This is a genomic window from Providencia sp. PROV175, from assembly GCF_032707045.1.
GTDB lineage: Bacteria > Pseudomonadota > Gammaproteobacteria > Enterobacterales > Enterobacteriaceae > Providencia > Providencia hangzhouensis.
On the sequence record NZ_CP120533.1, the window covers coordinates 3,805,834 to 3,863,504 of the forward strand.

Here is a 57,671-nt window from a genome sequence, read left to right on the forward strand (position 1 = left end):
AAAGCTGGGTTTTTACCGCTTTTACATCATGCGTGAAAGTACCTCCGTCCTTCAGGTCTGGTTCAGTATTTTAGTCCTGTATGGGGTATTTGCGCTGAAAAGCGGTCCAGAATCATGGGCTGGCTTTGTTGGGTTCTTAAGCAACCCAATCATTCTTATCATTAACATTATTACTTTGGCGGCAACATTATTGCACACCACAACGTGGTTCAAACTTGCACCAAAAGCCGTCAGTATTATTGTAAAAGATAAGAAAATGTCTGAGGAGCCTATCGTTAAAGGCTTCTGGGCTCTTACGATTGTTGTTACGGCAGCAATCTTAGCAATCGCATTGTTATTTTAATCTAAGGAGAATCTGATGAATCTAACGCCTAAACGTTCCGATGAGCCGATTTTCTGGGGGTTATTTGGTGCAGGTGGTATGTGGAGTGCTGTAATTGGCCCTGCAATCATCATTCTGTTAGGAATTTTAATTCCTCTCGGTGTGGCACCAGAAATGCTGAGCTATGAGCGCATTATGGCATTTAGCCAAAGCTTTATCGGCCGCGTTTTCTTATTACTGATGATTATTTTGCCAGTTTGGTGTGGTATGCACCGTATCCACCATACGCTGCACGACTTTAAAATCCATGTCCCTGCGACAAAATGGGTTTTCTACGGTGGCTCAGCAATCATTAGTGTAATTGCAATTATTGGTGTATTTACTCTGTAAATAATGCAATCACACATTATTTTAATAAAAGGTATGACAGCACATTGTCATACCTTTTCTTTTTTAGGGCTTAAAGCCTCGAATAAGTGATTCTAAACCAAACAAAAATGCTTCTGTTCCATCATCATTATCCATGATTTGAATAGCTTCTTTTAATAACAATGGCATCGCTCCGTCTTGTTCAACATCTCTCTCACCCATTGCTGCCAAATGTTCTTGCTGCTCAAGTACTGAACCTAATGTAAAGTGCCCCACTGCACTCACTGCGTAAAGGCCACTTTTTAATGAAAAACCGCTATCAATCATAAACTGCAATTGTTTTTCCACCGTGGCGTATTGCTCTGCACTAGGCCGCGTGCCTAAATGTACCTTTGCCCCATCACGGTAACTAAGTAAGGCTCGACGAAAACTTAGTGCATTATGGCGCAAGAACTCCTGCCACGTTTCACCTTCAACAGGTAATGGATGGTCATGATGTCGTTTTAACATTTCAACCGATAATGCATCCAACAATGTGCGCTTGTTCTTTACATGCCAATACAGTGTGGGTTGCTCAACCCCGAGCTTTTGAGCCAATTTTCGCGTTGTCAGTCCTTCCATTCCCACTTCATTCAGCAAATCTAGTGCAGCCGTAATAATGGTTTCTTTATCCAATCTTGCCATCGCTTTCCCCTTAATTTTCTATTGACACTCTATCACTGATAGGGATACATTCCAAATCTATCAATGATAGAGAAATGAATAATGAATAAATTTGCGATCACTGCATTAACGATCACCGCCCTTGATGCTATGGGGATCGGTTTGATCATGCCTGTTTTACCTGCCTTACTCCGCGAGTATGTGACGCTAGAAAACTTGGCAAATCATTACGGTATCTTGCTGGCTTTGTACTCCATCATGCAGGTATTTTTTGCCCCAATATTGGGCAGATGGTCTGATAAATTCGGTCGCAAGCCTATTTTGTTGATCTCCCTTGCAGGAGCCGTACTGGACTACAGTTTATTGGCTTTATCGAGCTCACTTTGGATGCTGTATTTAGGCCGTTTAATTTCAGGGATCACTGGCGCAACAGGCGCCGTAGCGGCTTCTGTTATTGCCGACAACACTGCCCCACAAGAACGCACTAAGTGGTTTGGGCGATTAGGCGCAGCATTTGGCGTGGGGTTAATCGCCGGCCCTGCGATTGGGGGCTTTGCAGGGCAATTTTCCCCACATTTACCTTTTGTTATTGCGGCTATTTTGAATGCGTGCTCTTTTGTCGTGATCTGGCTTATTTTTAAAAATAAAAATGCCATACAGAATGATCAAAATGAAACTGTAGAGCTGTCAGTTCCCTTCATACAGCTGATAAAACCCGTTATTTTGCTACTTTTTGTCTTTTTTATGGCACAGTTAATTGGTCAGATCCCTGCAACAACCTGGGTGCTATTTACCGAAAATCGCTTCCAATGGAATAGTGTGCAAGTTGGGTTATCTTTGGCTGGCTTAGGCGTTATGCATACCCTATTCCAAGCTTTTGTTGCTGGCGCCATTGCCAAAAAATTCAATGAAAAGGTAACAATCATTGTCGGCTTTGTCGCAGACGGAAGCGCATTTATTATTTTGTCATTACTCACCGAAGGTTGGATGATTTACCCTACATTAATCTTACTCGCCGGTGGTAGTATTGCATTACCAGCACTACAAGGGTTGATGTCAGCTCACGTCAATCACGCTAATCAAGGTAAATTACAAGGAGTATTAGTGAGTTTAACCAATGCCACAGGGGTAATTGGCCCATTACTATTTAGCGTTATTTTTGGCCAAACATTGCTGATATGGGACGGCTGGGTGTGGATGATTGGGGCTATGCTTTATGCGTTACTTATCGTCATTTATTTACTTTTTTGTGCTAAAAAAGCTTTAGAAACAAAAGAAATAAAACTATCGGCAGGCTAAATGTTAGGGTAACTCATTTAAATGCTATGATGCCTGAATAACCTTTGTTGTGAAAAGAACATTAAGAGAAAAACTCAATGACAACACCACCTAAAAAGCCAAGAACGAAACCTGCGGAAGAAAGGTTAGATGACCTGATGAATGCAGCGGAAAAACTCTTTCTTTCCAAAGGGTTTGTCAATACAACTGTCAGTGAAATTGTCATCGTTGCCGATGTCGCAAAAGGTACTTTTTATCACTACTTCCAATCCAAAAATGACATTATGGAAGCCTTACGCACACGCTACATGGACTGGTATTTAGGCTACATTCAATCTGCTTTAGATTCACAAAAAAGTGCCACTGCCAAGCTGAAATCGTGGTGTGAAAATAGCGTCAAATACTATGTTGAAAAACAAAATATTCACGACATGCTATTTCATGACGAATACCACGGCCGCAGTAATGATCATGAAACCCGTGCAGTTGAACAAATTAAAGCTATTCTAGCTTTCGGTGAACAAAACAAAGCGTGGCCAGAATTACCCCAAGAATTGATAGCGACAATGATTTACCACTCCATGCATGCTGCTGTTGATAATTTAGCTAATAGCACCGAGTATAATCAACAGACTCTGGGCGAAATCCTATACCAACGTTTTAGCCAGTTGATCAAGTAACACTTTTCATTGTTAGTACTTCTTATTGCTACTTTTTATCCGCAAAACATTTGTATAGCTAATAGAGCAGACATCTTATATTTTATTACTGCCATTCTACCTACTGTAGACCTATCATTTATGAAGATTTAATCCCCCTAAGGGGGGGATTAAATCATGACTGACACTAAACAGGATTTGGTTTTGGCAACCAAGTCGAAATAAAGTAAGAAAGCCCACAACCCGCAATAAATAACCCAACATAGCCTAAGTTAAAATGACTTAAATAACTAACAATCAGAGGGGTGATCCCACCGATAGATGCAGCTGCAGTGTTATAACCCACTCCTAATATTGTTGCCTGCCCATTAGATTTATCCATCAGCACTGCTGATAAATTACACAATATCATCGCTGAGTATGCGGACATAACAACTTGAGTAAAAAAGACTAGAAGCAAACTATCTATTTGTAATAAAAAATAAAGTGGCGCTGAAAACAACACCATCCCTTTAACGCCCATATCAAAAACAGATTTAGCCGAACTATACTTGTCTGTTAGCCAACCGCATATCATCATAAAAACTAGCAATAAACCGGATGAAAATATTTCATAATAATTTTTTATCTCATCTATCTTTAATTGTTGAATAATTAGTGAGGTTGACAAACTTTGAGAGTAAAAAGTGACAGTACCTGGAATGGTAAATAAGAACACCCAAAATACATGATACCAACTAAATATCGCTTTTTTATCTAACTCATTTTTATAATTAGGTAATTTAGCTCTAAACCAAAAGCTAATAAAAATATTAACCAAACCAATTAACAATGGAATTCTCCATCCAATTGACTGCATAGTATCTTCAGATAACGTATTCTTTAGTATGAAAACGATAGCTAATGATGCAATGACTCCACACAAAGAACTACCAACAATAATTGACGAAACTCTAGATCGAATATTTCCATCTAAATCCTTAAATAAATATGTAATTAGAGAAGGAAATTCACCTGCGAAGCTAAAAGAAAGAGCCAATTGTAAAATTAATATCACTAATGGCGTATAGTTCCCTAATAATTCAATGGGTAACAGTGCCATCATTAATGTTGCCGTACCGGTTATCAAGCTTGTTAATACTAGGGCTGACTTTTTTCCTACCGTATCAGCATAGCGACCGATAACATATCCGCCTAAAGGGCGTATTAAAAAACGTAATGCAAAGATCCCCCATACCATTTCCGTTGCTTGAGAATACCCTAGTTTAGTTAATTCGGTACTTAGATAAGTAGATATAGCTGCAAAAACTGCAATATCATAGTATTCCAAAGCATTACCAGCAACTGCACCAAATCTAAATTTCCATTTCATTTTGATATTTACATCCATTTAAAAATGATAAAGTATTTTAATTATTTCAATGTACATTTAAATTTAAGGATAGCTTACTAAGGTTTCTAAGCAGGCTAGTGTAATTCCATTTTCCTTTAATGCCATAAATAGACCACTAGAAGAAGCATGTGGACAATCAAGTTTTTCTTTAATTCTTTGAATTCTCTTATGTTCACAAACTTCTGAACAACCTTGTATATAGCTAATTTCTTTTACTTTACAGTGCGATAATAATAACCTAATAGTTACAATCTCTTTTCGGGTAAAACGAATATTTCCAAACCGCATGTATTGATGCACGTCTAAAATTTCAGCTTCTTTTTCATTATTATCCAAATTATTTTCTACCAATAACTCTATATTCTCTCTTAAAGGTAAATAATCATCATTTGATTTCCATATTCCATGTGCATAATCAGCAATTGTTGGACGACACTTATATATTGCGAACATCTCTTTAATTGAAAGTTTTCTTTTTGAATTAATTGAAGTTATTTCATATACACTTCCATATTTGGTACAAAAATCCACCTTCAACTCATTCTTTTTCGTTCTCAATAAAGTTTCCATATAAGCTTTAGAGTAATTATTCCAATATTGTATCCCTGATGATAGCCTCTCACTCATTAGTTTATCTAGATCTGCATCCCAATAGACCAATAACCATTCGTAGTTATTCGAAATAATGTTAACCTTCTTATTACTAACATCAACTCTAGAAAAAGAAAGATCAATATCATTCCAGTCAAAATAATTAGAAAATGTCTCATTCAAGCCAGCACAAGCTTTTTCCAAAATAATATTTTTAACATCCATAATAAATCCCTTTAAGTTTTAAAATAATTAACATCGAGAGATGTATCTTTATCATAGGATGAAAAACATTCAAAGTATTATTTAATTAGACTATTAAATATAGGACTGATAACTTTATATTAATATGAAATAAACATTTAAACTTAATCATTAAATAAACAATAATTGGAGATGAAAATGAAACAAGATTGGCATTCAGCTGATATTATTGCAGCGATAAAGAAAAAAGGTTCTTCTCTTTCACAAATATCACGTTCAGCAGGGTTAAACTCATCAACATTAAATAACGCCTTGTCAAGACGTTGGCCTAAAGGAGAGCGTATTATTGCCGAGTTTTTGGGTGTTGCACCATCTGAAATTTGGCCATCGCGTTATAACGAAAAATAACATAAGAATAGTTTTCTTTATGCCAATAAAATATCAAGAAGATAAAGCGGGTAACTTTCTCTGTCTCCCGCTTATTATTCATTTTTAATTAAATAATAATTAATTTGAAAATTAACTTGATACTTTTAAACCAATTAACCCGGTAATAATCAAAGCAAGGCTTAACAAGCGGAACATATTTGCTGACTCACCAAGGAAAATAATCCCAACAATTGCTGTGCCCACAGCCCCAATCCCCGTCCAAATGGCATAAGCCGTGCCGACCGGTAAATCACGCATGGCGTAGGCTAATAGCCCCATACTCGCAATAATGGCGATAATGGTAATAATACTCGGCGTTAAACGGGTTAAGCCATGGCTATATTTTAGCCCTACAGCCCATACCACTTCTAATAAACCTGCAAATAAAAGGACGATCCAAGCCATGATTGCTTGCTCCCGTTAATTACTCGGGGTCGTCCCCATATTTAAATGACGTTGATTCAGGCCGTCCTGAATACGTATGATGTATGAATACATTATAAATATTCACAGACCCAGACTCAAGCAACGAAAAATAACAAATAAGCGCAAATCAACCATAAAACTTAACCTTTTTATACCGTTTTTTATTATTAAGCATCATAACCATCGCACTCAAAATTATACACATGTAAAGTAGATGTCTAATCTGGCAAGTTCATCGAGAAAATAGCATGAGTCTCAGAGACATCTTACTCGCCCTTTGTGTAGTCGTAATTTGGGGGGTTAACTTCGTTATCATTAAACTCGGCGTTACCGCACTTCCGCCGTTATTATTAGGCGCATTACGTTTCATGTTTGTAGCCTTTCCTGCTATTTTTATTTTCAAGCGCCCCAAAATTCCGTTCAAATTATTGCTTCTCTATGGGCTCACCATCAGCTTTGGTCAATTTGCCTTCTTATTTTGCGCGATTAGAGTGGGGATGCCAGCGGGGATTACCTCTGTTATCTTGCAATCTCAGGCCTTTTTTACCTTATTGCTCGGCGCAATGATTTTAAAAGAATCATTACAACCAACCCATTTTATTGGCATGTTTATCGCGATTGCAGGGCTAACGGTTTTAGCCAATGGCGCCACCGTCGGTGGGCTTGATGATATCCCATTACTCGGATTAGCATTCACTTTAATTGCTGGATTATCATGGGCTTGTGGTAATATCACTAATAGAATTATTATGAAACAGGAAGGCGCAGAGAAATGCAGCGCCCTATCTTTAGTCAGTTGGAGTGCTCTGATCCCAATTATTCCGTTTTTAATTAGTTCATGGATTTTAGAAGGTGAAGAAGCAATTATTGAAGGGCTATCTGGTTTTAATTGGTCGGTCTTTGGTGTCATTATCTATTTAGCTTATTTATCAACATTTGTTGGCTATGGGATCTGGGGTGTCTTACTTGGTCGCTATGAAGCGTGGCGTGTTGCTCCTTTTTCATTGTTAGTTCCCGTCTTCGGTTTAAGCAGTAGTGCATTATTTCTTGATGAGCACATTAATGGCGTACAAGTTGCTGGCCTTGTTTTAATCATGTTTGGCCTAATTACTACACTTTTTGGCAAAAAAATAATTCAAAAATTAAGACATACCTAGTTAACCAATTAATAATCGGAGGTTTTTTAACTTCCGATTATTTGCCCTACCTTTACCCATCCCCTCATCGGTAAAAACACATCAACAGTCATTAATTTCAAAATAAATAATAAATCAAGATAAAAAACCAATTCAATAGACAACCACTAGTTCAAAACCAAATAAAATCCAATAAATAATCCTAAATTAGTGATACTGGCTACAATTATGAAATTTATCTCAAATTTCAATTGGGTGTATCGGTTTAGCTACTTTTTCTTTGACTTAAGTATGGTTATACCTTTCTCAGTTTTACTTAAACAAATAACAAAAAGTAATCAACTGAACAGATGGGGATGGCTATGGGTAAACAATTAATATGGATTGTGCTCGCATTACTTGGTGCTTTTTCACTGGGTTACATCGCCTTAAATCGAGGTGAACAGATTAATGCCCTGTGGATCGTTGTTGCAGCCGTGTGTATTTATCTGATTGCATACCGATATTATGGGCTTTTTATTGCTAAAAAAGTACTCCAAGTTGATGCAACTCGTATGACACCAGCAATTCGTCATAACGATGGCTTAGACTACGTACCAACAGATAAAAAAGTATTATTTGGCCACCACTTTGCCGCTATCGCAGGTGCTGGCCCACTTGTCGGCCCTGTACTTGCGGCACAGATGGGGTATTTACCAGGCATGCTTTGGCTACTTGCCGGGGTTGTGCTAGCAGGGGCCGTACAAGACTTTATGGTGTTGTTTGTTTCAACACGTCGAGACGGCCGTTCACTGGGTGAATTAGTTAAAGAAGAAATGGGTAATACGGCAGGGGTTCTGGCTTTAATTGCTTGTTTTATGATTATGGTGATTATCTTAGCCGTACTCGCTATGATTGTCGTAAAAGCCCTCACGCATAGCCCATGGGGAACTTACACCGTTGCCTTTACTATTCCATTGGCGATTTTTATGGGTATTTATACCCGTTATATACGGCCAGGACGCATTGGTGAAGTCTCTATTATAGGGTTAGTTTTCCTCGTATTTGCAATTATCTCTGGGGGTTGGGTCGCTGAAAGCGAAACTTGGGCACCTTATTTTGACTATACTGGTGTTCAACTCACTTGGATGCTAGTGGGATATGGCTTTGTTGCCGCTGTACTTCCTGTTTGGCTGCTACTTGCCCCACGAGACTACCTATCAACCTTCTTAAAAATCGGTACTATTATTGGTTTGGCAATTGGTATTTTAATCCTCAATCCAAATCTACAAATGCCATCGCTGACCAAATATATTGATGGTACAGGCCCGGTTTGGGCAGGTGACTTGTTTCCATTCTTATTTATTACCATTGCTTGCGGTGCCGTTTCTGGCTTCCACGCACTGATATCATCGGGTACCACACCCAAAATGTTGGCGAATGAAAACCAAGCTTGCTTTATCGGCTATGGTGGCATGTTGATGGAATCTTTTGTAGCTATCATGGCGTTAGTCGCCGCTTGTGTGATTGACCCGGGTGTTTATTTCGCCATGAATAGCCCCATGGCAATGTTAGCTCCCGCAGGTACACAAGATGTAGTCGCTTCTGCTGCCCAAGTCGTCAGTAGCTGGGGCTTCCAGATCACCCCTGAACAGCTTAACAGCATTGCTAATGATGTGGGTGAAACCAGTATTATTTCACGTGCCGGAGGTGCTCCAACACTGGCTGTTGGGATGGCGTATATTCTCCACGGTGCCCTTGGCGGTCTAATGAATGTCGCCTTCTGGTATCACTTTGCCATCCTATTTGAAGCGTTGTTCATTTTAACCGCGGTGGATGCAGGAACTCGAGCGGCACGCTTTATGCTGCAAGATTTACTGGGTGTGGTTTCTCCATCCTTGAAACGTACCGATTCGTTACCCGCAAACTTGATAGCAACCGCGCTATGTGTGCTGGCTTGGGGTTATTTTCTTCACCAAGGTGTTGTCGACCCACTTGGCGGTATTAACACCTTATGGCCATTGTTTGGTATCGCGAACCAAATGTTAGCGGGTATGGCATTAATGCTGTGTGCTGTGGTACTGTTTAAAATGAAGCGCCAAAGATATGCATGGGTCGCTTTAGTCCCAACTGCATGGTTGTTAATCTGTACGATGACTGCAGGCTGGGAGAAAACGTTCAGTGAAGATGCCCGTGTTGGTTTCTTAGCTGTCGCAAATAAATTCCAAGCAATGATTGATAGCGGTAATATTCCAGTTCAATATACGGAATCTCAATTAACTCAGTTAATTTTCAATAACCGCTTAGATGCAGGATTAACTATTTTCTTTATGATTGTTGTGGTATTGCTAGCTCTATTCTCCATTCGCACTGCGTTGAAGGCATTAAAATCCGACCAACCAACAGCGAATGAAGTACCATACGAAGCCATGCCAGCCAACTATGAAGAAATCGTGGCAAATACACGCCATCATTGATTTTCGCGGAAAAGCTTGTCACTGTTTAGGACATATACTCTTTCTCCAAAATAATTCACGTTGGAGCAAGGCGGCAAAGAAGATAATCCCTAGGAGCATACTCCAGTATGTGACTAGGGTTAGCGAATGAAGCCAACGCAGCAATAGCGTGAAGTATGAAGGAGAAACTAGGAGCATACATAACAGTATGTGACTTGGGTAGCCGAGAGCAGCCAACACCGCTACAACACAAAGTATGACGAGGATTTATGTTTGGAGAACTGGGAAAAGCAGCCCGCTACCTAGGCCAAGCGGCAAAAATGATGGTCGGCGTCCCCGATTACGACAACTACGTCGCTCATATGCAAAAAACGCACCCTGACCAAACTCCCATGACCTATGAAGAGTTTTTTAAAGAGCGCCAAGATGCACGTTACGGTGGTAAAGGTGGGTTTAAGTGCTGTTAGGCCTTAAAAAATAGACAAAAAAAGCCGTGGCATTCCGACCACGGCTTTTTATTTTTAACGATTCAGTATAGGATCAACCGTTATTTTACGCGTGAAACATACTCGCCAGAACGAGTATCAACACGGATCACTTCACCGATCTGAACAAACAGAGGAACCTTAACCACTGCGCCAGTGCTCAGTGTTGCAGGTTTACCACCTGTACCTGCGGTATCACCTTTCAGGCCAGGGTCAGTATCAGTAATTTCTAACTCAACAAAGTTAGGTGGAGTGACCGCGATAGGACGGCCGTCCCACAGTGTTAAAATACATTCTGCTTGGTCAACTAACCATTTCGCGTTATCGCCAACGGTTTTTTCGTCCGCTGCTAACTGTTCGAAAGTTTCGTTGTTCATGAAATGCCAGAACTCACCGTCGTTGTACAGGTAAGTTAAGTTCATATCCATGACATCTGCACCTTCAACAGAGTCAGTAGACTTAAATGTTTTTTCCAACAGTTTGTTAGAAATCAGTTTACGGATACGCACACGTGCGAACGCTTGACCTTTACCCGGTTTGACGAATTCACTTTCTAAAACGACACAAGGCTCGCCATCTAACATGATTTTAAGACCTGAGCGGAATTCATTGGTACTATAAGTAGCCATGGTGATCCTCTAATTTATAAACTAAAAATGGCATAGCCAAAAAATGGTCGATATTGTAACTCAAAATACCTCATCCAGAGAAGTCTGGATACAACAACTTGCAGAAGCAATCACTAATCCAGATGAATTGCTGCAAATACTTAACCTAGAAAATCACCTTTTATCAAAAGAAGGCAGTGAGGCACGTAAACTATTTCCTTTACGCGTTCCAATGCCCTTTATTTCACGTATGAAGAAAGGCGATCCACTAGATCCTCTGTTATTGCAGGTATTAACCGCAAAAGCAGAGTTTGATATACATCCAGGTTTTTCTACTGACCCACTAGAAGAGCAGGATAATGAAATTCCAAGTTTACTGCATAAATACCACAACCGCGCATTACTGCTGGTAAAAGGTGGCTGTGCAGTCAACTGTCGCTACTGTTTTCGCCGGCATTTTCCTTATGAAGACAACAAAGGAAATAAAAATAACTGGTTGATGGCTGTGGATTATATAAAAAACCACACCGAACTCAATGAAATCATCTTCTCAGGTGGTGATCCATTGATGGCAAAAGACCATGAACTCGATTGGCTTATCAGCCAATTAGAGGCGATCCCACATATAAAACGCCTTAGAATTCATACTCGTTTGCCTGTAGTGATACCAGAACGTATCACTGAAACTCTCTGTCAACGCCTTGCTAGCTCAAGGTTACAAGTAATTATGGTGACACACGTTAACCACGCTAACGAAATCGACGAGTCATTCACCAATGCTATGCAAAAACTAAAGTTATCAGGTGTGACATTATTAAACCAAAGCGTATTGCTGCGCCAAGTTAATGACAACGTGACAGCTCTGATGAATTTAAGTAATGCTCTGTTTGATGCAGGTATTTTACCTTATTACTTACATGTATTAGATAAAGTCCAAGGTGCCGCTCACTTTTTAGTGAGTGATACTGAAGCTAGACAATTAATACAGCAATTATTGAGTAAAGTCTCAGGGTACCTTGTACCTAAGCTCGCTCGGGAAATTGGGGGAGAGCCAAGTAAAACACTGCTTGACCTTAATTTAAGGCAGAACTAGAAAGCAAAACGCCCAAATCATCATTTGGGCGCTATGAATTCATTTTAGGGGCACTTATAAACTTGGCCAACCATTTTGCTATCTAATGGAATGAAGCTAGATAACACAGTTTCACTTGGACTTGATGCACCAAAAATCACGTTACCGCCCATTGCCGCGGCTTTATTACGTAAATCATTTGCTGCGCTGCGCATTGAGCTAGATTCATTATTCACACCACTCAACCAGTTGCTTTGAGTCCCTGCAACCTGACCGAGAAGTTGGCAATCACTTCCTGGTTGATTCTCAACAAAACGAACTTGTGAGCCTGCCGCAGTCAAATTAGTTGTTGTTGAACAACCTGCTAAAAGCAATAATGCAGCAGCACCAAGCAAGACTTTAATTCGCATGTTTTCCCTCATTTTTTCATTGTGTTTTTGCAGCTGGTTTGAAAATCGCTTTAGTTTCAATAATCTATTAATTGAAATATCTAGGAGGTGATTAACATACAGCGCCATAATTGCCGCACATCACCAGCCGAATAGAGTTTACCACAAATTAACCAAGAACCTGCTCTATTCTTTACTAATTCAAACCATTTACCTTACGTTAAATATAACCTGTGAAGCAACATTGAGGCAAAAATAAATCGTATAACGCATTAATTGTACATCGTTTCGAGGTATTACATTCATCAATAATTAATGGTTATATATTTATTAAAAACCAATAAAAAACCGGCACCGCTAGGAACACTAACGATACCGGTTTTGTGGTGGGTAGCCCTAACTGAGTTAGTGACTACTTAAGCTTGATGTCGCCAGCTGGCTTACATCATACCGCCCATTCCACCCATGCCGCCCATACCAGCAGCACCTAAGTCAGGTGCGTCTGATTTTGGCAGTTCAGTGATCATCGCTTCAGTGGTGATCATCAGACCTGCGATAGACGCTGCGAATTGCAAAGCAGAACGCGTTACTTTAGTTGGGTCTAAGATACCCATGTCGATCATGTCGCCGTAAGTATCAGTCGCCGCGTTGTAACCTTCGTTACCTTTTGCTGCTTTCACGTTGTTAACAACAACGGAGGCTTCTTCACCTGCGTTAGTAACGATTTGACGCATTGGCGCTTCCATCGCACGCAGAGCAACACGAATACCTACGTTTTGTTCTTCGTTTTCACCAGTCAGTGCTTCCAGTTTCGCTGCAACGCGAACCAGTGCAGTACCACCACCAGCAACAACACCTTCTTCAACCGCTGCGCGAGTTGCATGCAGAGCATCGTCAACACGAGCACGTTTCTCTTTCATTTCAACTTCAGTTGCTGCGCCCACTTTAATAACAGCAACACCGCCTGCTAATTTAGCAACGCGCTCTTGCAGTTTTTCACGGTCGTAGTCAGAAGAAGATTCTTCGATTTGTTGACGAATTTGTGCAACACGGCCCGCAATCGCAGATTCTTCACCCACACCATCAATGATAGTGGTAGTGTCTTTGTTAATAACAATACGTTTTGCTTGACCTAAATCTTCTAATGTCGCTTTTTCTAACTCCATACCGATCTCTTCAGAGATAACAGTACCGTTAGTCAGAATTGCGATATCTTGCAGCATGGCTTTACGACGGTCACCGAAGCCCGGTGCTTTAACCGCTGCAACTTTAACAATACCACGCATGGTGTTAACAACCAGAGTTGCCAGTGCTTCACCTTCAACATCTTCAGCGATGATTAACAGTGGTTTGCTTGCTTTAGCAACGCCTTCTAATACTGGCAGTAATTCACGGATGTTAGAGACTTTTTTGTCAACTAACAGGATGAATGGGTTTTCTAACTCAACAGCACCTGTTTCTGGTTTATTGATGAAGTAAGGAGACAAGTAACCGCGGTCAAATTGCATACCTTCAACCACATCCAGCTCGTCTTCCAGACCAGTACCTTCTTCAACCGTGATAACGCCTTCTTTACCGACTTTATCCATAGCTTCTGCAATTAATTTACCCACGGTTTCGTCGGAGTTTGCAGAAATAGTACCAACCTGTGCGATTGATTTAGTGTCTGAACAAGGAACAGACAAGGCTTTCAGTTCTTCAACTGCAGCAACAACTGCTTTATCGATACCGCGTTTCAGGTCCATTGGGTTCATACCCGCAGCAACCGCTTTTAAGCCTTCAGTAATGATAGCTTGAGCCAGTACAGTTGCAGTTGTTGTACCGTCACCTGCAGCGTCGTTAGCTTTAGAAGCAACTTCTTTCACCATTTGAGCGCCCATGTTTTCGAATTTGTCTTCTAATTCGATTTCACGTGCAACTGAAACACCATCTTTGGTGATAACTGGTGAACCAAAAGATTTATCTAAAACTACGTTACGGCCTTTAGGACCTAAAGTAACTTTTACTGCGTCTGCCAGAACATTCACACCACGAAGCATTTTCGTACGTGCATCACTACCAAATTTAACGTCTTTAGCTGCCATTATCTCTTTCCTTCAAATTCTTTTCGTTCGTTGAGAAGTTTTAAGTGAAAATTACGCTTCAACAATTGCCAGAATGTCACTTTCGGACATAATCAGAACTTCTTCATTGTCGATTTTTTCAGCTTTCACGCCATAACCATCGTTAAAAATTACGATATCGCCAACTTTCACATCCAGTGCTTTGATTTCACCATTTTCGAGGATGCGGCCGTTGCCAACAGCAAGAACTTCACCACGAGTTGATTTGCTTGCAGCAGTACCCGTCAGAACGATCCCGCCGGCAGATTTTGATTCAACTTCTTTACGCTTAACGATAACACGGTCATGCAATGGACGAATTTTCATTAATAGTTCTCCTATAAATAAAGTCCATACTAGGTAAAAGGACGATACCAGCATGTCTTAAATAAACTAGTACCATGTTTGAGCAGATTGGGGCGAAGAAGAGGGACTTCAAGGGGGGAGATAAAAAATTTTTCATTTTTATCTCCCCATAAAGAGGGTGGTTTTATGGTTTAGGGCGATCGTCTTTATCTGATGAATCTGTTTTATCTGAATTATCGATTGTAAAAGAAGGATCATCTTGCTTACGTTGGAATTCCCCCTCAAAAGTATCGCCACGTTGAAAGCCGCTATTTCCTGTTTGGTTAAAACCTGAACCCGGCTGGTAAAAACGAATATGAGGAATTAAGCGCATTACAATAAGCTTTTGAATTGGCGGAAGTAACAATAGTAAGCCAATAAAATCTGTAAAGAACCCCGGCACAATCAACAAGAAGCCCGCTAAAACCAATGCAACGCTCTTGATCATTTCAGCTGCTGGGCTTTCACCCGATGCTAACTTTTGTTGGATTTGTAGTACATTTTTCATGCCTTGATTTTTAACGAGTGACACACCTAAACAAGATGTCAAAACGACCAAAATTAGCGTCATTAAAACACCAACTTCGGATGCAACCCGCACAAAAATCACGGATTCAATGTAAACGAGAATACATATCAGAATGAGTGGTAACCAGCGCACAAGTTCTCCTTTATTTCAATAAGCTATCGATTATTTTACGCCCCTAGGGAAACCTTTGTGAACTGCATCTAAGAGACAACTATCAATATTCGCTTTTTTCTTTAGTATAGCCATAATAATTGGGGCAGAGATAACGCTTTTCAACTCACAGATTTTTTTCATTAATGATACTTATCTGTGATGAATGTCACACAACGTGAAATCTGTTGCATAAATCAAACTATATAGTGATCTAGGTTCAAGGCAATAGATGATTAAAAGCATATCATCTACCCATAAATCAGTAGATCATAATGCTGACAACGTAGTAGACGGTGTTAATTGCTTGTAAAGTTTTACTTTGCAATATTAATCACCTGTGAATTTTGTTTTACGAAGTATAGATTTTTAAAGCGCATAAACGGACAGTAACTGTAATCTAATTAAGAAGGTTCTCATGTCAAACAATACTCGTATCGAAGAAGACCTGTTAGGTAAAAAAGAAGTTCCAGCTGATGCCTATTATGGTGTTCATACTCTGCGTGCGATTGAAAACTTTTATATCAGCGACCGCACTATTAACGATGTCCCAGAATTTATCCGCGGCATGGTTATGGTAAAAAAAGCGGCAGCTTTAGCCAACAAAGAACTGAAAACTATTCCTCGTAATATCGCAGAGACTATAATCAAAGCCTGTGACGTTGTGTTGAATGAAGGCAAATGCATGGATCAGTTCCCTGTTGACGTATTCCAAGGTGGTGCGGGCACATCACTGAACATGAATACCAATGAAGTACTGGCGAATATCGGTTTAGAGCTGATGGGTCACAAAAAAGGGGAATATGAATTCCTCAACCCAAATGATCACCTGAACAAAAGTCAATCCACTAACGATGCTTACCCTACTGGGTTCCGTATCGCAGTGTATAACTCAGTACTGAAGTTAATTGAATCTGTTGAATACCTGAGAAAAGGCTTTGAAGCTAAAGCTGAAGAATACAAAGACATTCTGAAAATGGGCCGTACCCAGTTGCAGGATGCTGTTCCAATGACCGTCGGCCAAGAATTCCATGCTTTCGCTACTCTCTTAAAAGAAGAAGAGAAAAACTTAAAACGCAGCATCGAATTACTGCTCGAAGTTAACTTAGGCGCTACTGCTATCGGTACAGGCTTGAATACTGCACCTGGTTACTCAGAGCTTGCCGTTAAAAAATTAGCTGAAGTGACTGGTTTACCATGCGTTCCTGCAGAAGACTTAATCGAAGCAACCTCTGACTGCGGCGCTTACATCACAGTTCACGCGGGCTTAAAACGTCTGGCGATGAAACTGTCTAAAATTTGTAACGACTTACGTCTGTTATCTTCCGGTCCTCGTGCAGGTCTGAAAGAAATCAATTTACCTGAGTTACAAGCTGGTTCTTCTATCATGCCAGCAAAAGTTAACCCTGTAATTCCTGAAGTTGTTAACCAAGCTTGTTTCAAAGTTATTGGTAACGATATCTGCGTAACAATGGCTGCTGAAGCGGGTCAATTGCAATTAAACGTAATGGAACCAGCGATTGGCCAAGCGATGTTCGAATCCATCTCTTTAATGAGCAACGCATGTCGTAATCTGCAAGAAAAATGCATTAGCGGCATTACAGTAAACAAAGAAATCTGTGAAGCGTTTGTATTTAACTCCATCGGTATCGTCACTTACTTAAACCCATTTATTGGCCACCATAATGGTGACATCGTGGGTAAAATTTGTGCTGAAACCGGTAAGAGCGTCCGCGAAGTTGTTTTAGAACGCGGTTTACTGACTGAAGCTGAACTGGATGATATTTTCTCTATTGAGAACTTAAAACACCCAGCTTATAAAGCAAAACGCTTTGATGACTAAAAATTTATGTTTATCATAAATAACACTTAAAAATAAAGGCACGCCTCTCAATAGAAAGCGTGCCTTTTTTGATTGATACACACACAAATAATTAACATAACAGTTTCATAATTTTAATTTTCATTTTGTCGAGGAGTAAACACTATGTTAGCCGTAGAATTTATTATTGTTCTGCTGGCCATCTTTTTGGGGGCCCGTTTAGGTGGGATAGGTATCGGCTTCGCCGGTGGCCTTGGGGTACTGGTACTCGCTGCTATTGGCGTAAAACCAGGAACCATTCCATTTGACGTTATCTCAATCATCATGGCTGTTATTGCCGCTATCTCTGCAATGCAAATTGCTGGAGGTCTGGACTATTTAGTTGCCCAAACCGAAAAATTACTGCGCCGCAATCCTAAATACATCACCATTCTTGCACCCATTGTTACCTACTTCCTGACACTTTTCGCAGGGACAGGTAATATCTCTTTAGCAACACTGCCTGTTATTGCAGAAGTTGCAAAAGAGCAAGGCGTAAAACCGTGCCGTCCATTATCAACTGCGGTTGTTGCTGCTCAGATAGGTATTACAGCATCACCAATTTCTGCTGCGGTGGTTTACATGGCATCCGTCATGGAAAACCCTGCAATGGTTGGTGCAGGTAACACAGTCAGTTACATCTCTCTCTTAAGTGTTCTATTACCTGCGACATTCCTTGCTATCATTTTGATGTCGTTCATCATCTCTTGGACTTTTAACTCTAAATTATCCGATGACCCTATCTACCAAAAACGTTTAGCTGAAGGTTTAGTTGAACTGCGTGGTAGCCAAGTAAAAGAAATCAAAGCCGGTGCTAAGTCTTCTGTACTGCTGTTCTTACTTGGGGTTGTTGGCGTTGTCTGTTATGCCATCATTAACAGCCCAAGCTTAGGGATTGTCGAAACCCCATTAATGAACACCACAAATGCTATTTTGATTATCATGCTGACTGTAGCGACATTAATCACTATTTTCTGTCGTGTTAATACTGATGCAATCTTGAACTCAAGTACCTTTAAAGCAGGTATGAGCGCATGTATTTGTATTTTAGGTGTTGCTTGGTTAGGTGATACTTTCGTACAGCATAACATTGACTGGATCAAAGAAACTGCCGGTGATTTAATCCATGAGCACTCTTGGATGTTAGCGGTAATTTTCTTCTTCTGCTCTGCTTTACTATACTCACAAGCTGCAACAGCAAAAGCATTGATGCCTATGGCATTAGCGCTGAATGTAAGCCCATTAACGGCTATCGCATCATTCTCTGCGGTTTCTGGTCTATTTATTCTGCCTACTTACCCAACTCTGGTTGCAGCAGTACAAATGGATGATACAGGGACAACACGTATTGGCCGATTTGTCTTTAACCATCCATTCTTTATTCCAGGTACCATCGCTGTCGCATTAGCTGTTTCATTCGGCTTTTTATTCGGCGGTATGATCCTATAGTTTATATTAGTATCAATTAATATTATAAAGACCCGTGCAAATCGCACGGGTTTTCTATGCCTACATATAACATATTATTTTTGTTATTCTATACAAAGTCACGGAGGAAATTATAAAAATATAATAATCATTCAGATAAAAAACTAAGCCATTTATTAAAAATATATTGAACTCGGTTGTTAATAATTAAATTAAAATCAGAAATAAGTATTTTTCTAACAATATATCTATATTAATACTCTACATATAAGTGTAACAAACAATGACTATAATCATATAATGACAAGCTGCTTCATTCATTTCTTCAAAATCACAAATAGAAATATAAATTCAAAAATAAAGTAAAAATAAATAACCATCAAAATAAATCACTAATAAAACAAAAGCAGACAAATAATAACACTAAAAAACCCCTCACCACACACGAATTGAGAGTACCAAAGATAGAAATCATCTATCAAAAATTTAAAATCAATCCGCCATAAATATTGGTAATAATTAACTGACCTTTGTTTAATAATATCCGAAAAGTCTGATAATTATCTTTTAATCACTCTAAGTGACACAAATTAAACATCACGAAACTTTAATAGAAAAATAACTTATTTGTTCAATAGTTATATATTTGGAGGAGTAATGCTAAATACTCAAAGAAATGAAAATACAAATGTAACCGTTTATATTGGAAGCTTTTTAAAACACCGTAGAAAAGTGGTGGGCTTAACTGGCTCACAATTAGCTTCTCGTTTAAAAATTAGCCAACAACAAGTTTCTCGTTATGAAAGAGGTAAAAATGCGATTACGATCCAAGGTCTTTTAGATATTTTACAAGCTCTCGAATTACGAACACATGACATTGATGATTTTATGAAAAAAGTCTTTCAGTATTACTATATCGATGCAGCGTTAGAAGCTAAATTGATCAATTAAAGCCCGATATAAACCCATGAAGTTCGTTCCAGGGGGGTTCTTCCCCCTCCTGTGTGCTTAAAACTCCCCACTTTAAAATACCCATTCAATTTCTTATTTGATTTTATTTCACCTCAGAAACGGCGCCTCATGATAGCACTGCAAACCGCTATAATTCACAATTGAACATTGTTATGATGGAGAAAAATCAGACATTATTGTGATGGAGTTAACAATGCCTATCCAACGTGAAATTATTTTAAGTCATGCGTTAAATCAATTGGAAATTCAAGGGTTATCCGCATCTACAGAGAATTTACTCAGTGAAATTGAATCTGATTTCTCTACTATTCGCCAGTTCTGGCCAGACGATGAAGCTCTTATTTATGATTGCTTACGTTATCATAGCCAGCAAATCGAAGTATGGCAGCGACAAACCTTGCTAGATGAATCCCTAAGCCCACAGCAAAAATTAATGGCTCGCTACCAACAATTATCAGAAAAAGTTAGCCAAGGGCGTTTCCCTGGCTGTTTATTTATTTCTGCATGTAATTATTACCCAGATGCAGAGCACCCTATCCACCAATTAAGTCGCTTGCAAAAAGATAATTCGTTTCACTTCACTAAAAACCTATTAGAAAAGCTAGATATTGAAGACTCTGTATTGGTTGCTAACCAAATGGAACTAGTACTTGAAGGCTGTTTAAACCGTTTATTAGTACAAAGAGACATTCAAGATGTCGAGATTGCACAACACCTTTCTGAGGATATCCTAACAATCGCACTATGCCGTAAAAAAGGAGCGTTAAGTTAAAAAAACAACTAACGCATACTAAACACACACATTTTGCTGAAAAAGAAAACACTCAGTAAAAAAAAGTGGTTTTTTATTAAAAATGCATTGACGCAAACGGCTGAATACGGTTTAATGCGCCCCGTTGCCCGGATAGCTCAGTCGGTAGAGCAGGGGATTGAAAATCCCCGTGTCCTTGGTTCGATTCCGAGTCCGGGCACCACCTTATTATCAACAGACGTCAACCGACGTCTGTTTTTGTTTGTAAAGCCCGCTAAAATCAACACTCTCCCAAAGTTTCAACTCCACTGAATTCTACTCGATTCTACCCACATCAACCCCATTGTGTGGGTACAATTGCGGGTATACACTAGTTCGATAGAATTTTGTACCCACTTTATCTCTCAGGAAGCTCACTATGGCACTGACTGACGCTAAAATTCGGGCGGCTAAACCCGATGTGAAATCCTATAAATTAACCGATGGTGCAGGTCTGCACTTATTGGTTCACACTAATGGTTCTAAGTACTGGCGATTACGCTACCGCCATTTAGGTAAAGAGAAAACCTTAGCATTGGGTTTATACCCTGATGTCTCTTTATCAGAGGCACGTTTAAAACGTGATGACGCAAGAAAATTGATTGCTGACGGTATTGACCCGTGCGAACAAAAACGTGTGGCTAAAGCAGCTTCTGATGCTAATCTCTCTTTTGAAACCATCGCAAGACAATGGCATGCCAGCAATAAAAAATGGTCTGAATCACACAGTGAAAAGGTTTTAAAGAGTTTGGAGTCGCATGTCTTTCCTTATATTGGATTACGCGATATCACTACCCTCAAAACCCCTGACCTGCTTATTCCTATCCGTGCAGCAGAAAGTAAAGAGATTTATGAGATAGCTGCGCGTTTACAGCAACGTATCGCTGCTGTCATGCGTTATGCGGTGCAATCAGGTATTATTGGCTATAACCCTGCTATTGATACCGCAGGGGCTGTAACGACTGTACAACGCCAACACCGTCCAGCTCTTAACCTTGACCGTCTACCTGAACTCATTGCCCGTATCGATGCTTATAAAGGGCAACCCGTCACTCGCCTAGCTGTGATGTTAAATTTATTAGTGTTTATTAGGTCAAGCGAACTTCGCTATGCGCGTTGGTCTGAAATTGACTTCGATAAAGCCTTATGGACTATTCCTGCTCAGCGAAAGCCTATACCCGGCGTTAAATTCTCATACAGAGGCGCTAAAATGCGCACTCCGCATTTAGTTCCCCTTAGCCACCAAGCCATCACTATACTGAAAGAAATTTGGGCATGGACGGGTGAACATGAATTGATCCTAACGGGCGCTCATAATCCCTTTAAGCCTATGAGCGAAAATACAGTCAATAAAGCCTTACGTGTGATGGGCTATGATACGAAGACTGAAATTTGTGGACACGGTTTTAGAACGATGGCGTGTAGTTCATTAGTTGAATCAGGTTTATGGTCGAAAGATGCAGTAGAACGGCAAATGAGCCACCAAGAACGTAACTCAGTGAGGGCTGCTTATATTCATAAGGCAGAACATATAGATCAACGCCGATTAATGGTGCAGTGGTGGGCGGATTATTTGGATGCTAATCGTGAACAAACGATTTCGCCATTCGACTTTGCAAAGTTGAATAATCCAATGAATCACTAAAACTTTAGCCATATCATATAGGAGATCCATTTTCAATACGAGGAGTCGAATACTACGGTAGTATGCCGACTATATCGATTCATTGAGAAATGGTGGAAATATTCTTCATGGGAATTTTAATCGCCAAAAAGCATAGTCATTAATCACTATATCGTAATACGTCTTATTCAATATCTATACACCACTAAAAGCCCCTGTCCATGAGGATAGGGGCTTTTTTGCTTTTAAATCAACCTAAAAGGAAATCATGATGGAAAATTACATTTGTTGCCCTGTATGTGACTCAACCCGTATTCGTGAACGTCATATAGGGAAAAAGACAGGAGCTGTTGCTGGTGGCGTATCAGGCGCACTTGCTGGAGCGTCTATCGGCTCTGCTGTTCCTGTTGTAGGGACGATTGCTGGTGCTGCGGTAGGCGCTCTATTTGGACGTTTAGTAGCTGGAGCTACTGCTGGGGCTGTGAGTGGTTCAGCTTTAGATGGCGTGGTATTTGATCGTTATGAATGTATCGAGTGTGAATACACGTTTGATTGATAGCCATAAGTTAACGGAAACCCCTGATGGGATTTCCGTGTAAGCGGTTAATGAACCACACATACTAAACAAACTCGTCATTTGCCATAGTAGCTTTTTCATTGGAGGGACTATGGAACAACAAAGTAAACGAGAATACTGGACTGCAATTCTAGAGCAGCAACGACAAAGTAATTTAGGCATTAAGCAGTTTTGCTCGGAGCAAAACATAAGCTATCAGACTTTTCACTATTGGTCGAAAAAGCTCACGCAATCCGAGCCTGAAACCAGGGTTCAACCTATCGTGGTGACAGAGCCTACCGTGAGCACAAGTTGTGTTGTGTTAATTCTCAATAATGGCATTCGAGCAGAACTGCCGGCAACGCTTAGCTCGCAACAAATTAAGACTTGGTTTGAAGCGCTACAATGATACCAACAGGTAAGGTTTTCCTCATCTCTGGAGTCACGGACATGCGTAAGTCCATTGATGGACTATCGTTGATTGTCGCGGAGACTCTTGAGATGGATCCGTTTAGTGAGTCTTGGTTCATTTTCTGCAATCGTACCCGAGATAAATTGAAAATCTTGTTTTGGGATACTAATGGCTTCTGGCTGTAATATCGTCGCTTAGAAAAAGGGACCTTCAAGTGGCCAAGACCCAGTGAGGACGGAGCCATTCATATTACTAAGCAACAACTGGGTTGGCTTCTTTCGGGGTTAACGCTCGAACATGCCAAAGCTCATCGTCCACTTCATAATCTAGAAGTGTGACCGCTGATACTGATCGTCACGTTGGGCTTGAACGATCCTTTTTTGCTGTCATACTTAAGTCATTGAGATGACCAGAGCCCAGACATGACCGACCTCCCTGATGATATCGACCAGCTAAAAGCTATGCTGCTTGAGCTTCACCAACAGAACGAAGCAAAAGATAAACTCCTTGCGGCAAAGCAAGAGGAGGTTGCCGAGCTCAAAACCAAAATTGAGTTGTTGATTGAACAGCTCAATTTAAGTAAGTCAAAGCGCTTCTCATCACAAAGTGAAAAAATACCCAAAGGTACGTTTAACGAAGCGGAGCAACAAAAGAGTACGGCTAAATCCGACGACGACAAGAAAAAAACAGGCCGTAAGCCTTTTCCAAAAGAGCTCGAGCGTGAAGTTCATAAACATGAACTCAATGCCCCTTATTGCGACTGCTGCGACGAGCCTTTACATCAATGTGGTGTTGAAACTTCTGAAGAGCTGAAAATCATCCCACAGAAGGTTAGTGTTATACGTCACGAGCGAACCAAGTACGCTTGCCGGCAGTGTGAAAAAACACAGACTGAAACAAAGATTATCACAGCCCCAAAACCCGCAAGTATGATCCCTAAAAGCCTAGGGAGTGCAGATGCATTCGCCGCTGTAGTCACAGCAAAATACGTTGATGCTCTGCCACTCTATCGCCAAGTGGATATTCTCAATCGCTCTGGTATAGATATTAGCCGCGCTACACTGGCCAACTGGTGCGTTCAGTTAGGAAGCAAAGTGCAAGTCATTATTGATGCAATGAAAAGTGAGTTATTGAAAGAAAAGCTCATCTGCGCGGACGAAACCACTGTTCAAGTATTACGTGAAGAAGATAAGAAAGCACAATCTAAGTCATATATGTGGGTCTATCGTAGCGGTGAGTTCGTCAATAACCCAGTGGTTATCTACGACTATCAAGCCAGCCGCAGAGCAGAGTGCGTACAAGACTTTTTAGGTAGTTACTCTGGTTACTTGCTATCGGATGGCTACAGTGCATACGACAAACTTGAGGACGTGACTCAAGCTGCTTGCATGGCGCATGTACGCAGAAAGTTCACTGATGCTCAAAAAGCTTCACCATCAAAAAAAGCGGGCAAGCCAGAAAAAGCACTGAACTTTATTAGCAAACTATACGGTATTGAAAAGAAAGCCAAAGGGCTTGACGCAAAATCTCGACACCAACTACGACAAGAAGAAGCCAAACCTATTTTAGATGAGTTCAAGCAATGGCTTGACAGTCAAAACGTTCTCCCTAAAGGATTACTTGGCAAAGCCATCACTTATACGCAAAACCAGTGGCCTAAGCTGCTTACCTACCTTGAAGACGGCGATATAAGTATCGACAACAATGTGACCGAACGAGATATAAGGCCGTTCACGACAGGTCGCAAAAATTGGATGTTCTCAACGTCGGTAGGCGGAGCAAAGGCGAGTGCAAACTTGTATAGCCTCGTGATGACTTGCCGCGCTAATGACATGAACCCTTATTATTACTTCCAACACCTGTTTACCGAGTTACCAAAACGAAGTCCGAAAGATGATGTGTCGGATCTCATGCCATGGAACGTAGAAATCAGTGAGGTTGAGTAAAGCTTTACTGGTTCATTAAGCGCTTACGTGATAACCATAAACCATATGCCTTTCTAAATAATTTATCAGAAACCATTTACACAGATACTGGATAAAACCCACAAGGTCATGAAATACAAAATAACGAAATTTAATCATAACGATTAAAGCGAACATAATTCACGCAAGTAAATTAACAAGTTATATTTTTATTGTCAGTTTACCTCTTTCGAGGTATTTTCATTGAGCTAATGCTGTGTGGAAAATCATCTGCATCTCCCTTTCCTGAAGAGCGGGTATAATAGTCACCCTGAAAGTTTTTTTGAAAAACCGCATTGTCCATCCGAAATATCAAACGACATGATCTTGTTACCAAAATTATATGTACTAAAATCATCAATACTTTCATTTACCAGCAAATACTGACCTATTTGATCAAATCCATGAAATAATGCAATGGCAGAGAGCCTCTGGTGACAACTATCTCCATTACTCAGTGTCACAGTTGCTGTAATCTTTTGGTGTATAAAAATACTCTTACTGCCCTCTTTATTTTGACAAGATTGACTGGCATTGAATTGTGCTTGTATTTTTTACATCAACACTGGCATACATCTCGTTAAATGGGGTTAATACACGCCCGATTATCAGGGTAAGAGTACATAGAGGAATTCACCGTCACGTGAATATTATCAGCTATTGCAACCAAAGGTAGTCCTATCAATAAAAACAAACCTATAACTCATTTTTTCATATTAAATTCCAAATCTATTTTCACCTCTGCGGATCAAGGGGACCTGTATCTGGGCTATACCGAATCAGATGTCTTCCCCATATGCTTTACAGCTTTCAATTGATCATCATTCTGAATTAATCTGCCCTTTTTCAGATAGTTAATTTTTCAGCCATCAATTGTGCTTCATCTTCGCTGTGAGTCACTAACAGTGCTGTTTGCCTGAGAGGGTAGATTTCATAGCCCCCCCCACCCGAGCTGAATTATTTACCGTGGTGGGGTGTCAGCTCAGAACATGGCAATCAATGTAGAAAAAAGGGGCATATTATGGGTCTTGACAAAAAGATAAAATAGATTTACTTTGAAAATCAATTCATTAAATAGCTTAATGTTCCCGAATCTGGGCACCATATATTTAAAGAACCCGCCCCAAAAGGCGGTTTTTTGCTTTTATATTTCTAAGCTCAAGTTGAGTACTCGGCTAAAGAATCTGAAATCTATAATCTTTTTTTATCTAACCTAAACACTTATTTCTATACCCTTTCAGTCTACTAGACATGGTTAGTCCGCCACTATACAGAATATTGATATACAAACAGCTATAATATAAAGTCAATTAACTTGACTTATACCAAATAACTAGGAATTACCTAAAAAAAACCAAACGCTAAAGTTTATAATTAGATTATTATTCTCACCCTTTTCTCATTTCATCCATTAGACAGCCAAGCCTAACTCATATTACGTGTTTTTATTAGCCTATTGTCTTATCTAAGAACCTAAAAATAAGTTTTTATATTAATAGTTATGAAAATAAATCATTAAAAAACCACAATATCATTTTTTATTCCTAGCTATTGAGCTAAAAAAATAATCAAATACAATATTAATCAATAAGTGCTAATAATAATTTGTAATAAAAAGGTAACTAAGCCTTAATGTAATAAAACCTACTCAACCTTACCGAACAACTCACAATTTCTGCTTAACATGTTGTTAAGTAATAAAAATAACCCCATAAAACAAAGTGCAAATAACTATAATGTTTAGAATAAGACTCTGCATATGAACCTAAAATAAATGACTTAATCTTATTTAAAACTTTCAATTAAGGAATACCTTATATTCTAAAATTTTCTTTTCGTCATAATTTACTCTTAGCTATAAAAATAGTTTTATGAATCAATGATACTAGGGTCAAGTTTCCTCATGAAAAAGAAAAAAGATACAACTTATTATATCAGCCAACTAGTTGGTAAATGCTTACAAGAATACCGGCAAGAATTAGGAATTAGTGGTGAGAACATTGCGAAAGAGTTAGGCATTAGCCAACAGCAATTATCGCGCTATGAACGAGGAGAGAATGCGTTAACCGTAGATGTATTGTTTAAATTTATTCTTATACTCGGTATTAATTTCCCAGATTTTTACCATAGGCTATTCTATGTCGTGAGTCATCATCCTAAACTTTCACACTATATCACTAATTTAAATGGTTTTGGCTGGGAATTAGATGATTTAAAAGACTATTATAATTCAGCAATTGTATAACCTTTAGCGTAAAGAAATATTGTTTAATTTGTTTATTTTATATTATTATGAAAATCATGGAGTTTGCCTATAATCGATGAGAACAGCGCTATGCCTACCCCTTCTCCGACTGCATTTTCAAGGATAACTCGCACATCAGGACGCACGAATAGCATACTTACCATTGCTTTTCCTTTGTTATTTATTCTAATAACAACATTGATTTGGAGTGCAGAGCGAATTGTTCAACAAGAAACTAAACGCCTAGAAGTCGATTTTAGGTCACTAATAGGCTATATCAATGAACAAGAAAAGTTTTTACGATCTTTAAATAAGCAAAATCAAGATTTAATAGAGTTAGTTGAAAGCCGAACCTATGCAATACGAGAACAGTTCTTACCAACAAGGTCGCCATTATATCTACTCGAAGGTAAAGAATCTTTAGTTGCAATGCCATTTACCCTAGCTTGTGACAAGAGTTTAGAGTGTTCCAACGTTCCCAGTATATTATTTTCTTTAGGGGCCTATTTAGCTGATTACTATTCTACTTTTTGGGGAGGCTCATATTTTCCAGCTGCTGCAGTATTTTTTGTCAACGAACACGACCAAATTAGTATCAGCGTTCCTTCCGTTGGAACAGTTTTAGGAAATGAATCTATTTCTCCAAATTTGTATTACTCCGTCATTGATAGTATTAGAAAAAATTTACCTACTATTCATGCTCAATTTTTAGAATCACAAGAAAGCGATTCAAAAGACATTATCTGGTTACGTCCTGAGCCATTTGATCATATTCTCATTGGGATCATCCCTGCTGGTTTTGATGAACATTTATGGCAGAATGCTCACATTTCTCCTAAAAATATTTATGCAGTTAGTATGTTAAGCCAAGCAAGGCTTAGCGTGCTGGAGCGAATGTTAAACCCCACACTCACACATCAATTTTGGCTGATTCATGCAAAATATGGTCAGCTACTTGGAACAACCCAAGCACCTGAAGAAGAAGCATTAGAAGGTATTTTCTATACCAGAGATGGCCTAGTTCTTAAACTTTCATCTAAAACTGATGAATGGACTGGATATTATAGAATTAGTTATGCGGCTTTTTTTGAAGACAACCTGTGGCTTCCTATCAGTTTAGTTATTGCACTTTTCTTTAGTTTATTTTGTGGATGGGGATATCACCGCTGGTACCAACGAAAAATATTACAACCCGCAATAGACTCCCAGCAAGCTATCTTAGAAAATGAATCTTTTAACCAAACACTTATTGCGACAACCCCTATCGGCTTATGTGTAATAGATAAAGAAACCCAGCAGTTACGCTTTGCAAATGAGTTAGCTCGTTATTGGCTAAAAATAACCAATATATCTACTCCCTACGACTCAAATGAATATAATGAATTACTTATCAAGGTTCTTTCTGACACAGAACAGGTTAAAACTAATTTAAAGTCTGGGGAACATGTTCTTTATGTCGTAAGCACAGCAACTTATTACCAGCAGCGCCCTGTTATTTTATGCGCATTTACTGATATTACGATCCAAGCAGAAACTGAAAAACAACTTGATGATGCTAAGCGACTTGCAGAAGAAGCCAACCGAGCTAAATCCACATTTTTAGCAACAATGAGCCATGAAATACGAACCCCACTTTATGGTCTAATAGGTACATTAGAATTACTGGCAAATACCTCTCTTTCATCTCAACAAGCTCACTTTATTGATCGAATATCAACAACATCCCAATTACTTATGCAGTTAATTGGTGATATTTTAGATATTAGCAAAATAGAAGCTAATCAAATTCAAATTCATAATCAACCATTTGATTTATTAGAATTAGTGCAACAAACTGTTCAGTTATATCAAGGAATTGCTCAGCAAAAAGGGTTGCTCCTATTTGCTATTATTGACCCAAATGTACAAGCAAATAGAGTTGGTGACTCTGCCCGACTGCAACAAATTTTAGGTAATTTACTCAGTAATGCGATTAAATTTACCCACAGAGGTACTGTTACTATTGAACTTAAAAGAAGTAATAAAAATAATATATTACTACGTGTCAGTGATACAGGTGTTGGAATTAGCCCTGAACAACAAATAAAATTATTTGAGCCATTTTATCAAGCTCATTCAGAAATTCATGCTTATGGTGGTACTGGCTTAGGTCTATTTATTTGCTCTAAGCTTATCAAATTGATGGATGGGCAAATAAGTTTACAAAGCGAAACTGGAGTTGGTAGCTCGTTTCTCGTGACACTACCTTTAGCACTCGATATACAGCAAACACACTGGCTATCACTCAAAAACACCAATATTTGGTTGCAAACCCCAAACCCATTATTGACTGAAAATATAACGCAATGGCTAAAACGTTGGGGGGCTAATGTTTATTTCACAGAAAATAGCCTCCCCATAGATACCTCATCCGTTATTGCTGTCGGCATATTAATTCCATCGTTTCCTCTGCCGACTCATTGGGATGGACAACAATGGGTAAGCCCTGAGATGAATTTTCGACTATCCGAATTAAATCAGCAGTTATTCTTACTACAAAATAATAAAGAACAGTTACCCCTTATTTGTCCAACATCTCGTATACAAACTCATATGCATAAATATCCGCTTCGCGTTTTAATTGCTGAAGATAACCCCATTAACCAAGTTGTTCTACAAGAGCAGCTTGAATTACTCGGTTGTAAGGTATTTATTGCCAATGATGGTGAAGAAGCATTGGTAATTTGGGATAACGAAATTGTCGATATCATCCTTACAGACGTTAATATGCCTTATCGTAATGGTTATGAGCTTGCACAACAGCTACGCAGTGAAGGCGAAACATGTCCAATTATTGGTGTTACTGCGAATGGATTAAAAGAAGAAGAAGAGCGATGTCTAGAATCTGGAATGGATTCATGGCTTGTAAAACCTATAGAGCTAGAAACCTTAATTCAATTATTCAACCGTTTATTCCCGATTTACTCTTCCTCAACTTTAGAAACGGCACCCCTAAAAATGATTAACCCACTAAATGGAGAGGATAGAGAAAAAATTATTCATCATTTTATTACCGATATTGCTCAATTTTGCCGAGCTGTCGAAGATAATAATACTGATGAAATAAAGCAGTTATCCCACCGTATCCGTGGCGCATTAATTAGTGTTGAACAACGTGAATTAGCTAATGAGCTTCGTGAGTTTGAGGCAACATTAGATTCACAGGCATCAACACACATTGATACTCAGGTTAACCAGAATATTTGCAATCAATTAGCTAATTGGATAAAAAAAATCAGTCAAATAAATGGTGTGTAAGGCAATAACTGATTAACGCTTGATTATTATCAACACCCAATTTACGCATTGCGGCATTTTTCTGTAAGCTGATAGTTTTATCACTGCGGTTTAATTGCTTAGCAATATCAACAATAGGCTTACCTTGAACAAAAAGTCGCAATACCTCAAGTTCACGAGGTGATAATGTCTTTACCCTATCATTTAATGTTATCGCATTACGGCTTTTTAATGTCGTTGTCATATCTGCAACAGGAATACGATATTGGCGGCCTTGCCCCGCTAATGTGATAGCCTTCATCAGGTCGCTTAATGGTGCCTCTTTTGACACCACCGCGCTCACCCCTGAATCATATAACATTTGTATAATCATTGGGTTAGAAACCATCGTTAATACAATCACAGCAATATTTGGGTATTGACGACGTAAAAATTGAATATAATTCTGGCCATCGCTAGATTCGGTATTATTAGGCATCATATAATCAGTTACGATCACATCAACCTCATTTTTTTTCAAAAAAGAAAATAGTTCAGCATCCTGAGTGTAGGCACCTAAAATTTCTAAATTCATTGATTGAGAAAGTGTATCTTTCAAACCTGAAAGCACAATGGGATGATCATCAACTAATACTAATTTGAGTTTTTTCATTTAATAATACTCAGCATCAGAATATGTATATTCAATATAACACCATAGAAAAAATGTCAATTAACGCTCTTAATATGAAACAACAACTCGAACTGTTTTAGAAAACGGACCTGAAGCGATGGTGCTACCTGCTATCTTGCTTAATGTCGCAGTAAAAGGGATACTAATCGGTGATTGTGGCATGATTTCGCCAATACTGTAACTTTCATTATAGTTAATATCAGTTGAATTACGGGTTAATAGTGTTTGTAATCCATTACCCATATCAAGATATTTTCCACCTAGCACCGTATTATTATTGGGTTCAAAACGAACTGATATATTCAGCCCTGTTTCGCAGTCCTGTGGCACTGACATACCTAAATTAAAAGTTCGGCTAACCACATCTCCCGCATTCATTTGTTTAGGTGAAATCGTGTCAAAGTTTACACTCCCCCCATTAGAAGCCGTAATATTAACCGCCGGCGCAGGGCAGAGTAAGGTTAAGTTTCCTTTAATTCGCACATAAGTTGGTCCGCCTAAATCCTTGCCTAAATAATCCACATGAGCTCCTAATAAAAATAACCCAGTATCAAAAGGTTTAAGAGCATTAGCCCCCTTATAAACATAGAAGTTATACATGAAAGCAATATTACGTGTAATTCCTGTCTCTGGTTGACTCCAATACCCCAAATAAATATTTGGAACAGTTGGGTTGGTTATCGTTACTGGACTAGGAGATGAAATTGCATTTTGTTGCGTCACACTGACACCACTATTAATCAATAATGTTTTAATTGCAGTTGGCATTGTATTTTTAAAGTAAACGGCATTAGCTGTACTTGATGAGCCAGTAAACTCACATCTCACTGATACATATGAGCTCAATGCTGATGTCAATAAGGTACCATTTGGAATTGAAGTACTACTATTTGTAATATCAAAGGTTAATTCTTGTTCTATAGATGTAGCTCCTGAACTCGGTGTACAATTATTAACCGCAGCTACTGATTGAAAACTTAGCAAAAATAATATAGCGAATGAATTTATTTTATTCAAAATTAACATAATTTATCTCTTATCCTTTTCATTTGATAAGGAACAAGTTGTATTACATGTATATTTCAATAAGTTTGGTGTTCCATAATCATCAATATAAGTAATAACCATTTTCGGCGATTTCACTTGTTTATCTGATAGAAAATATGTTGAATTTCTATTTGGCTTTATAACAATTTCTTTAAAATCAGTAACTTTAGATTCATTGTCATTAACATTAATCACAACAATGTGATAGGGTGTCGGGTTAGTTAATTTTAACGAGTTTCCTATTTTTTCCACTTTCAATTCTTTCTGCCAATCATTGTTAGGGTATTTTTTCAATTCACTTGGACGATAAAATAATTTAAAGCGTGATTGAATAACAATTTCAACAGCATTTTCTAGTTTAGTTTTCGGTGGAATACCCAAGACATTAAAGTAAAATAAAGACTCTTGGTTGTTCGGTATTTTCACGTCATTTTTTGATAAACTAATTCTAACCTGTTTCTTTTGATTCGCTTCAACACGTTGCAATAAAGGCAAAGCAATTAGTGGCTCTGAAATTTTTTCACCATTTTCATTCTCGACCCATGACTGAACTAAATAAGGGTCTTTTTTATCAATATTCTCAATCACAACGCTAACACCTTTACTTGCTTCATCATAAATAACGCGAGTACGGTCAACAGAAATTGATGCATGTGTGTATGTGCTAATCAAGATTAAAGCACTTATTATTAATTTAAATTTTTTCATGATTTTCTATTCTTTATTACAGGTTATATTCTTACTGGCTAAATGGCTTTGTTTTCCTAACATAATTCGACATGACTGGTCACCACTCCATTTAACCGTTAATTTTTGATCTGGTTGGAAGCCCGTTAAATAAACTTGCCCTTCCTCTGCAATCATTCCCAATACACTATTATTATCAGAGCCATAAACTAAAGCACCAAATGGGGGCGTATTTCCGTCAGGGAATTTAATTGTAACTAACGCTTTTTCCCCCACTAATGTATTGAGTTTTGAATAACCAACCGCACCATCAGTTAAATTTGATTCAATCACGCTGTCATCAATGCTGACATTGTCTGGTACATTATTAAGGTCTACATACTGGGTCGACCTATAATAGGTTGGAACATTACTAATTGCGGCTAAACCAAACCCATTCGTAACTGATTCATTTTTATTAATTGATACCCCTTTCGCTTTATCTGTATCAATAACCATACGAGCTTGGTTATCATAAACTCGTCGGTGTAAGACTGGGCCTTGGTTGGTAATCGTCAAGGAGCCATCTAGTGACCCACTTAATGTATGGTAATCTTCACCATACGATCCTGTTAGTTGTGCAGTACCATATTGCGTATCACGATAAACGGATGCATTCATTGCCGCATTTTCAAAAAAGTCTTTACTTGATAAACCTAAGCTAACATTATTGTCATTAATTTTAGAATTGTAATTAATATTACTATTATATTTTTTATCAATATCATTATAAGAACTAAAGTATTGAATCCGTGAGTTTCTTTCACCACCAAATGGTATACTTAACGAAAGGTATGCTTGCTTAGAGCGCTTACCTTTCACGTAACTACTTTCACCAACAGATAATGATAAAATCGCATTATTTATAAAACTTGTATTTATGGTTTTATTAAACGATAAATTGAGAGTATTGTTATTTTTTGATTCTTTCCAATAACTTTCCCGTGAGTAACTTAAACTTATATCTGCCTGTAAATCAGGGAGTTGTTGTGTAAAAGAAGTCGTAAATACATTTTTCTGCCGATAATGTGGCGTTAACGGAGTTTCTTTTAAGCTAATATAATCATTCACTGACATAAAGCCTTCATTAGAAAACTGGTACCCTGTTAAATCCAATCGACTTGAATTCGAAAAACGTTTTGCATAATTAATACGGTAACTTTCACCAGTACGTAAAGCGATATCCTGTAGTTGATTCTTCGACTGTGTAATATCAAAAGATATTGCACCAAAGCGTTCCATATTTACCCCAACACCTGCATTATAGGCATGATATTCATCATTAGAGGTTGCAAAAATACCACCAAAAATAGATAAATTGTTGAGGATCCCCCAAGAAGCTTCAGTTGATATAAAGTCATCATTGATGTTTTTATATCCCATTGGGTCTAACCGGCCTGCATTCAGTTTATATTGCACCATGCCTGGGCGTGTTAAAAAAGGAATATTGGTCGAGGAAACTTGGTACTCACGTATAGAGCCATCTTCTTCTGTAATTTTAACATCAAGAGTCCCTGATAAAGAGGAACTCAAATTATCAATTGAAAAAGGCCCTGGTGCCACTTTCATTTGATTCAAGATACGTCCATTTTGTGAGATAGTGACTGTCGCATTACTTGTCGCGGTTCCTGTGACACTCGGTGCATACCCCCTTAGAGAAGCCGGTAGCATGTTCTCATCCGTAAAGACACTAACGCCGTTAAAGCGTACAGAATCAAATACATTACTTACTGTATAATACTTACCCGCAAAAAATTTTGCGGATAAACTAGGTAAATCTGTAAATAAATAAGTTTGCACCCATTTAAAATTATCATTTTTATTATCATTAAAATCTTTTTGATATTGATAATTACTGCGAACACGCCAACGCCCTACATTCGCACCAATAGAACCGAATGAGCTAAAATTATTAATATCTCGAGTATTCTTATACTTAATATAGTTTTCAACAAAGTTGTAATCCAATACGAGTGCATTAACTCCAACTTCCCGTTGCATGGGCGGAACCCAATTGTCATCAGAATACTGAAAATAAGCTTGAGGTATTGAAAGCATTAACTCTTGCTTTTCATCATCGAATCTTGCCTGAATATTTTTATCCTGTGATGCAAGATCATAACACTGACCATTTTCCCATGTTGGTACTTCTTTAACAAATTCTTCTTTTAACCCAATAACTTCTACTAAGTTTCTAGAAATACAAGGTTGTATATTTTCGTCTTTATTTAAAAAGTTTATTTGATCAAAATAATTGATTCTTCGACCATTTACCGATACATTAGAAAAATAAGAACCTTCACTAATTTTATTTTTCTCAAATGCACTTAAATCTATATTAGTATTACCCAAAATAGATAATGCGTCTTCATTAAATTGAACAGAATCCGCATTAACATAGTAAGTGTAAAACAATAAACTAGATACTAAACTAGTCACTATGTTTTTATTAAAATTGTTCTTTTTCATTAGCCGCAATATTCTATAATGGATTTATTGAATGAACTCATATAACTGAAAATGCTGTGAAGCAATTGCTATACACAGCATAATCAGCAAATATAAGATTTATTATTTTTTTTATGTTTTTATATTAATACTTATTGGTAATCTAAAACGTAAGCGACTGTAGATTTAACAGAACCGGCTGTAGCTGCACCTAATGCCTGCATACGAGCAGATAAATTAATAACATTTGTCCCTGCGTTTAAGCTTTGCTCAACAGTATCATTTGTTTTTAAATTTGTTCCACTTGCATTTTGGAATAACACACCAACATTGGTAGCAGTACCAGTACTTGCCCATAAGGTGCCAGCTGCATCCATTTGGCCCGTAAATTTAACTGTTACTTTAGAATAATCAGTACCACTTGCGGTAGGGTCCAAAATACAATCCGTTAATTCTAATGTGAAATCAACATTTGGACCTTGTGAACCAGCTGTTTGTAATGATGCCGCTGGAACAGAACCTAATTGAACTTCTTTGTTAACAGAAGAAGGAGCAATGGTACAAGCACCAGTATTCACAGTACCATTGAATTCAATAGTACCGCTTCCTACATCCGCAGCAAATGAAGTTGATGCAGCAGTGAATGTTAATACGATAATTGAAGATGCTAATAGCGTCTTTTTCATTTTAAACCCTTATTTCATGATATTATTAATATATACTAAGGCAATACCTTAGTTGGTACACAGCCATATCAATAGTTTTATTGATATAACTAGAATTTAGTTAACTTTATTCTTATCATTATTTTAATGACTTGAGATGTTCGATAACATGTGAAGTAATATAACCACTAATATGAACCGTAAATATAAGGAGATCCTTAAAACAAATACTAACCTTCATTTTTTTTATTTTTTGAATAAAAACCATGACTTAATAATGAGTTATATTCAGAGGTCCAGCTATTTGATTGTTCTAAATCTATATCTTCAAGGAAATAATGAACACTGACTTTAAGGAAGTCTGCAATCATAACTAAAGAATCGATATCTATTCTGTTAATACCTCGTTCATAGCGAGAAAACTGCTGTTGACTAACATTCAAAGCCATTGCCACTTCAGTTCCTGTTAATCCATACTCCCTTCTAAGCTTTTTTATTCTGCTCCCTACTATTTTGGCAATAGGATATCTAGCTGCCATTTTTATTTCCTTTCTGAAAAATACAAAGTAGATACTGAATAATGTAAGAATAACTAACTGCGAGCAATACTAATTAAATAAAATAAAAATAACAAACTCACATACGAGTAATAAATAAAACCAAACATTAATTTTATTTATTGAAAATGCTGATTATTAACTATTAATATCTGGTTACCCTTAATATAAGTAAGGTTTATGAAACAATGTCTAACGAACTCGTCATTTTTCGGGTAAACACCATCACTAAATATAGTTACTTATCTCATATATTTAAAAAAAACAGTTTTTTTATCCAACAAGTCTTAAACGCCACATGTTATTAATTAACAAGATGTTAACATTTCCTTTTTAATGGAATTTTATATCACCAAAACTTGGTGATACCCGTACCTAAAAAAATAATAAACTTTAAGACTATAAACTTTCTTGAGGCTTTATTAAGTCCTTAACTAAATGCCCTACCTATTGAAGTTATTAAGGTTATTCATTCCTACATTCTTTAAATATTTCGTTATTATCCATATCATTTTTATTAGTTAACCATCATAGAATAAAAAAATGGAATAAAAACAATATTCTCAAGAATCGTAGAAATGTTTTAAATTCTTAAACATGGTGCGCCAAGTACACCTGAATTTAAGGCAGCACTAAAAGCAGAGTCTTTTGGTCGGCGCCTCCTAGTTAGTATGAATTTTTTACCTTCGTTTTTGGCATCTTCAACTAATTTTCTCACTAGCTCTAGATTACTCGGTTTTATCAGAAAGTACTCCATTTTCAATATTCCATTAATTCGTTCCGCTAAAGCATTTTGGCAACAATCGTAGCTATCTATCATAGAATATTGAATATTATGTTCTTTATGTATTTCCTGATACTCCGAAGAACAAGATTGTATCCCCCGACCTTAATGATGGATCAGCTTTCTTTCGCTCCTCAATCCTATCCAGTATTTTGTAATAGCCCTGTCGACTGATTTGCATAAAGTGACAAGCTATTGTTACGTTGAGGTTGTAATCCTTTTTTCTTTAATAGTAGAAAACCCACATTTTCATCCCATATTCACCCTAGAAATGCATGGGATAAATAAGTCCCGTAATAGTTCCATTAGACATGATATATTCTAACCAATTGTTTTGTAATAAATTTTGTTTTATCTACTTTACCGGATAAAAATAAGTGAAAAACATCAGAATATCGCCTTCATTTAACCCCATCAAAAATAACATTAAAAAACAAACGATTAGACTTGTTTCTTATGCGAATGAATTAATCTAACGCGATAAAGTCATTTCAAACTCATAAACGGATGTAAATAAATATCTCAATAACTCGGTTTTTGATTATTTAAGATATATTTCACTGCCAAAATACTCTTGTAATGTGTTTATTTGTTTTTATTGGTTATGTTGGCGTTTAATGCTTATGGTGAGTTGTTTTTTGGCTTAAAGATCTGCATTCAACGCCTTAACGCGGAGCTAGTGATAATGTTAATAAATATTTCGTTTTTTATTTTCTTTTAATTTCAATGCGTTAATTTAATATATTTCGTTACATTCTACCGGCGAAATACATACTTTAGCGATATCTGATTACTCATTTTATGGATATTATTTGTTTCGTTCTTCACAACAGATAAAAATTTTTAATTAAATGACTTAATATAAGGTAGATAACATGAATAAGACTTTAATTGCATTATGCTTAGCGTTAACGACAACTTCTATTTCTGCAATGGCTGCGGATGCCGGTTCTGGTAAAATTACGTTTAAAGGCACAGTTAATAGCGGTGCATGTACAATTGCACCGACTGATGTGAATAAAGAAGTTCAATTAGGTAATATTGCCGCGGTTAATTTAGATTCTGCAGGTAAAAAAGGCCCACTCAATTCATTTGAATTAAAATTACAAGATTGCCAATTAGACCCAAGTGCTTCAGGTACTCCTTATTCTAAAGTAAAAATTACGTTTAATGGCCAACCTGATGCCACAAACGCATCTTTATGGTCAAGCACTGGTAGCGCAAATAACGTTGCAGTTTCATTCTTAGACAATGCAGGTAAAGCCATTAAACCCGGTGATACTTTAGAGCAAACACTGAAAGCGTCTGACACCACAATTATTTTGTCTGCTCAAGCAGAAGCAACCGGTGCCGCCACTTCAGGTAGCATCAACTCTATCGCAAACTACGTATTAAGCTACGAATAAGATAGCTATCATGTCTAAGCAAAAGCTTTACGCTAATTAGCGTAAAGCTTTGTATTCCCTCTATCGATTATCATAAGAGTGCCAACATGTATTTTAAGAAAAAAAATATAGGTTATATTATCTCACTCATTATGTGTGGTGGGTATACAAATGCGGAAACTTTTAATATCAATGCCCTTAATTTGTCTGCAGACGACAATATTGACCTAAGCTATTTTGAAAAAAATAGTTTAAGTGAAGGTTTATATGAATCGGATATTATTTTAAATGATAAAAAAATTATCCGCGGCGAAAAAATTAAGTTTATTAATCATGATGGAACGATTGAGCCGTGTATTACGGCAGAATTAATAAAACGTTTCCCCTTAAATGAAGAAGCGAAAGAAATATTACTTTCTACTCAAGAAAACGCATGTATTAATTTATTCTCTCTCGATAAAAATGTGGCTATCGATTTTAATGATAGCGAACAAGTCCTGAGTATTTCGATACCTCAGAAATATATGGCATCGACTTATTCTTCGTGGGTGAGCCCTGAAATGCGCGATTATGGGATTGCGGGGTTAATTTTAGATTATACGATTAGCGATAATCATTTAATCCGTAAAAACGAAGAAACACGTAACCAACTCTATGCCTTCGGGAATGTGGGCGCTAACTTCGCGCAATGGCGTTTACGGGCAAATTACCAATATGAGAATAAATTGGCGGGCGAAGATGGACGGGGTAGCAAGAAACGCAACTTAGATTGGGACCAAGTCTACGCTTTTAGGGACATTGCCAGCTTATCGGCGAAGTTGTTTGCCGGGGAAATTTTCATTAAATCAGACTTGTTTGATAGCGTGCGTTTCAAAGGCGTGAGCATGTTTACCGATGAAAGCATGATGCCACCGAACCTCAGAGGGTATGCCCCTCAAATTACTGGGGTTGCCGCCTCAAACGCAACGGTCACCTTATCACAAAATGGCCGTATCATCAGCCAAGTGAAAGTGCCGGCGGGCCCTTTTGTGATTAAGGATTTAAGTCAATCCATCATGGGCACCATTGATGTGACCGTGGCAGAGGATAACGGTAAAGAAACGAAATTCCAGTTTACGACAACCAATATTCCGTTTTTAACCCGTAAGGGGCAAGCGCGCTACACCTTGAATTTAGGTCAGCTATCCCCGAAAAATGGCACCCATGCTAACGACAATTTTATGACTGTCGAAAGCTCTGTTGGGGTGTTTAACCATACCTCTGTTTTTGGCGGAATCGTGGCGACATCAGGGAATAAATATAAAGCCATTAACCTCGGCATTGGCCAAAATATCGGCTTTTTAGGGGCTTTTTCGGTGGATATCACCCAATCTTACGCCGACACCTTATTGGGGCGTGAGAAAGGCAAAAGCTACCGTATTAACTATGCCAAAGATTTACCGAGTATTGATGGGCAGTTGACATTAACCGGGTACCGTTTTGCCGACAGAACCTTTAACTCTTTATCCAATTTTGTTGAGCAAAACTTTGTCGACAGACAAGATATCGATACCAATAAAGACAAACATGTTTTTTCATTGTCTTACGCTCAGCAATTACGTGGAATGAATGCGAGTGTGAATATCACCGCATCACGTAAAACCTATTGGAATGGTAAGCAAAATAACTATTTCAGTGTGGGGCTCAATAAATTCTTCGATGAAGGCGTCATGAAAGGTGGGAATATCTCCCTGTCTTTAAACCAAGTCCGTGGGGCGAATAATAAAACGGATAACCAAGTTTATTTATCCGTCAGCAAACCATTAAGTACTGAAAACCAAAATGCATCAATATCGTATTTCGCCTCTTACAGTGACAGCAACAAGCGCTATGCAAATAACGTGAATTACAGTCGTCATGTTGATAGCAACACGAACTATAATTTAACCGCATCGACCCAAGATGGGTTATCGGAAGGGATGGTGAGCACCTATGTGTCACACAGCGCGGATGCCGGCCAAGTCCAAGTGACGGGGTCATTATCGGATTCCATGACGTCGCTAAGTATGACCATGAGTGGCTCGGTCACCGCGACACAGCACGGTATTTCCGCGCACCGTTTAACCTATCGTGACCAATCTCGCTTAGTGGTTGATGTGCCAAATGCGCAAGGCGTGATGATTGAAAATGGCCATGCGACGACGAATAGCCGAGGGTTAGCCACCATCAGTAACGTTCCGACCTACTATAATATGGAATACAAGGTGGATGTGAACAACCTGCCAGACACCGTAAACATTGATGATAATGTTTTAGCGTCTACACTCACTGATGGGGCAATCGGTTATGCTAAAATGGATGCAGATATTGGTAAGTCACTGATAACACGAATTAAGCTGGCTAATGGTCAATACCCACCATTAGGCTCAGTGGTGAAAAATAACGTAACGGGTAAAGTTTCAGGCATTATTGCTGAATCCGGTATCGTCTACTTAACCGGGTTGAACATGGGCGACCAACTTAGCGTCAACTGGGGAGATGCACAAGCGTGTACGTTCTTAGCGGACAGTCTCCTGGCTAAAAGTAGCGATTCAATTGCTTGTCGTCACTAATGTGATTTCAATGGGTGAAAAAATGACATTATTTAAAAAAGTACTTTCCGTTGTTTTACTCTCAAGCGTCATGAGCCAAGCGTATGCCGTTCTTGGGTTAGATAGAACCCGTGTTATTTTTAATGAAGCCGATGGCGGAACCAGTATCGTTGTTGAAAACCAAGATACCGCCTCTTCGTTTTTAGCGCAGACATGGATAGAAAACCAAAAAGGTGAAAAGCTGACTAACTCACTAGTGGCGTTACCTTTTTTACAAAAAATTGGCCCTAAACAGAAAAAACAAATCAAAATTGCGTATATGGATGGGCAAAATACCTTACCCACGGACAGGGAGAGTCTGTTGTATTTCAATGTATTAGGTATTCCACCGCAAGGTAAAGAAGCGAATGCGGTTCAGTTTACTATCCAATCACGCTTAAAACTGTTTTATCGCCCAAAAGGTATTGACTACAAAGTCTCTGCCGAGAAAGATTTTCAGCGCGATTTAAAAGTCACAAAACAAGGTGGACAGATTACGTTGTCGAATCCAACCCCGTTTAATATTGTGATCACCAATATCAATGTTGACCAAAGTAAAGATAAAGATTTTCCTGAAGTGCTTGTCGCCCCGTTTAGTGATTCAACCGTGACCTTGAAAAACCCGGCATGGAACAGTTTTGAAGTCGCTTATATTGATGACTTCGGTGGGCTGAAATTTAATAAATACCAGTGCGCCGCAGCACAGCCTTGCCAATTATTGCCACAGGCGAAATAAAAAATACAAATGTGGGAACTTACTGAAATGAAATTTAAAAAACGGTCATGGCAAAGTAGCGTGTTCTTTCTCCTTCTGATGTCAACTTCTGCCGCGTATGCCGGAGTGACATGCCGACCGGGTAATAGTGTACCCGGCTCGACGGGAAATGCGTGGAACCCACTCCCTGAAGTCTATATTGATATGAATACAACCCCCGGCACCGTTGCTCCCGGCACGCTATTGGGCTCTGCCAGTAGTGGTTTCTTTTCATGGGCTTGTGTGTTTTCAGGCTCAAAGGCGGAGCGGACAATTTGGTTTAACAACCAAACGCCAACAACCATAAAAAATACACTTAAAAACAGCGGTGTTAGGCTTTATCAGGACAGTATGTATAGTGGCTCTGTTGAAATAACTGCGGCCAACACCCCGCAGTTAGAAGTGGGCGTCTGGGAAGCGGGCCCTAAAAATGTGCTATTTGGTTACACGTATCGAGTGGTCAGAGGTACGGGAGAGTTAAAATCTTTTGATACCGGTGTTTTTAATGTTGGTTATCACAGTGATTACCAGAGAAAAAGTTTAGGGGATATCTATCAGGCGAGGATTATCGGGAAATTGGTGAACTATTGCCCAACACCGATTGTCCGCATGAGCGATAAAGTGGTTGATTTTAAAGAGCTCACAGCTGAAAATTTTGAAGGTGGTCAAACAGTTAGAGAAAACTTTTCATTAGATTTAGTGCCCGATTCAACGTGTGATGCGGCATTAGAAGTCAGTGTTGCGTTCCAAAGCAACAGTGGCGTGATAAATAAAAAGTACATCGTCTTTAACAATGGCCTACAAGCTGCAATTACAGACAGAACCAATAACCAACAGGTTGCGTTTGATCAGTATTATTATAAAGGGAGTATCAGTAAACAACAGCCCGGCTATTTCCCTTACAGTATCGAGTTATCCAAGAAAGATGCTGAAGCCATTAAATCAGGGCAGTTCAGTAACACTGTGAATGTTTTATTTACCTACCGTTAGTGAGTTTTAGGTTTGTATTAAGTCAATATCACCTTTGTGCGGTGGTATTGGCTTAGCCTAAAATGGAGGAGAGATAATGAGGTTTTTGCCTTAATCTCTACAATGTCACTTACTATTAGTAAAAATAATAGAAATATAAAGAAGGCGTGTGATATTAAGAAAGAGATAATTCAAATCAAAGTTCCTCTACGCCCATGAAAAATATAATTACTTAATTCAACACCATTTACAGCTTAAAACTCAAGTCATAAAACAGATACTTCCCCCTCTCATCCCATTGTGGTGATTTCCGCCAAAGAAAACTATCACATTGACAAACTTGCTATACAATTTAATCATGCACTGCCCACCAACGCCTACATATTTAGGTTGATAAACACCCATCGTAATTGAGGCTATAACCATGAACAACGCGCCATCTTTCCGAGACATCATTTATAGTCTTATAGGGAGTATCCCAAGAGGTAGAGTTGTCACTTACGGAACGTTGGCAAAAATGGCAGGTTACCCAGCTCATGTACGCCAAGTTTGCCAAGTTATTAGAACCATCCCTGCGGGAAGTTCTTTGCCTTGCCACCGTATTATTAATAGTCAGGGTAAGTTATCAGTCAAAGGCGAGTGCTATCTACGTCACAAACAAGCCCTTATAGATGAAGGTATTATTTTTGACTTGAACGATAAAATAAAACTAAAAGACTATTTCTGGGAGGGATTTGATTAGCTCTTTCATTCTATTAAGTATAAAAATAATTTTTACCGTAATATTGTAATTGTTGGTACTTAGTAAAATAAACTGTCTCACTCACAGTAGTTTATTTTCATAATTACTATCTAATCTAGTTCCTATGTTTAAAATAACAAAATCATAACTTACATCCTCATTGGTTGCCCTTCATCCAATGAATTAAAAATAGGGCAACCAATGGTTTTTCAATTAAATATCAAAACGCTAACTTCCCGGTGTGAAATAAATCGGGGAACCAGGCCCTACAGGAATCCCTAATACAAATACCCATACGATAAAGAACAATGACCAACCAATGAAGAAAATGATGGAATAAGGCAACATCATTGAGACAAGTGTACCAATCCCTGCATCTTTCTTATATTTCACAACAATCGCCATAATTAAGCCAAAGTAGCTCATCATCGGTGTGATAATATTCGTGACCGAATCACCAATTCGGTATGCCGCTTGAATAGTTTCTGGCGCATAGCCCGCTAACATTAGCATAGGAACAAAAATAGGTGCCGTTACCGCCCATTGGGCTGATGCTGAGCCAATCATTAAATTAATAAATGCACAGATAAGAATAAAGCCAATAAACAGCACACCACCGTGAAGGTCGATACTATTTAAGAAGTTGGCACCTTTAACTGCGATAACTTGCCCGATGTTTGTCCAACCAAAAAAAGCAACAAATTGTGCGGCAAAGAAAATGATAACCAGATATAAGCCAAGAGTACTCATTGCCCCTGCCATTGCGTCAACAATGTCTTTATCAGAACGCATAGTTTTAGCAATATAGCCATACACAATACCCGGGACGGCAAAAAACACGAAAATGAACACCACGATGCCTTTTAGGAAAGGCGAGTTGCTGACTAATCCCGTTTCCTGATTCCGTAATATTCCGTTCTCTGGTACCACCATCAACGCCAAAATTGCCGCTAATCCCCAGAAGGTAACTGATGCCCAGAATAACGCTTTTTTCTCAAGTGGAGTAACGTTTGCAGAAGCATAAAGGCTATTTTCATCTTCATCAACGGCACCACCTGTATATGGACCCAACTGGGGTTCCACAATTTTTTCGGTGATCAAATAACCTAAAATAGTGATTAAAAACGTACTGGCAAACATAAAGTACCAGTTTGCTTCTGCACCCACGATATAAGTTGGATCAATGATTTGCGCAGCTTGCTGAGTGATACCCGAAAGTAACGGGTCAACCGTACCTAATAGTAAGTTTGCTGAATAACCACCTGAAACACCAGCAAATGCGGCGGCAAGACCCGCTAAAGGATGACGACCTAATGAGTGGAAAATAATGGCAGCCAATGGAATAAGCACCACATAGCCCAATTCTGCCGCGGTGTTTGACATGATCCCCGCAAACACGATAGCCATTGTGGTTAATTTTCGCGGAGCTTTGGTGACAATTAAGCGCATAGCCGCGGAAAGTAAGCCGGCCCGCTCTGCAATTCCAACCCCTAATAATGCCACTAATACCGTCCCTAATGGTGCGAAACCTGTAAAGTTGGTGACGACATTCGCAATAATTTTTCGGATCCCTTCGGCATCCAATAAACTTACAATATGAATAATACCGTCTTCTGCCCGCCCTTTTGCGCCTTCTGGGCGCGGATCTGGCACGCTTACACCAAAGTACTGACCTATTGCTGAGGAAACTAATAAAATTGCAATTAAAATAATAAATAAAATGACGGGATGTGGTAGTGCATTACCTAGCCACTCAACCGTTCGCAAAAAACGGCTTCCCTCTTGCTTCTTTTGTTCCATATTTTCTCCTTATAAACAAGAAAAACGGACATTACACAATGTTTTTGTTTTTTACCATTTACAAATAGATCATTTCAAATCAACAAAATTCACACGATTTAGACATAAAATTCAACATAATTAGGGATAATTCATTTTTATTAGGCATTAATATTATTAATTTAAATAAAGGCGTTAATTAAAACCAAGGTAAATCAGATAAATTAATTTCTATAAGTGTGGTCAATATAACAATTTTCATATTATCCATGACGTTTATTCGTCATTTATCACTAATTAAATATTATTTTTTAGCAGTTTTATTTCATATTAATAGTAAAAACCTTATTTATAAACACTCGATAAAACCTTACTTATAATTCGGAATAACAACCCCAATAAAGAATAATCTACCAACTTTCTTTATATTGATATGGAAGGCTATAATAGTAAAAAATCAATTCATGGAGTCACATCATGTCAGTCATTGATCTTTGGGCAGAACGCCATATTCAAGAAGCTCTGAGTAAAGGGGAGCTTTCAAATTTAAATGGGGAGGGAAAAATGTTACAGCTTGAAGATGATAGTTTAGTTCCACCTGAACTTAGGGCTGGGTATCGAATATTAAAGAACTCGGGCTATTTACCCACTGAATTACAACAAAGGAAAGATGCACTAACGCTAAGCCATATGCTACAAGGTCTCTCTGTGGACGACCCCAATTATACGTCGGTGAGTAAGCAATTAGCTTTACTCGAACTAAAACTCAAACAAGCCAATGTAAATACTGATTTTTTACATGGCAACTATGCAAATTCAATTTCTGAACAAATAGCCAACAAGTCAAATACCAAATAATGTAGGTAAGTCTTACAATAAATTAATCCATTATCCGTTTACTATTTATCTTAATCATTCTTCCTTTATTTTTCTTTGCTTGATTCGTTATTAAAAATGCCCCTTAATAGTCATATTAAGACTATTTACCTCTTTTTTATATGGTTATCCAAGTATTATCAATCCCTATTTTATACTTATTAATAAGCAAGAGATGGAAAATGGAACAGAAACAATATTCTAATAAATGGCAAGAACGTTTCGACTTTTTTGATAAGCATGGTGCTCCTGATACGCCTGAATTCAAAACAGCGTTAAAAGCCGCCTCTTTCGGTAAGCGTATTCTCATTAATATGAACATTTTTGCCTTCTTCTTCGGTATTATTTACTTCTTGATTTTAGGGCTGTGGAAGAAAGGGTTGGTGATGCTTGGTATCACTCTTGGGGTTGGTCTAGTTTTGAATATTATTGATTTTATGATTGGTGGAACGATCCCTAATGCCGTCTTTACAGGGGTATCTGTCGGTATGTCAGCGCTGTGGGCCATGGTTGCCAATTATGCTTACTATATTAAAGAAACCAAAGGATTGGACAACTGGAACCCATTTGAAGGGATCCGCATGGTCTAAGCAGTAAAAAGATAAAAATTGGCTGCGGGCGAGGTGGCTAATTTTTATCTGGCAACAAAGCTCCCCAAATAACCTACCGTAAGTGACTTCCCTGCAAACGATATTCATTCGGTGTTTTGCTATAAAATTGGCGAAATGCATGACTAAATGCCGAATGTGAGTCATAGCCCACCGCTAATGCAATTTGTTCTATTGATTTATTGGATAATAATAAGCGCCCTGCCGCTTCCATGCGTTTTTGTAATAGAAACTGCATCGCCGTTAACTGTGTTTCAGCCTTTATTTTTCGTTGAAGCGTACTCACTGACATACAAAAAGCCGTTGCCATATCTTCACAACTAATAGGATGGTGTAGACGCAGTTCCACCCATTGAGAAAGCTCATCAATCCATTTATTTTCAGGTTTTAACTGTGCCAACAATAGACGAGCAACCGTGAAATTATGTTCCGGAGCTTGTGGGAAGTTTTGTAACCAATTCAAAAGGCCAATTGCAGCAGGTGTCAGAGTAAATTGCGTCATTTTTTCATTTAATGCCCATTGTGCTGTGGCTGGCATTTCTAATACGTAGTTTTGATTTCCTAGCTGCCCGCTAAATGCATGACTCACACTAGGCGGGATCACGACCCCCTTTCCTGCATTTAACAGAAAATGTTGCCGGTACATATTAATTTCCATCTGCCCAGATAACGACAAAACGACTTGCCACTGCCCATCATGTTGATGAGAAATGACGTCGTTCGAATATTGGCGAAAATGAAGCTCAGGTAATCGCAAAGGGTTGCACTCCCACGGTCAATGAATAGCAAGAGTATAGGACTATAGGTGGTAATATTGCTATAGAGGAAGTGACTGGCCTATCTATCAAATTCATCAAAATAAAAATGTTTCAGCGGTTCCACTTGCTGGTGAAGAACTCGTATAACAAAGATATCTTTGGTTCTCTGCCGATAAAAAATGACATGCTTAGAATGATTATAACGCCTAATCCCCTCTGAAATTTCCGCACACTTCAGTCCTATCAAAGGATTGGAGCTCAACATTTCTAACGCACAATGTAAACTTTTAGTATACTCATCCGCTTTACTGACACCAAAATTCACCAAAGTATATTCAAATATTCCTTCAAAATCTTTAGCGGCTAAGTTAGAAAGTTTATACATTATGTGCGGTCTTCATTTTTTTGGCTATATCATGGAGTGTGAATGATGATTCACCGCTTTTTTCACCTTCTTCAATTAGCATCTTCAATGCAGCCGTTTGTTTTTCTTGAATTTCAAGTAAACGCAGTGCGGAGCGAACAACTTCACTTGTTGAACCATACCTTCCAGATGAAATCAGTTGATTTACAAATTCATCTAATTGCGTTCCGATTGTCACACTTGTGGTACGAGCCATAAGATCACCTTTGTGTTAATTATTAACACAATTATTTTAGTGGGTTATCACCATAAAATCAATCAATGTAGGCATTAGGCTAAAAGCGCCCCATTCGGCAAAGGTAAGTTAAATTCAGCAAGAACAATCGTCCCCTTTTCATCAGGTGCCCCCGTGATCAACACTTCCGATTTAATGCCTGCTATACGCTTGACTTCAAAGTTACACACACATAGTACCTGCTTACCAATCAAATCATCTGGCGTATAATTGACAGTGATCTGTGCGCTAGAGCGCTTAATACCCAATTCGCCTAAATCAACTTCCATAACATAAGCTGGCTTTTTGGCTTTACTGTTGACTTGTGCACTAACAATAGTCCCAACACGCATTTCAACACGGGTAAAATCATCCCATTCAATAATTTGCATAAATCCATTCCTAAATTAAATTACTTATGTGTAATAAATTAACATACAACAGACTTTGCGGTTTATCGCCAGAACGTCATTTTATGTAGCCAAACCACCACAGGGCTCAGATGATAAGCAAAAAATAACCCTCATAAAAATGAGGGCTAAAGATAAATAATAGAAAGTATGTTGAAGTACGGCGTTTTCTTTTTTACTACATCGTTGAAAATGTATTCATAATGATCCCACCAGTGATAATGAGGCCCATCGCAAATACTGCTGGGAAATCGGGTTTTTGTTTATATAAAATCATAGAAACGAGTGTCACACCGACAATACCAAACCCACACCATAATGAATAAGCCACACCGACTGGGATATAACCCATTGCACGGGTTAGTGCGAAATAACACAAGCAATAAGCAACAATGACTAATACAGATGGACCCAATTTGCTAAAGCTATTAGTCTTTTTTATCATTGAAGTACCCGTTATTTCAGAGCCAATAGAAAGCGCTAACCATAAAAATCCAGTAAACATAATATTCCCCTTAACTTTGAATTAATGAGCTGTGTTATTTTTTGTTGATAATAATGAAGACTCAGTTTCATCTTTAGATGGTTCAGTTTCTTCCGGATCATCGGAGCCCATTTTGGAGAATAGATTCATGATCACAATGCCACTCGCGATCACGGCCATACCGATCATCGCCGCAGTGTCTGGGTGTTGCCCATAAAATAGCATGCCGAGGGTAGAAACCATTAAGATCCCTGTACCTGACCATGTTGCATAAGCCAAACCAACAGGAATATATTTTACTGCCCGAGAAAGTGAATAGTAACAAATAACATATAGCACAACGATTAATGCCAATAATAATGATTTAGTCATACCTTCACTATTATCAAACATTTTTAAGGTCGATGTTGCTGAGGTTTCAGAAATAATAACCGCCAGCATCCAAAGCCATGACTTTGCTTTAGGGGACATAGATAATACTCCTACAATAAATAGAAAGATTAATTTTTAATTTGATTAAATAACTTTATTTTTTAAGAGACTTTAAATAATCGATTGCTGAATCTGTTAATTTATTTTCATTCGCGCAATACCCCCTAGGGTTATTCATTACTTCCTTTAAAGTAATATAGCGATTTGGATGTTCATTATTTATTTCAGGTTTTAAATTTTCAGTAACATCACGAATTAAAAATTTATTTTCTATTTCATTAAATGAATCAAAATAAACACCTAACTTGATTGCTTTAGTGATATTTTCTTTAATCAACTGATTATAATTTTCATTTTTATTTAAACCTAAAACCTGACTTAATTCACTTTCAGGGCAACAATGGTATTTCAGTGCCAATATCGGCATGTTTTGTGATAATGCATGAAAGACTAACTCACTTTCCTCACTCATAAACAAACCATTGGCTATCTCACCAACGACTTTTGCATCAATAAACGGTAAAAACAGGCTGTCATAATGATTTAAACTATTTATTGATAAGGTGCTTTTATTTATAACACTTCCCAATTCAGCCCATTTTTCAACATCAAAAGACTGGTGCATTGATGCGGTGGCATAAAAGGAAAAAGAAACAGAATCTAACTGTGCCAGTCTTTGGTAAATAGCTTGCTGATACCCCTCAACAGGCGATAGCACCACCAGAACTTGTCGCTTTAACTGACGTAAAACTTGCTGCACAATTCGCTCGATCAGTTTTTCGTTCATTCTGCCACCACTCCTTAGCCCGCGATAAATACGCTATCGTTATTGCGTAAGCCCGCGGCATTTGCTTCATCGGTATCAATATGAAACTCAAGAGAAAAGCGTTCATCCACTCTCACGACAACTTCATCAAACACTAAGCTGCGTTCACCTTCAGTACGGATATTCACCTTTTGCCCATTCACCACATTTAATGCTCTTGAGTCCATCACACTCATATGAATATGACGCTGAGCACAAATAACCTGCGACTCAAGATTGACATGCCCCGCTGGGCCAATCAGTAAAGCATTGCCTGAACCTGCCATGTCACCTGACTCTCTTACCGGCGCTTTTATACCAAGCGCAAAGCAGTCGGCCTTAGACACTTCTAATTGCGTTTTTGGGCGAACAGGCCCTAGTACTCTGACTTTGCTAATCGACCCTTTTGGTCCCACCACCATGACGCATTCTTTCGCCGCAAATTGCCCGGGCTGTTTTAAATCTTTAAATGGCGTCAGCTGATATCCTTGGCCAAACAAGGCTTCAGCGTCCTGCTGCGAAAGATGAACATGGCGGTTAGATATTCCGACAGGGATAGCAATGTTGGAAACGCTGCCTTGTGCTGGTGTATAGGCTGAAAGCCGCTCCAATATTTTCCCCATTAATTGCTCATTCATCATGATTTTTTCCCTTTACGCGGGTCATTCTTGGTGTCTTTCACATTGATGTCGGTTTTAACTTCAACCACAGGCGCTTCTGTTTTAGCCTCAACAACCGCTTTTTCCACTAACTTTTCTGCTTTTACTTCTGGCTGAAGACTTTTCTCTAACTCACCTTTTTTACTTTTCACTGTTAGCAATTTACTGATTACGCTTTCTTCAGGCCGCGCAATCACTAATGAGCCGACGAGTAGCTGACTATTGGCGATCACTTCAATACCATAGTCAACTGCGGTGCGAACAGCACTGATTTCGCCTTGGAAACAAACGGATACCAGTCCAGAGCCGATTTTTCGATAACCTACAATTTCTACACTGGCGGCTTTACACGCCGCATCAGCAGCCTGTATTGCGGATGTCAGTCCCCGAGTTTCAATTACGCCTAAACTTTTCATCTGTCTCTCCTACTTAGTGACGAACCAGTCGAATATCGAAATCAAATTGTTTGAAGAATGCTTCAAGTTGGTCTAATTCTTCTGCGCTATAGGTTGGGTCTTGTTTAACGGGATAAATCATATCCAGTCTGTCGTACTTACCGCGACCCAACTGGTGATAAGGCAGAATATCGATGCGTTTTACATTGCCGCGTTTGGATAATTCCATCGCATAGTTAATCGCCCCTGTAATGGCATCAAACGAGTCGTTATAGCCACGAACTAATGGCATTCTGACAACCACGTTCGCGCCGAGATCAATCAATCTTTCGAGGTTGCGGCGAACATTTTCATTGCCAATACCGAATAGATTTTTATGCTGCGCAGTATCAATATGTTTAATGTCATAGAGGAATAGGTCGACAACTTCAGCTAACTTTTCATAGTTTTCTAACGATGTTGTACCTTGGGTTTCTATTGCGGTGTTGATCATCATTTTTTTACACTCACGCAGTAGAGCGACTGCAAAATCGGTTTGTAGGCTCATTTCGCCTCCACCGATTGTCACACCACCACCGGAAGAAATATAAAAATCATAATCTTGCATGATGATATCCATCATTTCGGCCACAGTGACATCTTTACCCATGATGTCTAGTGCACCGCCAATGCATACTTCTTCACATCTACGGCAACCGATACAATCAATGCTGCGATTCACGCGGTGAATTTGCTCACCTTGCTCATTAATAGTTTTGTAGTGGATCCCTGTCGGGCAGACATCAACGCATTTCCCACAATTGACGCATTTATCGTGGGAAAACATCACTTGAAACTGGCTACTTAACCCTTCTGGGTTAGCGCACCATGGGCAACGAATATTGCACCCTTTTAAGAAAATCAGTGTTCGGATACCGTCGCCATCATAAATCGAGTATTTTTGGATATTAAATATCCGACCTTTAATCTCTGCCGCGCTCATCATTGCACCTCTAACACTATGTTTATAAATCAGAATTTATTATTGTTGTTATAAAATGGCAGGTATAAATTCATACCTGCCTACATGGGTTTAGAACTTCTCAATTACAGTACGGCTAATAATTTCATCTTGAACTTCTTTACAGAGTTCAACGAAGTAGGCGCTGTACCCCGCGACACGAACGATTAAATCACGGTATTTTTCAGGCTCTTGCTGGGCTTTTTTCAGCATTTCGTTATCGACATAGCTGAACTGCATTTGACCGTTTCCTAAGATAGACGCGGTTCTTAGCAAGGTGATTAAGCCGTGGCGGCCTTCTGGTGTGTCCAATAAGCCTTTTAAGAACTTAAAGTTATGCACCATACCAATGTTCATCGTTTCAACATTCATTTTACTGATTGATTTAATGATGGCGGTTGGGCCTTGTTTATCCGCACCTTGTGTTGGGCTGATACCATCGGATAACGGCATCCACGCCAAGCGACCGTTGGCACTTGCTGCGGTTAACTCACCAATCGGCGTGTTGTTGGAGATGGATAAAGTTCCGTGACTCAGTGTTGAATACAACATGTCGTACTTACGACACTCACGCTCTGTCCACTCCGTAATATCGAGTGCGTATTGGTCAACATAGTCATCATCGTTACCAAATTTAGGCGCATTTAAGCAGTCACGGCGTAATTCGTCATAGCCTTCAAAGTTAGCTAATAATCCATCACGAATTTGCTCAAGGGTGTAGCGGCCATCTTCATAAACCAATTTGCGAATCGCGACAATGGAGTCAACATAGGTTGCAAGACCAGAGAAAATCAGCCCTGGGCCGTGGTTGATCATCGCCCCACCCGCTGCAACGTCTTTCCCTTTTTCCATACAGCCTTCCACTAGCAAAGACATTAAGGGTTTTGGTGCCACATCACGGTGAACTCGCTGGCTGATAACGGTACCGATAGCGGATAAGCGAATAATATGAGCAATCTGCGCTTTCACTGCATTATCAAAGTCTTCGAATGTTTTCAGGTCACGTAAATCACCGGTATCTAAGCCTTGGTAGCTATCGAATAGCACCATGCGACCACGGTTTAATACAAACTCAATCGCGATTGGCCATTGGGTGTAACCTGTTGAGGTCCATTGATAAATACGACCTGATTTTTGTGGCTCAACACAGCCCATCAAGCAGTAATCACGCGCATCTTCAAAGTCAAAGCCTTTACGCAACATCATTTTGATGTGGGAATCGTCGAAGTGACAGGCAGGGAAGCCCATTCCGGCTTTCACGACATCAACGATTTTTTCCATGTATTTCTGTGGTGATTGGTTATGAATACGACAAGCCAGTGATGGCTGATACACTTTGACGAAGCGAACCGCGTCCATAATTAAGTAAGTCAAATCGTTACAAGCATCACCACCAGAACGTTTTTGTCCACCCACCGTTAAGTTGATAAATGGCTGATAACCGGCAAAATATTTCGCACCCAGCTCACTCGACATCCACATTAACTCAGCACACTTGATGATAAACGCCTGCATCATTTCTAATGCTTGGTCTTGAGTTAAACGGCCTGTTTTGATGTCATTTTCATACATTGGGAAGCAATATTGGTCGAGACGTCCTAAAGAAAGACCTGTTTGGTTTTCTTCGATTTCAAACAGTGACTCAACAGTCCAAATGCTTTGTAATGCTTCTTGCAACGTCGCCGGTGGGTTCGCTGGCACGTTTTCGTTGACTTGTGCGATAGTCAGCAATTCTTCGCGACGTTTTTGGTCTGACTCCAGCACGGCTAATTCACGAGCATGCGCAGCAATACGGTGTGAATACGCCACTACCCCTTCACAGGTTTCAATTGACGCTTTATAGAAATAAATACGGTCAATATCTTCTGGGTTTTCCATACTTAACTCAGCCAGTTTCGCCTGAGCATCTGCTTTAATGCCATTCATTCCTTTGGTGAATAACAGCACGTCATAACCCGGACAAGTATCTCCACCACCGTTGATTTGGTGATAAGACAAGTCACTGACAAACGTTTCACCGCTGAATTCCCATACCCCCGCTTCGCGGTATTGAGCCTCACAAATTTCATCCAATGAGCGCCCTTCCCAGAATGGCGCGATTTCCTCACGGATCACTTTTTTGTCTTCTTCTGAGATAACAAATGGATCTTGTGGGCGCGTACTCATGGTATCGAGTTCTTCGACCACCCAGCGCCATGCGATATCTGGAGAGAAAGCACCCGCACGGGCTTTACCACATGGATGGCCGACAATCAGTTCTTCCGGCTGAATTAAGATTGGCGCAGTTTCACAAGCGCGGCGGAATGCTTTCGCACGCAATAGAATTGGCGGTAAACCTGGGTTATTTTTAACGACGTCAGTGAAGGCGAGTGCGCGATAGATAGACACACTTGGGCGTGCTTCTAAGTAGCGGTTACGCAAGCGTTGTAAGCGAGGCGTTAACCCTTCCATCACGTTGAATTCAGTTTCCGTTTGTGCCGTTGGAGCAACATAGCTGGCATTTGGCGCGGCGTATTGCGGCTGAATGCTGTTTTTTCCGCAATATAAACGAACTTTTAAGCCGTTATTGATGGCACTGATGTTTTCATGAGCAGATAACATCATAGCTGATAATTCGTTAATGCATACACGAGGGTCATTCAGATAAATGCCGTCTTTTAATGCATCGAACATTGGGTAGCCATCGACTTGCTTGGTTGAGCGAACTTCAGAGAGCTCAGCCAGTTTCAACCATAAACTTTCTACAATCTCATAAGCTTGTGCTTGGGTTAAGCGGCCTTGTTCAATATCGCGTTGGTAGAATGGGTAAACTGCTTTATCGAACCCCATTGGGTTAACTGCATAACTGCCATTTTCTAAATGCAGGATAAGTTGCAGTAAATAGAACGCTTGGCAAGCTTCTTTGAATGTTTGTGCTGGTTTTGCTGGCACATTACGTAAAATTGCTGCGCTTTCTTGTAACTCTGCGCGACGGTATTGATTAGTCTCTGCTGCTGCCATGCTCTCTGCTTTAGAAGCTAAAGCTTGCGCAAAATGGAGAGCGGCATCACATGCGTAAATTGCCGAGCGGCAGTTATTCGCCTCATCAATACTATTACGGCTAACTGCACTGCCGATATTTCTAACTTTATTTTCTAATTGCGCTTTGATAGCTAAAAAACCGATGTTTAATACCGCTAAGTAATCGGGTGCATCAATGGCGCTATCGCCAGCTAAAAACGTATAAATGCTGTGGCTGTTGATTTCATTTTCAGTATGGAAAATCGCCCCACGAGGCGTTGATGATTGGCTACCAATAATCAACTCATCTTGGGCAATAAATGCAGGAAAATGACGGATAAATTCATAAAAACGTTGTGCAGGTTTAATCGCCTGCGGTGCGCCAGACAGTTGGTTGCCAAGCGCTTCTAAAATATTGGCACGTTCAGTAATAATTGAGCTATTGCGGGCACTTAAGCGTTCAGCCAGCATTTTTACGCGTGGGGTCAAAGCATATTTATTCATGTTAGCCTATCCTGATGTTCTTTCTAGTTTGTTGTTCATCACATAAAAGCGTTAACTGTTAAAAAGACTGTCTATACAGCACTTCCAGTTGCACCTTGCTCACATCCCGTGGATTGGTCGGAGTGCAACTATCGCGCAGTGCTTGCCCAACCATTTCCCCTAAACGGGCGTTAAAATCGAATTCATTAATACCGGTTGCTTGAATGCCTTTTGGCATATTCATTTCATCTTTCAATACGTTGATTGCCATAATTAAGCTCTCAACGCCTTCACGTATTGTTGAAGCAGGTAAATTCAAGTTTCTTGCAAGACTCGCGTAACGTTTCGCGGCTTCGCTATCACAGCGGCCTTCAAAATCCGCATTGAAAGCCACGACTTGAGCCATCAATAAGGCATTGGCACGACCATGTGGAATATGAAATACGCCGCCTAATGCATGGGCTAAGCTGTGAGTTATCCCAAGTGATGCGTTAGTAAAGGCCATACCGGCAATACATGAAGCGTTGTGCATTTTTTCGCGTGCCACTAAGTTGCTACCGTCGCGATAACAATCAATTAAGTGACCAAAAACCAATTGCACTGCTTTTTCTGCTAAGGCATCCGAAAAATCAGATGCGGTGCGAGAAACATACGCTTCCAGTGCATGACACAGCACGTCCATACCTGTATCTGCAGTAATCGAAGCTGGTACGGATTTCACCAGTACAGGGTCTAAAATGGCGACATCTGGCAGCATGAATTCGTCAACTAAAACCAACTTTTCAGACTGTGACTTGATGACTGAAAATGAAGTCACCTCTGAACCCGTCCCACTGGTGGTTGGGATCGCGATAAACTGCGGTTTGACTCGATTGACGTTTTTTCTGGTGTGCCAGAGGGAGTAAATAACAGCTTTCGCAGCATCAATCACCGACCCACCACCGAGTGCAATCACCACATCTGGATATTGCATATCCATGATTTTCATGCCGTTAACAATGGCTGAAATGTCTGGGTCCGGCACAACATCGTCGTAAATCGAAAATGTGATGCCACTTTGGGTTAGCCTGCGAGTGACTTCATCAGCTAAGCCAAACTTCACCATCGCTTTGTCAGTGACGATAAAGGCATGGTGAGCACTCATTTGTGAGATAAAATCCAATGCGTTAGCACCGAATTGGACTTTAGGTTTAATCAAAAACTGGTTCATGCTGTTTTTACTCCTTGGTATAAACCTTCTCAACAATGGCAACCACTGACATGGCTTTGTAA

55 protein-coding genes, 1 tRNA gene and 1 pseudogene (2 of these 57 only partly in view) are annotated in these 57,671 nt (G+C 39.0%); 28 read left to right on the forward strand and 29 right to left on the reverse strand.

Annotated features, from left to right (window positions below):
* Both frdC and frdD read left to right on the forward strand, forming a co-directional pair.
* On the forward strand, positions 1-343 hold the 3' portion of the coding sequence (gene frdC, locus P3L44_RS17340; RefSeq protein WP_109911650.1) for a fumarate reductase subunit FrdC. It extends 53 nt beyond the left edge of the window; only the last 343 of its 396 coding nucleotides appear in the window; the start codon falls outside the window, past its left edge; it ends in the stop codon at positions 341-343.
* 15 nt (positions 344-358) lie between these two features.
* Positions 359-712 carry a fumarate reductase subunit FrdD gene (gene frdD, locus P3L44_RS17345; RefSeq protein WP_004258620.1) on the forward strand — a complete coding sequence of 118 codons (354 nt, stop codon included), beginning with the start codon at positions 359-361 and terminating at the stop codon, positions 710-712.
* A 63-nt stretch (positions 713-775) separates the two neighbouring features.
* On the opposite strand, the gene tetR is transcribed toward frdD, so the two are convergent.
* Complete coding sequence (gene tetR, locus P3L44_RS17350; RefSeq protein ID WP_117162571.1) at positions 776-1,375, reverse strand: tetracycline resistance transcriptional repressor TetR; 600 nt, start codon at positions 1,373-1,375, stop codon at positions 776-778.
* An 81-nt stretch (positions 1,376-1,456) separates the two neighbouring features.
* On the opposite strand from tetR, the gene tet reads away from it, so the two are divergent.
* Positions 1,457-2,653 carry a Tet(A)/Tet(B)/Tet(C) family tetracycline efflux MFS transporter gene (gene tet / locus P3L44_RS17355; protein WP_196723502.1) on the forward strand — a complete coding sequence of 399 codons (1,197 nt, stop codon included), beginning with the start codon at positions 1,457-1,459 and terminating at the stop codon, positions 2,651-2,653.
* A 77-nt stretch (positions 2,654-2,730) separates the two neighbouring features.
* Positions 2,731-3,312 carry a TetR/AcrR family transcriptional regulator gene (locus P3L44_RS17360; protein WP_272661564.1) on the forward strand — a complete coding sequence of 194 codons (582 nt, stop codon included), beginning with the start codon at positions 2,731-2,733 and terminating at the stop codon, positions 3,310-3,312.
* A 166-nt stretch (positions 3,313-3,478) separates the two neighbouring features.
* Here the strand turns inward: P3L44_RS17360 and P3L44_RS17365 are convergent, their stop codons facing one another.
* Together P3L44_RS17365 and P3L44_RS17370 are read right to left on the reverse strand one after the other, a co-directional pair.
* Complete coding sequence (locus P3L44_RS17365) at positions 3,479-4,663, reverse strand: MFS transporter (protein ID WP_272661563.1); 1,185 nt, start codon at positions 4,661-4,663, stop codon at positions 3,479-3,481.
* 63 nt (positions 4,664-4,726) lie between these two features.
* Positions 4,727-5,500 (reverse strand): hypothetical protein, encoded by a 774-nt coding sequence (locus P3L44_RS17370; protein WP_210850348.1) that lies wholly within the window; start codon positions 5,498-5,500, stop codon positions 4,727-4,729.
* Positions 5,501-5,677: 177 nt separating this feature from the next.
* On the opposite strand from P3L44_RS17370, the gene P3L44_RS17375 reads away from it, so the two are divergent.
* Positions 5,678-5,887: a helix-turn-helix domain-containing protein gene (locus tag P3L44_RS17375; RefSeq protein ID WP_004908101.1), complete on the forward strand. Its 210-nt coding sequence runs from the start codon at positions 5,678-5,680 to the stop codon at positions 5,885-5,887.
* Positions 5,888-5,998: 111 nt separating this feature from the next.
* On the opposite strand, the gene sugE is transcribed toward P3L44_RS17375, so the two are convergent.
* Positions 5,999-6,313, reverse strand: coding sequence for a quaternary ammonium compound efflux SMR transporter SugE (sugE, locus tag P3L44_RS17380; RefSeq protein WP_123382250.1), 315 nt, complete (start codon positions 6,311-6,313; stop codon positions 5,999-6,001).
* 269 nt (positions 6,314-6,582) lie between these two features.
* On the opposite strand from sugE, the gene P3L44_RS17385 reads away from it, so the two are divergent.
* The 3 genes from P3L44_RS17385 (at position 6,583) to P3L44_RS17395 (ending at position 10,372) form a co-directional block, all read left to right on the forward strand.
* On the forward strand, positions 6,583-7,491 hold the full coding sequence (locus tag P3L44_RS17385) for an EamA family transporter (protein WP_272661562.1): 909 nt from the start codon (positions 6,583-6,585) through the stop codon (positions 7,489-7,491).
* Positions 7,492-7,832: 341 nt separating this feature from the next.
* Positions 7,833-9,926, forward strand: coding sequence for a pyruvate/proton symporter CstA (gene cstA, locus P3L44_RS17390; protein ID WP_094961461.1), 2,094 nt, complete (start codon positions 7,833-7,835; stop codon positions 9,924-9,926).
* A gap of 248 nt (positions 9,927-10,174) precedes the next feature.
* Entirely contained in the window at positions 10,175-10,372 is a 198-nt protein-coding gene (locus P3L44_RS17395) for a YbdD/YjiX family protein (RefSeq protein ID WP_004258665.1), read from the forward strand.
* Positions 10,373-10,452: 80 nt separating this feature from the next.
* Here P3L44_RS17395 and efp read toward each other — a convergent pair whose 3' ends face one another.
* Positions 10,453-11,019: an elongation factor P gene (gene efp / locus P3L44_RS17400; protein WP_004258667.1), complete on the reverse strand. Its 567-nt coding sequence runs from the start codon at positions 11,017-11,019 to the stop codon at positions 10,453-10,455.
* Between the two features lie 43 nt (positions 11,020-11,062).
* Here efp and epmB point away from each other — a divergent pair, with 43 nt between their 5' ends.
* Positions 11,063-12,091 carry an EF-P beta-lysylation protein EpmB gene (gene epmB / locus P3L44_RS17405; protein ID WP_272661561.1) on the forward strand — a complete coding sequence of 343 codons (1,029 nt, stop codon included), beginning with the start codon at positions 11,063-11,065 and terminating at the stop codon, positions 12,089-12,091.
* Positions 12,092-12,135: 44 nt separating this feature from the next.
* On the opposite strand, the gene P3L44_RS17410 is transcribed toward epmB, so the two are convergent.
* The 4 genes from P3L44_RS17410 to P3L44_RS17425 all read right to left on the reverse strand — a co-directional run bounded on the left by P3L44_RS17410 (position 12,136) and on the right by P3L44_RS17425 (position 15,567).
* On the reverse strand, positions 12,136-12,480 hold the full coding sequence (locus P3L44_RS17410; RefSeq protein ID WP_004908089.1) for a DUF4156 domain-containing protein: 345 nt from the start codon (positions 12,478-12,480) through the stop codon (positions 12,136-12,138).
* 419 nt (positions 12,481-12,899) lie between these two features.
* Positions 12,900-14,543 (reverse strand): chaperonin GroEL, encoded by a 1,644-nt coding sequence (groL, locus tag P3L44_RS17415; protein WP_004258673.1) that lies wholly within the window; start codon positions 14,541-14,543, stop codon positions 12,900-12,902.
* Between the two features lie 51 nt (positions 14,544-14,594).
* A complete protein-coding gene (locus P3L44_RS17420; RefSeq protein ID WP_004908085.1) occupies positions 14,595-14,888 on the reverse strand; it encodes a co-chaperone GroES in 294 nt (97 codons plus the stop codon).
* 163 nt (positions 14,889-15,051) lie between these two features.
* Positions 15,052-15,567, reverse strand: coding sequence for an FxsA family protein (locus P3L44_RS17425; protein WP_096864374.1), 516 nt, complete (start codon positions 15,565-15,567; stop codon positions 15,052-15,054).
* Between the two features lie 436 nt (positions 15,568-16,003).
* Here P3L44_RS17425 and aspA point away from each other — a divergent pair, with 436 nt between their 5' ends.
* The 12 genes and pseudogenes from aspA (at position 16,004) to P3L44_RS17480 (ending at position 30,734) form a co-directional block, all read left to right on the forward strand.
* Complete coding sequence (gene aspA, locus P3L44_RS17430) at positions 16,004-17,428, forward strand: aspartate ammonia-lyase (protein WP_004258700.1); 1,425 nt, start codon at positions 16,004-16,006, stop codon at positions 17,426-17,428.
* Between the two features lie 144 nt (positions 17,429-17,572).
* Positions 17,573-18,895 carry an anaerobic C4-dicarboxylate transporter gene (locus tag P3L44_RS17435; protein WP_004258703.1) on the forward strand — a complete coding sequence of 441 codons (1,323 nt, stop codon included), beginning with the start codon at positions 17,573-17,575 and terminating at the stop codon, positions 18,893-18,895.
* Positions 18,896-19,531: 636 nt separating this feature from the next.
* Entirely contained in the window at positions 19,532-19,825 is a 294-nt protein-coding gene (locus P3L44_RS17440; RefSeq protein ID WP_272661560.1) for a helix-turn-helix domain-containing protein, read from the forward strand.
* A gap of 220 nt (positions 19,826-20,045) precedes the next feature.
* A complete protein-coding gene (dicD, locus tag P3L44_RS17445) occupies positions 20,046-20,618 on the forward strand; it encodes a division control transcriptional repressor DicD (RefSeq protein WP_410480066.1) in 573 nt (190 codons plus the stop codon).
* Positions 20,619-20,744: 126 nt separating this feature from the next.
* A tRNA-Phe gene (locus P3L44_RS17450) sits at positions 20,745-20,820 on the forward strand.
* Positions 20,821-21,015: 195 nt separating this feature from the next.
* Entirely contained in the window at positions 21,016-22,281 is a 1,266-nt protein-coding gene (locus P3L44_RS17455) for a tyrosine-type recombinase/integrase (protein ID WP_272661558.1), read from the forward strand.
* Positions 22,282-22,531: 250 nt separating this feature from the next.
* On the forward strand, positions 22,532-22,816 hold the full coding sequence (locus P3L44_RS17460) for a hypothetical protein (protein WP_060560757.1): 285 nt from the start codon (positions 22,532-22,534) through the stop codon (positions 22,814-22,816).
* Between the two features lie 112 nt (positions 22,817-22,928).
* A complete protein-coding gene (tnpA, locus tag P3L44_RS17465; RefSeq protein WP_094961085.1) occupies positions 22,929-23,225 on the forward strand; it encodes an IS66 family insertion sequence element accessory protein TnpA in 297 nt (98 codons plus the stop codon).
* Positions 23,222-23,566, forward strand: a pseudogene (gene tnpB, locus P3L44_RS22160) (IS66 family insertion sequence element accessory protein TnpB). Before tnpA ends, tnpB begins: the two are co-directional and overlap by 4 nt.
* 84 nt (positions 23,567-23,650) lie before the next feature.
* Positions 23,651-25,174: an IS66 family transposase gene (gene tnpC, locus P3L44_RS17470; protein ID WP_163762158.1), complete on the forward strand. Its 1,524-nt coding sequence runs from the start codon at positions 23,651-23,653 to the stop codon at positions 25,172-25,174.
* Positions 25,175-27,095: 1,921 nt separating this feature from the next.
* Positions 27,096-27,437, forward strand: a complete 342-nt coding sequence (locus tag P3L44_RS17475; RefSeq protein ID WP_036958050.1) for a helix-turn-helix domain-containing protein — start codon at positions 27,096-27,098, stop codon at positions 27,435-27,437.
* Positions 27,438-27,527: 90 nt separating this feature from the next.
* On the forward strand, positions 27,528-30,734 hold the full coding sequence (locus P3L44_RS17480) for an ATP-binding protein (RefSeq protein ID WP_272662803.1): 3,207 nt from the start codon (positions 27,528-27,530) through the stop codon (positions 30,732-30,734).
* Here P3L44_RS17480 and P3L44_RS17485 read toward each other — a convergent pair.
* The 6 genes from P3L44_RS17485 to P3L44_RS17510 form a co-directional block, all read right to left on the reverse strand.
* The gene (locus P3L44_RS17485; RefSeq protein ID WP_140171700.1) at positions 30,712-31,365 is read right to left on the reverse strand and encodes a response regulator transcription factor; all 654 of its coding nucleotides are present in this window, start codon (positions 31,363-31,365) and stop codon (positions 30,712-30,714) included. The genes P3L44_RS17480 and P3L44_RS17485 overlap by 23 nt on opposite strands.
* 69 nt (positions 31,366-31,434) lie before the next feature.
* Positions 31,435-32,412, reverse strand: a complete 978-nt coding sequence (locus P3L44_RS17490) for a fimbrial protein (protein ID WP_272662804.1) — start codon at positions 32,410-32,412, stop codon at positions 31,435-31,437.
* 3 nt (positions 32,413-32,415) lie between these two features.
* Positions 32,416-33,141: a molecular chaperone gene (locus P3L44_RS17495; protein ID WP_140171702.1), complete on the reverse strand. Its 726-nt coding sequence runs from the start codon at positions 33,139-33,141 to the stop codon at positions 32,416-32,418.
* A 6-nt stretch (positions 33,142-33,147) separates the two neighbouring features.
* Entirely contained in the window at positions 33,148-35,628 is a 2,481-nt protein-coding gene (locus P3L44_RS17500; protein WP_272662805.1) for a fimbria/pilus outer membrane usher protein, read from the reverse strand.
* A 131-nt stretch (positions 35,629-35,759) separates the two neighbouring features.
* Positions 35,760-36,293 (reverse strand): fimbrial protein, encoded by a 534-nt coding sequence (locus tag P3L44_RS17505; RefSeq protein WP_272662806.1) that lies wholly within the window; start codon positions 36,291-36,293, stop codon positions 35,760-35,762.
* A 209-nt stretch (positions 36,294-36,502) separates the two neighbouring features.
* Positions 36,503-36,811, reverse strand: a complete 309-nt coding sequence (locus P3L44_RS17510) for a helix-turn-helix domain-containing protein (protein WP_272662807.1) — start codon at positions 36,809-36,811, stop codon at positions 36,503-36,505.
* A 1,677-nt stretch (positions 36,812-38,488) separates the two neighbouring features.
* Here P3L44_RS17510 and P3L44_RS17515 point away from each other — a divergent pair.
* The 5 genes from P3L44_RS17515 to P3L44_RS17535 all read left to right on the forward strand — a co-directional run bounded on the left by P3L44_RS17515 (position 38,489) and on the right by P3L44_RS17535 (position 44,072).
* Positions 38,489-39,019: a fimbrial protein gene (locus P3L44_RS17515; protein WP_272662808.1), complete on the forward strand. Its 531-nt coding sequence runs from the start codon at positions 38,489-38,491 to the stop codon at positions 39,017-39,019.
* Between the two features lie 86 nt (positions 39,020-39,105).
* Positions 39,106-41,589, forward strand: coding sequence for a fimbria/pilus outer membrane usher protein (locus tag P3L44_RS17520; protein ID WP_272662809.1), 2,484 nt, complete (start codon positions 39,106-39,108; stop codon positions 41,587-41,589).
* Positions 41,590-41,611: 22 nt separating this feature from the next.
* Entirely contained in the window at positions 41,612-42,343 is a 732-nt protein-coding gene (locus P3L44_RS17525) for a molecular chaperone (RefSeq protein ID WP_164560871.1), read from the forward strand.
* Positions 42,344-42,370: 27 nt separating this feature from the next.
* Positions 42,371-43,351: a hypothetical protein gene (locus P3L44_RS17530; protein WP_272662810.1), complete on the forward strand. Its 981-nt coding sequence runs from the start codon at positions 42,371-42,373 to the stop codon at positions 43,349-43,351.
* Positions 43,352-43,754: 403 nt separating this feature from the next.
* On the forward strand, positions 43,755-44,072 hold the full coding sequence (locus tag P3L44_RS17535; RefSeq protein ID WP_094961548.1) for an MGMT family protein: 318 nt from the start codon (positions 43,755-43,757) through the stop codon (positions 44,070-44,072).
* 228 nt (positions 44,073-44,300) lie between these two features.
* Here the strand turns inward: P3L44_RS17535 and P3L44_RS17540 are convergent, their stop codons facing one another.
* Complete coding sequence (locus P3L44_RS17540) at positions 44,301-45,872, reverse strand: AbgT family transporter (protein ID WP_110591172.1); 1,572 nt, start codon at positions 45,870-45,872, stop codon at positions 44,301-44,303.
* Between the two features lie 456 nt (positions 45,873-46,328).
* Between P3L44_RS17540 and P3L44_RS17545 the strand changes: the two genes are divergently transcribed.
* Together P3L44_RS17545 and P3L44_RS17550 are read left to right on the forward strand one after the other, a co-directional pair.
* Positions 46,329-46,709 (forward strand): DUF1992 domain-containing protein, encoded by a 381-nt coding sequence (locus tag P3L44_RS17545; protein ID WP_004259005.1) that lies wholly within the window; start codon positions 46,329-46,331, stop codon positions 46,707-46,709.
* A 200-nt stretch (positions 46,710-46,909) separates the two neighbouring features.
* The gene (locus P3L44_RS17550) at positions 46,910-47,317 is read left to right on the forward strand and encodes a DUF2628 domain-containing protein (RefSeq protein ID WP_140171707.1); all 408 of its coding nucleotides are present in this window, start codon (positions 46,910-46,912) and stop codon (positions 47,315-47,317) included.
* Between the two features lie 73 nt (positions 47,318-47,390).
* Here the strand turns inward: P3L44_RS17550 and P3L44_RS17555 are convergent, their stop codons facing one another.
* From P3L44_RS17555 to P3L44_RS17615, 13 genes are all read right to left on the reverse strand, one after another.
* Positions 47,391-48,092, reverse strand: a complete 702-nt coding sequence (locus tag P3L44_RS17555) for a helix-turn-helix domain-containing protein (RefSeq protein ID WP_036958053.1) — start codon at positions 48,090-48,092, stop codon at positions 47,391-47,393.
* 80 nt (positions 48,093-48,172) lie between these two features.
* Positions 48,173-48,478 carry a type II toxin-antitoxin system RelE/ParE family toxin gene (locus tag P3L44_RS17560; protein ID WP_272662811.1) on the reverse strand — a complete coding sequence of 102 codons (306 nt, stop codon included), beginning with the start codon at positions 48,476-48,478 and terminating at the stop codon, positions 48,173-48,175.
* Positions 48,471-48,713, reverse strand: a complete 243-nt coding sequence (locus P3L44_RS17565; protein WP_094961552.1) for a type II toxin-antitoxin system ParD family antitoxin — start codon at positions 48,711-48,713, stop codon at positions 48,471-48,473. The genes P3L44_RS17560 and P3L44_RS17565 overlap by 8 nt, the downstream gene beginning before the upstream one ends.
* 74 nt (positions 48,714-48,787) lie before the next feature.
* Positions 48,788-49,123, reverse strand: a complete 336-nt coding sequence (locus P3L44_RS17570; RefSeq protein ID WP_272662812.1) for a tRNA-binding protein — start codon at positions 49,121-49,123, stop codon at positions 48,788-48,790.
* A 196-nt stretch (positions 49,124-49,319) separates the two neighbouring features.
* Positions 49,320-49,646 carry a DMT family transporter gene (locus P3L44_RS17575; RefSeq protein WP_004259019.1) on the reverse strand — a complete coding sequence of 109 codons (327 nt, stop codon included), beginning with the start codon at positions 49,644-49,646 and terminating at the stop codon, positions 49,320-49,322.
* A gap of 21 nt (positions 49,647-49,667) precedes the next feature.
* Entirely contained in the window at positions 49,668-50,096 is a 429-nt protein-coding gene (locus tag P3L44_RS17580; protein ID WP_140171710.1) for a DMT family transporter, read from the reverse strand.
* A 55-nt stretch (positions 50,097-50,151) separates the two neighbouring features.
* On the reverse strand, positions 50,152-50,817 hold the full coding sequence (locus P3L44_RS17585; RefSeq protein WP_227528841.1) for a hypothetical protein: 666 nt from the start codon (positions 50,815-50,817) through the stop codon (positions 50,152-50,154).
* Positions 50,818-50,858: 41 nt separating this feature from the next.
* Positions 50,859-51,503, reverse strand: a complete 645-nt coding sequence (locus tag P3L44_RS17590) for a phosphate propanoyltransferase (protein ID WP_140171712.1) — start codon at positions 51,501-51,503, stop codon at positions 50,859-50,861.
* Positions 51,500-51,937, reverse strand: a complete 438-nt coding sequence (locus P3L44_RS17595) for a BMC domain-containing protein (protein ID WP_140171713.1) — start codon at positions 51,935-51,937, stop codon at positions 51,500-51,502. Before P3L44_RS17595 ends, P3L44_RS17590 begins: the two co-directional genes overlap by 4 nt.
* A gap of 13 nt (positions 51,938-51,950) precedes the next feature.
* The gene (gene cutD, locus P3L44_RS17600; protein ID WP_140171714.1) at positions 51,951-52,901 is read right to left on the reverse strand and encodes a choline TMA-lyase-activating enzyme; all 951 of its coding nucleotides are present in this window, start codon (positions 52,899-52,901) and stop codon (positions 51,951-51,953) included.
* Between the two features lie 87 nt (positions 52,902-52,988).
* On the reverse strand, positions 52,989-56,420 hold the full coding sequence (cutC, locus tag P3L44_RS17605) for a choline trimethylamine-lyase (RefSeq protein WP_140171715.1): 3,432 nt from the start codon (positions 56,418-56,420) through the stop codon (positions 52,989-52,991).
* Between the two features lie 58 nt (positions 56,421-56,478).
* Positions 56,479-57,609: a 1-propanol dehydrogenase PduQ gene (locus P3L44_RS17610; RefSeq protein WP_004259053.1), complete on the reverse strand. Its 1,131-nt coding sequence runs from the start codon at positions 57,607-57,609 to the stop codon at positions 56,479-56,481.
* A 7-nt stretch (positions 57,610-57,616) separates the two neighbouring features.
* Positions 57,617-57,671 carry the end of a EutN/CcmL family microcompartment protein gene (locus P3L44_RS17615; protein ID WP_004259057.1) on the reverse strand. 203 nt of this gene lie beyond the right edge of the window, so the window shows 55 of its 258 coding nt (coding positions 204-258); its start codon lies off the right edge, out of view — the gene reads right to left on this strand; its stop codon occupies positions 57,617-57,619.

Excerpts from the sequence above, each read along its gene's own strand:
- frdD (WP_004258620.1), top strand. The coding sequence starts at position 359 with ATGAATCTAACGCCTAAACGTTCCGATGAGCCGATTTTCTGGGGGTTA.
- tetR (WP_117162571.1), bottom strand. The coding sequence starts at position 1,375 with ATGGCAAGATTGGATAAAGAAACCATTATTACGGCTGCACTAGATTTG.
- tet (WP_196723502.1), top strand. The coding sequence starts at position 1,457 with ATGAATAAATTTGCGATCACTGCATTAACGATCACCGCCCTTGATGCT.
- P3L44_RS17360 (WP_272661564.1), top strand. The coding sequence starts at position 2,731 with ATGACAACACCACCTAAAAAGCCAAGAACGAAACCTGCGGAAGAAAGG.
- P3L44_RS17365 (WP_272661563.1), bottom strand. The coding sequence starts at position 4,663 with ATGAAATGGAAATTTAGATTTGGTGCAGTTGCTGGTAATGCTTTGGAA.
- P3L44_RS17370 (WP_210850348.1), bottom strand. The coding sequence starts at position 5,500 with ATGGATGTTAAAAATATTATTTTGGAAAAAGCTTGTGCTGGCTTGAAT.
- P3L44_RS17375 (WP_004908101.1), top strand. The coding sequence starts at position 5,678 with ATGAAACAAGATTGGCATTCAGCTGATATTATTGCAGCGATAAAGAAA.
- sugE (WP_123382250.1), bottom strand. The coding sequence starts at position 6,313 with ATGGCTTGGATCGTCCTTTTATTTGCAGGTTTATTAGAAGTGGTATGG.
- P3L44_RS17385 (WP_272661562.1), top strand. The coding sequence starts at position 6,583 with ATGAGTCTCAGAGACATCTTACTCGCCCTTTGTGTAGTCGTAATTTGG.
- cstA (WP_094961461.1), top strand. The coding sequence starts at position 7,833 with ATGGGTAAACAATTAATATGGATTGTGCTCGCATTACTTGGTGCTTTT.
- P3L44_RS17395 (WP_004258665.1), top strand. The coding sequence starts at position 10,175 with ATGTTTGGAGAACTGGGAAAAGCAGCCCGCTACCTAGGCCAAGCGGCA.
- efp (WP_004258667.1), bottom strand. The coding sequence starts at position 11,019 with ATGGCTACTTATAGTACCAATGAATTCCGCTCAGGTCTTAAAATCATG.
- epmB (WP_272661561.1), top strand. The coding sequence starts at position 11,063 with ATGGTCGATATTGTAACTCAAAATACCTCATCCAGAGAAGTCTGGATA.
- P3L44_RS17410 (WP_004908089.1), bottom strand. The coding sequence starts at position 12,480 with ATGCGAATTAAAGTCTTGCTTGGTGCTGCTGCATTATTGCTTTTAGCA.
- groL (WP_004258673.1), bottom strand. The coding sequence starts at position 14,543 with ATGGCAGCTAAAGACGTTAAATTTGGTAGTGATGCACGTACGAAAATG.
- P3L44_RS17420 (WP_004908085.1), bottom strand. The coding sequence starts at position 14,888 with ATGAAAATTCGTCCATTGCATGACCGTGTTATCGTTAAGCGTAAAGAA.
- aspA (WP_004258700.1), top strand. The coding sequence starts at position 16,004 with ATGTCAAACAATACTCGTATCGAAGAAGACCTGTTAGGTAAAAAAGAA.
- P3L44_RS17435 (WP_004258703.1), top strand. The coding sequence starts at position 17,573 with ATGTTAGCCGTAGAATTTATTATTGTTCTGCTGGCCATCTTTTTGGGG.
- P3L44_RS17440 (WP_272661560.1), top strand. The coding sequence starts at position 19,532 with ATGCTAAATACTCAAAGAAATGAAAATACAAATGTAACCGTTTATATT.
- P3L44_RS17455 (WP_272661558.1), top strand. The coding sequence starts at position 21,016 with ATGGCACTGACTGACGCTAAAATTCGGGCGGCTAAACCCGATGTGAAA.
- P3L44_RS17460 (WP_060560757.1), top strand. The coding sequence starts at position 22,532 with ATGGAAAATTACATTTGTTGCCCTGTATGTGACTCAACCCGTATTCGT.
- tnpA (WP_094961085.1), top strand. The coding sequence starts at position 22,929 with ATGGAACAACAAAGTAAACGAGAATACTGGACTGCAATTCTAGAGCAG.
- tnpC (WP_163762158.1), top strand. The coding sequence starts at position 23,651 with ATGACCGACCTCCCTGATGATATCGACCAGCTAAAAGCTATGCTGCTT.
- P3L44_RS17475 (WP_036958050.1), top strand. The coding sequence starts at position 27,096 with ATGAAAAAGAAAAAAGATACAACTTATTATATCAGCCAACTAGTTGGT.
- P3L44_RS17480 (WP_272662803.1), top strand. The coding sequence starts at position 27,528 with ATGCCTACCCCTTCTCCGACTGCATTTTCAAGGATAACTCGCACATCA.
- P3L44_RS17485 (WP_140171700.1), bottom strand. The coding sequence starts at position 31,365 with ATGAAAAAACTCAAATTAGTATTAGTTGATGATCATCCCATTGTGCTT.
- P3L44_RS17490 (WP_272662804.1), bottom strand. The coding sequence starts at position 32,412 with ATGTTAATTTTGAATAAAATAAATTCATTCGCTATATTATTTTTGCTA.
- P3L44_RS17495 (WP_140171702.1), bottom strand. The coding sequence starts at position 33,141 with ATGAAAAAATTTAAATTAATAATAAGTGCTTTAATCTTGATTAGCACA.
- P3L44_RS17500 (WP_272662805.1), bottom strand. The coding sequence starts at position 35,628 with ATGAAAAAGAACAATTTTAATAAAAACATAGTGACTAGTTTAGTATCT.
- P3L44_RS17505 (WP_272662806.1), bottom strand. The coding sequence starts at position 36,293 with ATGAAAAAGACGCTATTAGCATCTTCAATTATCGTATTAACATTCACT.
- P3L44_RS17510 (WP_272662807.1), bottom strand. The coding sequence starts at position 36,811 with ATGGCAGCTAGATATCCTATTGCCAAAATAGTAGGGAGCAGAATAAAA.
- P3L44_RS17515 (WP_272662808.1), top strand. The coding sequence starts at position 38,489 with ATGAATAAGACTTTAATTGCATTATGCTTAGCGTTAACGACAACTTCT.
- P3L44_RS17520 (WP_272662809.1), top strand. The coding sequence starts at position 39,106 with ATGTATTTTAAGAAAAAAAATATAGGTTATATTATCTCACTCATTATG.
- P3L44_RS17525 (WP_164560871.1), top strand. The coding sequence starts at position 41,612 with ATGACATTATTTAAAAAAGTACTTTCCGTTGTTTTACTCTCAAGCGTC.
- P3L44_RS17530 (WP_272662810.1), top strand. The coding sequence starts at position 42,371 with ATGAAATTTAAAAAACGGTCATGGCAAAGTAGCGTGTTCTTTCTCCTT.
- P3L44_RS17535 (WP_094961548.1), top strand. The coding sequence starts at position 43,755 with ATGAACAACGCGCCATCTTTCCGAGACATCATTTATAGTCTTATAGGG.
- P3L44_RS17540 (WP_110591172.1), bottom strand. The coding sequence starts at position 45,872 with ATGGAACAAAAGAAGCAAGAGGGAAGCCGTTTTTTGCGAACGGTTGAG.
- P3L44_RS17545 (WP_004259005.1), top strand. The coding sequence starts at position 46,329 with ATGTCAGTCATTGATCTTTGGGCAGAACGCCATATTCAAGAAGCTCTG.
- P3L44_RS17550 (WP_140171707.1), top strand. The coding sequence starts at position 46,910 with ATGGAACAGAAACAATATTCTAATAAATGGCAAGAACGTTTCGACTTT.
- P3L44_RS17560 (WP_272662811.1), bottom strand. The coding sequence starts at position 48,478 with ATGTATAAACTTTCTAACTTAGCCGCTAAAGATTTTGAAGGAATATTT.
- P3L44_RS17565 (WP_094961552.1), bottom strand. The coding sequence starts at position 48,713 with ATGGCTCGTACCACAAGTGTGACAATCGGAACGCAATTAGATGAATTT.
- P3L44_RS17570 (WP_272662812.1), bottom strand. The coding sequence starts at position 49,123 with ATGCAAATTATTGAATGGGATGATTTTACCCGTGTTGAAATGCGTGTT.
- P3L44_RS17575 (WP_004259019.1), bottom strand. The coding sequence starts at position 49,646 with ATGTTTACTGGATTTTTATGGTTAGCGCTTTCTATTGGCTCTGAAATA.
- P3L44_RS17580 (WP_140171710.1), bottom strand. The coding sequence starts at position 50,096 with ATGTCCCCTAAAGCAAAGTCATGGCTTTGGATGCTGGCGGTTATTATT.
- P3L44_RS17590 (WP_140171712.1), bottom strand. The coding sequence starts at position 51,503 with ATGATGAATGAGCAATTAATGGGGAAAATATTGGAGCGGCTTTCAGCC.
- P3L44_RS17595 (WP_140171713.1), bottom strand. The coding sequence starts at position 51,937 with ATGAAAAGTTTAGGCGTAATTGAAACTCGGGGACTGACATCCGCAATA.
- cutD (WP_140171714.1), bottom strand. The coding sequence starts at position 52,901 with ATGATGAGCGCGGCAGAGATTAAAGGTCGGATATTTAATATCCAAAAA.
- cutC (WP_140171715.1), bottom strand. The coding sequence starts at position 56,420 with ATGAATAAATATGCTTTGACCCCACGCGTAAAAATGCTGGCTGAACGC.
- P3L44_RS17610 (WP_004259053.1), bottom strand. The coding sequence starts at position 57,609 with ATGAACCAGTTTTTGATTAAACCTAAAGTCCAATTCGGTGCTAACGCA.